Annotated in this window: 38 protein-coding genes and 8 pseudogenes; 34 read left to right on the top strand and 12 right to left on the bottom strand. The window is 69.2% G+C overall.

Annotation, left to right across the window (positions count from 1 at the left end):
* The first annotated feature begins 417 nt into the window (after positions 1–417).
* The 8 genes from ACZ7IB_RS27315 (at position 418) to cimA (ending at position 10,318) form a co-directional block, all read left to right on the top strand.
* Positions 418–1,461 (top strand): 3-isopropylmalate dehydrogenase, encoded by a 1,044-nt coding sequence (locus tag ACZ7IB_RS27315; protein ID WP_470916461.1) that lies wholly within the window; start codon positions 418–420, stop codon positions 1,459–1,461.
* Between the two features lie 239 nt (positions 1,462–1,700).
* On the top strand, positions 1,701–2,789 hold the full coding sequence (locus tag ACZ7IB_RS27310) for a branched-chain amino acid aminotransferase (protein WP_470916460.1): 1,089 nt from the start codon (positions 1,701–1,703) through the stop codon (positions 2,787–2,789).
* Positions 2,790–2,982: 193 nt separating this feature from the next.
* Positions 2,983–3,663 (top strand): urease subunit gamma, encoded by a 681-nt coding sequence (ureA, locus tag ACZ7IB_RS27305; protein WP_470916459.1) that lies wholly within the window; start codon positions 2,983–2,985, stop codon positions 3,661–3,663.
* A complete protein-coding gene (locus ACZ7IB_RS27300; RefSeq protein ID WP_470916458.1) occupies positions 3,660–5,348 on the top strand; it encodes an urease subunit alpha in 1,689 nt (562 codons plus the stop codon). Before ureA ends, ACZ7IB_RS27300 begins: the two co-directional genes overlap by 4 nt.
* A gap of 19 nt (positions 5,349–5,367) precedes the next feature.
* Complete coding sequence (locus tag ACZ7IB_RS27295) at positions 5,368–6,381, top strand: agmatine deiminase family protein (RefSeq protein ID WP_470916457.1); 1,014 nt, start codon at positions 5,368–5,370, stop codon at positions 6,379–6,381.
* A gap of 3 nt (positions 6,382–6,384) precedes the next feature.
* Positions 6,385–7,008: a TetR/AcrR family transcriptional regulator gene (locus ACZ7IB_RS27290; protein WP_470916456.1), complete on the top strand. Its 624-nt coding sequence runs from the start codon at positions 6,385–6,387 to the stop codon at positions 7,006–7,008.
* A gap of 81 nt (positions 7,009–7,089) precedes the next feature.
* On the top strand, positions 7,090–8,430 hold the full coding sequence (locus ACZ7IB_RS27285; RefSeq protein ID WP_470916455.1) for an MFS transporter: 1,341 nt from the start codon (positions 7,090–7,092) through the stop codon (positions 8,428–8,430).
* A 280-nt stretch (positions 8,431–8,710) separates the two neighbouring features.
* Positions 8,711–10,318 (top strand): citramalate synthase, encoded by a 1,608-nt coding sequence (cimA, locus tag ACZ7IB_RS27280; protein ID WP_470916454.1) that lies wholly within the window; start codon positions 8,711–8,713, stop codon positions 10,316–10,318.
* Between the two features lie 76 nt (positions 10,319–10,394).
* Here the strand turns inward: cimA and ACZ7IB_RS27275 are convergent.
* Positions 10,395–10,520 (bottom strand): annotated as a pseudogene (locus ACZ7IB_RS27275) (RICIN domain-containing protein); the annotation flags it as partial.
* Between the two features lie 171 nt (positions 10,521–10,691).
* On the opposite strand from ACZ7IB_RS27275, the gene ACZ7IB_RS27270 reads away from it, so the two are divergent.
* Genes ACZ7IB_RS27270 through ACZ7IB_RS27260 form a run of 3 tightly spaced genes read left to right on the top strand, consistent with a single transcriptional unit; the run spans position 10,692 to position 13,751 of the window.
* Positions 10,692–11,771, top strand: coding sequence for a tyrosine-type recombinase/integrase (locus tag ACZ7IB_RS27270; RefSeq protein ID WP_470916453.1), 1,080 nt, complete (start codon positions 10,692–10,694; stop codon positions 11,769–11,771).
* Entirely contained in the window at positions 11,768–12,094 is a 327-nt protein-coding gene (locus ACZ7IB_RS27265) for a helix-turn-helix domain-containing protein (RefSeq protein WP_398630742.1), read from the top strand. Before ACZ7IB_RS27270 ends, ACZ7IB_RS27265 begins: the two co-directional genes overlap by 4 nt.
* A gap of 4 nt (positions 12,095–12,098) precedes the next feature.
* Positions 12,099–13,751, top strand: a complete 1,653-nt coding sequence (locus ACZ7IB_RS27260; protein WP_470916452.1) for a hypothetical protein — start codon at positions 12,099–12,101, stop codon at positions 13,749–13,751.
* A 90-nt stretch (positions 13,752–13,841) separates the two neighbouring features.
* Here ACZ7IB_RS27260 and ACZ7IB_RS27255 read toward each other — a convergent pair whose 3' ends face one another.
* Positions 13,842–14,228, bottom strand: a complete 387-nt coding sequence (locus ACZ7IB_RS27255) for a VOC family protein (protein WP_470916451.1) — start codon at positions 14,226–14,228, stop codon at positions 13,842–13,844.
* An 87-nt stretch (positions 14,229–14,315) separates the two neighbouring features.
* Between ACZ7IB_RS27255 and ACZ7IB_RS27250 the strand changes: the two genes are divergently transcribed.
* The 3 genes and pseudogenes from ACZ7IB_RS27250 (at position 14,316) to ACZ7IB_RS27240 (ending at position 18,954) form a co-directional block, all read left to right on the top strand.
* Positions 14,316–15,128 (top strand): TetR/AcrR family transcriptional regulator, encoded by an 813-nt coding sequence (locus ACZ7IB_RS27250; protein WP_470916450.1) that lies wholly within the window; start codon positions 14,316–14,318, stop codon positions 15,126–15,128.
* Between the two features lie 344 nt (positions 15,129–15,472).
* A pseudogene (locus ACZ7IB_RS27245) lies at positions 15,473–17,763 on the top strand (Tn3 family transposase); the annotation flags it as partial.
* A 27-nt stretch (positions 17,764–17,790) separates the two neighbouring features.
* Positions 17,791–18,954, top strand: a complete 1,164-nt coding sequence (locus ACZ7IB_RS27240) for a hypothetical protein (RefSeq protein ID WP_470916449.1) — start codon at positions 17,791–17,793, stop codon at positions 18,952–18,954.
* Between the two features lie 170 nt (positions 18,955–19,124).
* Here the strand turns inward: ACZ7IB_RS27240 and ACZ7IB_RS27235 are convergent, their stop codons facing one another.
* Positions 19,125–20,102: a tyrosine-type recombinase/integrase gene (locus ACZ7IB_RS27235; protein ID WP_470916448.1), complete on the bottom strand. Its 978-nt coding sequence runs from the start codon at positions 20,100–20,102 to the stop codon at positions 19,125–19,127.
* A gap of 205 nt (positions 20,103–20,307) precedes the next feature.
* Here ACZ7IB_RS27235 and ACZ7IB_RS27230 point away from each other — a divergent pair, with 205 nt between their 5' ends.
* The 4 genes and pseudogenes from ACZ7IB_RS27230 to ACZ7IB_RS27215 all read left to right on the top strand — a co-directional run.
* Positions 20,308–20,454, top strand: coding sequence for a hypothetical protein (locus tag ACZ7IB_RS27230; RefSeq protein WP_470916447.1), 147 nt, complete (start codon positions 20,308–20,310; stop codon positions 20,452–20,454).
* Positions 20,455–20,515: 61 nt separating this feature from the next.
* The gene (locus tag ACZ7IB_RS27225; RefSeq protein ID WP_398634788.1) at positions 20,516–21,307 is read left to right on the top strand and encodes a DUF2785 domain-containing protein; all 792 of its coding nucleotides are present in this window, start codon (positions 20,516–20,518) and stop codon (positions 21,305–21,307) included.
* A gap of 460 nt (positions 21,308–21,767) precedes the next feature.
* Positions 21,768–21,845: pseudogene (locus ACZ7IB_RS27220) on the top strand (hypothetical protein); the annotation flags it as partial.
* A gap of 60 nt (positions 21,846–21,905) precedes the next feature.
* Positions 21,906–22,228, top strand: a pseudogene (locus tag ACZ7IB_RS27215) (Tn3 family transposase); the annotation flags it as partial.
* Here ACZ7IB_RS27215 and ACZ7IB_RS27210 read toward each other — a convergent pair.
* Positions 22,150–23,151 carry a LysR family transcriptional regulator gene (locus ACZ7IB_RS27210; RefSeq protein WP_470916446.1) on the bottom strand — a complete coding sequence of 334 codons (1,002 nt, stop codon included), beginning with the start codon at positions 23,149–23,151 and terminating at the stop codon, positions 22,150–22,152. The pseudogene ACZ7IB_RS27215 and the gene ACZ7IB_RS27210 sit on opposite strands and share 79 nt — an antisense overlap.
* Before the next feature lie 355 nt (positions 23,152–23,506).
* Here ACZ7IB_RS27210 and dnaE point away from each other — a divergent pair, with 355 nt between their 5' ends.
* The 6 genes and pseudogenes from dnaE (at position 23,507) to ACZ7IB_RS27180 (ending at position 32,609) form a co-directional block, all read left to right on the top strand.
* The gene (gene dnaE / locus ACZ7IB_RS27205) at positions 23,507–27,103 is read left to right on the top strand and encodes a DNA polymerase III subunit alpha (protein WP_470916445.1); all 3,597 of its coding nucleotides are present in this window, start codon (positions 23,507–23,509) and stop codon (positions 27,101–27,103) included.
* Positions 27,100–27,459 (top strand): DUF6300 family protein, encoded by a 360-nt coding sequence (locus tag ACZ7IB_RS27200; RefSeq protein ID WP_470916444.1) that lies wholly within the window; start codon positions 27,100–27,102, stop codon positions 27,457–27,459. Before dnaE ends, ACZ7IB_RS27200 begins: the two co-directional genes overlap by 4 nt.
* Positions 27,449–27,650 (top strand): annotated as a pseudogene (locus ACZ7IB_RS27195) (family 1 glycosylhydrolase); the annotation flags it as partial. The gene ACZ7IB_RS27200 and the pseudogene ACZ7IB_RS27195, both read left to right, overlap by 11 nt.
* Before the next feature lie 210 nt (positions 27,651–27,860).
* Positions 27,861–29,228 (top strand): hypothetical protein, encoded by a 1,368-nt coding sequence (locus ACZ7IB_RS27190; RefSeq protein WP_470916443.1) that lies wholly within the window; start codon positions 27,861–27,863, stop codon positions 29,226–29,228.
* A gap of 164 nt (positions 29,229–29,392) precedes the next feature.
* Complete coding sequence (locus ACZ7IB_RS27185; RefSeq protein WP_470916442.1) at positions 29,393–32,074, top strand: SpoIIE family protein phosphatase; 2,682 nt, start codon at positions 29,393–29,395, stop codon at positions 32,072–32,074.
* 37 nt (positions 32,075–32,111) lie between these two features.
* Entirely contained in the window at positions 32,112–32,609 is a 498-nt protein-coding gene (locus ACZ7IB_RS27180; RefSeq protein WP_470916441.1) for a DUF7144 family membrane protein, read from the top strand.
* On the opposite strand, the gene ACZ7IB_RS27175 is transcribed toward ACZ7IB_RS27180, so the two are convergent.
* Complete coding sequence (locus ACZ7IB_RS27175) at positions 32,584–33,201, bottom strand: YceI family protein (protein ID WP_470916440.1); 618 nt, start codon at positions 33,199–33,201, stop codon at positions 32,584–32,586. The genes ACZ7IB_RS27180 and ACZ7IB_RS27175 overlap by 26 nt on opposite strands.
* A 226-nt stretch (positions 33,202–33,427) precedes the next feature.
* Between ACZ7IB_RS27175 and ACZ7IB_RS27170 the strand changes: the two genes are divergently transcribed.
* Both ACZ7IB_RS27170 and ACZ7IB_RS27165 read left to right on the top strand, forming a co-directional pair.
* The gene (locus tag ACZ7IB_RS27170) at positions 33,428–33,952 is read left to right on the top strand and encodes a hypothetical protein (RefSeq protein WP_470916439.1); all 525 of its coding nucleotides are present in this window, start codon (positions 33,428–33,430) and stop codon (positions 33,950–33,952) included.
* An 18-nt stretch (positions 33,953–33,970) separates the two neighbouring features.
* A pseudogene (locus ACZ7IB_RS27165) lies at positions 33,971–34,060 on the top strand (transposase); the annotation flags it as partial.
* 108 nt (positions 34,061–34,168) lie between these two features.
* Here ACZ7IB_RS27165 and ACZ7IB_RS27160 read toward each other — a convergent pair.
* Positions 34,169–34,954 carry an alpha/beta hydrolase gene (locus ACZ7IB_RS27160; protein WP_470916438.1) on the bottom strand — a complete coding sequence of 262 codons (786 nt, stop codon included), beginning with the start codon at positions 34,952–34,954 and terminating at the stop codon, positions 34,169–34,171.
* Positions 34,955–34,957: 3 nt separating this feature from the next.
* Between ACZ7IB_RS27160 and ACZ7IB_RS27155 the strand changes: the two genes are divergently transcribed.
* Positions 34,958–35,272, top strand: a complete 315-nt coding sequence (locus tag ACZ7IB_RS27155) for a hypothetical protein (protein ID WP_470916437.1) — start codon at positions 34,958–34,960, stop codon at positions 35,270–35,272.
* A 12-nt stretch (positions 35,273–35,284) separates the two neighbouring features.
* Here ACZ7IB_RS27155 and ACZ7IB_RS27150 read toward each other — a convergent pair whose 3' ends face one another.
* The 3 genes and pseudogenes from ACZ7IB_RS27150 to ACZ7IB_RS27140 form a co-directional block, all read right to left on the bottom strand.
* Positions 35,285–35,740 carry a hypothetical protein gene (locus ACZ7IB_RS27150; RefSeq protein WP_470916436.1) on the bottom strand — a complete coding sequence of 152 codons (456 nt, stop codon included), beginning with the start codon at positions 35,738–35,740 and terminating at the stop codon, positions 35,285–35,287.
* A 557-nt stretch (positions 35,741–36,297) separates the two neighbouring features.
* Positions 36,298–36,567: a DUF397 domain-containing protein gene (locus ACZ7IB_RS27145; protein ID WP_470916435.1), complete on the bottom strand. Its 270-nt coding sequence runs from the start codon at positions 36,565–36,567 to the stop codon at positions 36,298–36,300.
* Positions 36,564–37,300, bottom strand: a pseudogene (locus ACZ7IB_RS27140) (helix-turn-helix domain-containing protein). The gene ACZ7IB_RS27145 and the pseudogene ACZ7IB_RS27140 overlap by 4 nt, the downstream one beginning before the upstream one ends.
* A gap of 195 nt (positions 37,301–37,495) precedes the next feature.
* Between ACZ7IB_RS27140 and ACZ7IB_RS27135 the strand changes: the two are divergent.
* Both ACZ7IB_RS27135 and ACZ7IB_RS27130 read left to right on the top strand, forming a co-directional pair.
* A pseudogene (locus tag ACZ7IB_RS27135) lies at positions 37,496–37,940 on the top strand (ATP-binding protein).
* Between the two features lie 118 nt (positions 37,941–38,058).
* On the top strand, positions 38,059–38,931 hold the full coding sequence (locus tag ACZ7IB_RS27130) for an MBL fold metallo-hydrolase (RefSeq protein WP_470916434.1): 873 nt from the start codon (positions 38,059–38,061) through the stop codon (positions 38,929–38,931).
* Positions 38,932–39,011: 80 nt separating this feature from the next.
* Here the strand turns inward: ACZ7IB_RS27130 and ACZ7IB_RS27125 are convergent, their stop codons facing one another.
* The 3 genes from ACZ7IB_RS27125 to ACZ7IB_RS27115 form a co-directional block, all read right to left on the bottom strand.
* Positions 39,012–39,479: a hypothetical protein gene (locus ACZ7IB_RS27125; protein ID WP_470916433.1), complete on the bottom strand. Its 468-nt coding sequence runs from the start codon at positions 39,477–39,479 to the stop codon at positions 39,012–39,014.
* Positions 39,480–39,666: 187 nt separating this feature from the next.
* Positions 39,667–40,641 (bottom strand): GlxA family transcriptional regulator, encoded by a 975-nt coding sequence (locus ACZ7IB_RS27120; RefSeq protein WP_470916432.1) that lies wholly within the window; start codon positions 40,639–40,641, stop codon positions 39,667–39,669.
* 100 nt (positions 40,642–40,741) lie between these two features.
* Positions 40,742–41,605, bottom strand: a complete 864-nt coding sequence (locus ACZ7IB_RS27115) for a S1 family peptidase (RefSeq protein ID WP_470916431.1) — start codon at positions 41,603–41,605, stop codon at positions 40,742–40,744.
* A gap of 159 nt (positions 41,606–41,764) precedes the next feature.
* On the opposite strand from ACZ7IB_RS27115, the gene ACZ7IB_RS27110 reads away from it, so the two are divergent.
* From ACZ7IB_RS27110 to ACZ7IB_RS27090, 5 genes are all read left to right on the top strand, one after another.
* Positions 41,765–42,844 (top strand): GlxA family transcriptional regulator, encoded by a 1,080-nt coding sequence (locus tag ACZ7IB_RS27110; protein WP_470916430.1) that lies wholly within the window; start codon positions 41,765–41,767, stop codon positions 42,842–42,844.
* 212 nt (positions 42,845–43,056) lie between these two features.
* Positions 43,057–46,929: an endo-alpha-N-acetylgalactosaminidase family protein gene (locus ACZ7IB_RS27105; protein WP_470916429.1), complete on the top strand. Its 3,873-nt coding sequence runs from the start codon at positions 43,057–43,059 to the stop codon at positions 46,927–46,929.
* A 90-nt stretch (positions 46,930–47,019) separates the two neighbouring features.
* Complete coding sequence (locus ACZ7IB_RS27100; RefSeq protein WP_470916428.1) at positions 47,020–49,365, top strand: polysaccharide lyase 8 family protein; 2,346 nt, start codon at positions 47,020–47,022, stop codon at positions 49,363–49,365.
* Positions 49,366–49,711: 346 nt separating this feature from the next.
* On the top strand, positions 49,712–51,295 hold the full coding sequence (locus ACZ7IB_RS27095) for an acyl-CoA carboxylase subunit beta (protein ID WP_114246860.1): 1,584 nt from the start codon (positions 49,712–49,714) through the stop codon (positions 51,293–51,295).
* Positions 51,296–51,360: 65 nt separating this feature from the next.
* On the top strand, positions 51,361–51,564 hold the full coding sequence (locus tag ACZ7IB_RS27090) for an acyl-CoA carboxylase subunit epsilon (protein ID WP_093897832.1): 204 nt from the start codon (positions 51,361–51,363) through the stop codon (positions 51,562–51,564).
* Positions 51,565–51,698 lie beyond the last annotated feature (134 nt).

The raw sequence follows: 51,698 nt of genomic DNA, 5'->3' as shown, positions 1-51,698 counted from the left end.
TCCCCCCCCCCCCCCCCAAAAAAACCCCCCCCCCCCCCCCCCCCCCCCCCCCCCCCCCCCCCCCCCCCCCCCCCCCCCCCCCCCCCCCCCCCGGTCAGCGGGGGGTCAGCCGCGGCTGATCTTGAAGTGGTCGATGCGCTCGCCCGACTCGGCCAGTGCGGTGACCTTCATCTGGGCATGCCGTCCGGGCTGCACCTTCACGGCCAGGAACGAGAAGCCGGTTTCGCCTCCGTAAGTGGGGCGATTTTCTCCCTGATGTCCGCGTGTGCGGTGCACCTTGAGTTGGGTTCCTGGTTCCTTTGGTTCCGTGGCTCAAATATTCACGATCCGTTCGCCCGAGTGCACCCCTGCAGGGTTCGGGTGTCCGCATAGTGGACGCGGCGTGTCATGGTGTGGGACGCGCAGTAAGGTGCGGACATGTCTCGCAGCATCAATCTCGCAGTGATCCCTGGTGACGGTATCGGCCAGGAGGTAGTGGCTCAGGGCCTCAAGGTCCTCAATGCTGTTCTCCCGCAGGATGTGAAGCTGGAGACCAAGGAGTTCGACTTCGGCGCCAAGCGCTACCAGGCGACCGGTGAGACCCTCACCGACGCGGATGCCCAGGCGCTCAAGCAGCACGACGCGATCCTGCTCGGCGCGATCGGTGACCCCTCGGTTCCGTCCGGCGTCCTGGAGCGCGGCTTCCTGCTGAAGCTCCGTTTCCTCTTCGACCACCATGTGAACCTGCGGCCGTCGAAGCTCCTCCCGGGTGTCGCGTCCCCGCTCAAGGGCCAGCCGGAGATCGATTTCGTCGTGGTCCGCGAGGGCACCGAGGGCCCGTACACCGGCAATGGCGGCTCGATCCGCACCGGCACCCCGCACGAGGTTGCCACCGAGGTCTCGGTCAACACCGCCTTCGGCGTCGAGCGTGTGGTCCGTGACGCCTTCGCCCGTGCCCAGGCCCGCCCGCGCAAGAAGCTGACGCTGGTCCACAAGAACAACGTGCTGACCTATGCCGGGCACCTGTGGACCAACATCTTCAACAAGGTCGCGGCCGAGTTCCCGGACGTCACCACCGACTACCTGCACGTGGACGCGGCGACGATCTTCCTCGTCACGCAGCCCGAGCGCTTCGACGTGATCGTCACCGACAACCTCTTCGGCGACATCATTACCGACCTAGCCGCGGCCGTCTCCGGCGGCATCGGCGTCGCGGCCTCGGGCAACATCAACCCGAGCGGCGAGTTCCCCTCGATGTTCGAGCCGGTCCACGGCTCAGCCCCGGACATCGCGGGCCAGGGCAAGGCCGACCCCACGGCCGCGATCCTCTCTGTCGCCCTTCTGCTGCGCCACCTCGGCTACGAGGCCGAGGCCGTGCGCATCGAGGACGCCGTCTCCGCCGACCTCGCGGAGCGCGACAGCGCGACGACTCGTACCACCGACCAGATCGGCGACGCGCTCGCGGTACGCGTAGCGAGCTGACCCGACGACTGCATTTCGAAGCCGCCGGGTCGCAACCGCACCCGGCGGCTTCTCCTATGTGGTCCCGGGTGCCACCATCGACCACTGGACCGCATTCACGTCATTTCGTGCACGGCCACCCGGGAGCGATAATCGAACGGGGCCGTGGCTCGCGGTGAAGCTCGGACGTCCTAGCACCTGTCTGACAGGAGCGGCGTGAGCGCGGTCCAACACACACAACCGGTGAAGGACACGCACACATGACGACGCCCACGATCGAGCTCAAGCCCTCCTCGAACCCGCTGTCCGACGCGGAGCGCGAGGCGATCCTGGTCAAGCCCGGATTCGGCCGCTACTTCACCGATCACATGGTGACGATCCGGTGGACCGAGGGCCGCGGCTGGCACGACGGCCAGCTCGTCCCCTACGGCCCGCTCGCCCTCGACCCCGCGACCACGGTCCTGCACTACGCGCAGGAGATCTTCGAGGGCCTCAAGGCCTACCGCCGGCCCGACGGCTCCGTCGCCACGTTCCGCCCCGAGGCGAACGCCAAGCGTTTCCAGGCATCGGCGCACCGGCTGGCCATGCCGGAACTGCCCGTCGAGACGTTCATCGAGGCGTGCGACGTGCTGGTCCAGCAGGACAAGGCATGGGTTCCGGCACACGGCGGCGAGGAGTCGCTCTACCTGCGCCCGTTCATGATCGCGACCGAGGTCGGCCTCGGTGTGAAGCCCGCCAACGAGTACCTTTTCGTCGTCATCGCCTCGCCTGCCGGCGCCTACTTCCCCGGTGGCGTCAAGCCGGTCTCCATCTGGCTCTCCGAGGACCGCGTCCGCGCCGTCCCCGGCGGCATGGGCGACGCCAAGACCGGCGGCAACTACGCGGCGTCCCTCCTCGCCCAGGCGGAGGCCGCGGAGAAGGGCTGCGACCAGGTCGCCTACCTCGACGCGGTCGAGCACAAGTGGGTCGAGGAACTCGGCGGCATGAACCTGTACTTCGTGTACGGGAACAAGATCATCACCCCGGCCCTGACCGGCTCCCTGCTCGCCGGCGTCACCCGTGACTCGCTGCTCAAGGTCGCCCGCGACCTCGGCTACGAGTCCGAGGAGGGCCGCGTCTCCATCGACCAGTGGCGGACCGACACCGCGAACGGCACCCTCACCGAGGTCTTCGCCTGCGGCACCGCAGCCGTCATCACCCCCGTCGGTACCGTCAAGTCCGCGGGCGGCGAGTGGACCCAGAGCGAGGGCGCGCCCGGCGAGGTCACGATGAAGCTGCGTGAGCGCCTGCTGGACATCCAGCGCGGCGTCGCCGAGGACACCCACGGCTGGATGCACCCGCTCGGCTGACGAGAGGCCCCAGGGCCTCCTGGTCCGCCCCTGTCGTATGCGCGAAGGCCGCGCCCGGTCTGCCGGGCGCGGCCTTCGTCGTGTTCCCGGACCGCCGACGTGGTTGGAGCGTTGCTCAAAAGTGACGAAGTCGAGCTTTTGGTTACCGCCGATCCACGGTTAGAGTGCTGCTCTAAACAGGAGGTGTGCGGGCGTGCGACTGACCCCGACGGAACGTGACCGGCTGCTGCTCTTCGGCGCCGCCGAACTGGCCCGGGCCCGCCGCGCCCGAGGGCTGAAGCTCAATGTCCCCGAGGCGACCGCTCTGATCGCGGACACGGTCTGCGAGGCCGCCCGCGACGGGCGCAGGCTCGCCGAGGCCATCGAGGCCGCACGGTCCGTGCTCGGTCCCGACGACGTCCTTCCGGGGGTCGCCGATGTGGTCGCCGAAGTCCATGTGGAGGCCGTCTTCGACGACGGTTCGCGGCTCGCCGTGGTCTCCAGGCCGCTGGGCGGCGGGCTCGGCGACGACGCTCCCGGGGCCGTCGTCCCGGGTCCCGCCACGCCCGAGCCGGAACCGGCGGCGCGCCTGGCGGTCCGCAACACCGCGACCGTGCCGGTCTCCGTGACGTCGCACTTCCACTTCTTCGAGGCCAACCCGCGGCTCGACTTCGACAGGGCGGCGGCGTACGGGATGCGGCTCTGCGTCCCCGCCGGGTCCTCCGTCCGCTTCGGGCCGGGGGAGTCGGTCGAGGTGGGGCTGGTGCCCATCGGCGGAGACCGGATCGCCATCGGGTTCGCCGGACTGGTCGACGGACCGCTCGACGCGCCCGGCGCACGCGAAGAGGCCCTGCGGCGCGCGGGGGCATGCGGATACCTGGGAGCGGAGCGATGAGTATCGATCGTCACGAGTACGCCTCCGTGCACGGCCCGCGCGCCGGGGACCGGGTCAGGCTCGGTGACTCCGGGCTGACCGTCCGCGTCGAGTCGGACGCACAGCAGTACGGCGAGGAGTTCCTCGCCGGATTCGGCAAGACCGCCCGCGACGGGCTGCATCTCAAGGCAGCCGCCGTCCGGGACACCTGCGATGTCGTCATCAGCAATGTGCTGGTCATCGACGCCGTGCAGGGCATCCGCAAGGTGTCGATCGGTATCCGCGAGGGCCGGATCTCGGCGATCGGGCGGGCCGGTAACCCGGACACCCTCGACGGCGTCGATGTCGTCGTCGGCACGGGGACGACGATCGTCTCCGGCGAGGGGATGATCGCGACGGCGGGCGCTGTCGACACCCATGTCCACCTGCTCTCGCCGCGGATCATGGAGGCATCGCTCGCCTCCGGTGTCACCACGATCATCGGCCAGGAGTTCGGCCCGGTCTGGGGCGTCGGCGTCAACTCGCCCTGGGCCCTGCGCCATGCCTTCAACGCGTTCGACGCCTGGCCGGTCAACATCGGCTTCCTGGGACGCGGTTCGTCCTCCCACGAGGCGCCGCTGGTCGAGGCGCTCGCGGAGGGCGGGGCCTGCGGCTTCAAGGTCCACGAGGACATGGGCGCCCACACCCGCGCCCTGGACACCGCACTGCGGGTCGCCGAGGAACACGACGTCCAGGTCGCCCTGCACAGCGACGGGCTGAACGAGTGCCTGTCGGTCGAGGACACCCTGCGTGTCCTCGAAGGCCGCACGATCCACGCCTTCCACATCGAGGGCTGCGGCGGCGGACACGTCCCCAACGTCCTCAAGATGGCGGGCGTCGAGAACGTCATCGGCTCGTCCACCAACCCGACGCTGCCCTTCGGCAGGGACGCCGTCGCCGAGCACTACGGGATGATCGTCTCCGTACACGACCTCAAGACGGACCTGCCGGGCGACGCCGCCATGGCCCGCGACCGCATCCGCGCCGGAACGATGGGCGCCGAGGACGTCCTGCACGACCTGGGTGCCATCGGCATCACGTCCTCCGACGCACAGGGCATGGGACGGGCCGGTGAGACGGTACGCCGCACCTTCGCGATGGCCGGGAAGATGAAGGCCGAGCTCGGCCCGATGGACGGCGACGGCCCCGCGGACGACAACGCCCGGGTGCTGCGCTACATCGCCAAGCTCACCATCAACCCCGCCATCGCCCACGGCCTCGCGCACGAGGTCGGCTCCATCGAGACCGGGAAGCTCGCCGACATCGTGCTGTGGCGGCCCGAGTTCTTCGGTGCGAAGCCGCAGCTCGTGCTGAAGTCCGGCTTCCCGGCGTACGGGGTCACGGGCGACCCGAACGCCGCCACCGACACCTGCGAACCCCTGGTCCTCGGACCGCAGTTCGGGGCGTACGGAGCCACTGCGGCCGATCTCTCCGTGGCCTTCGTCTCGCAGGCCGCGACCCAGCTCGGTGCTGACCTGATGCCCACGCGCCGGCGCCGTGTCGCAGTGCGCGGCACCCGCGGCATCGGCCCCGGCGACCTCGTCCACAACTCCCGTACCGGAGAAGTCGCGGTGGACGCCCACAGCGGTCTGGTCACCCTGGACGGCGACCCGCTGCGTTCCGAGCCCGCCGACTCCGTCTCCCTCAACCGCCTCTACTTCCTCTGACACCTTTCAAGGACGCTTCATGACCTTCCGCATGCCGCCCGAGTGGGCCCCGCACGAGCGCACCTGGATGGCCTGGCCGGGCCCCAACCCCACCTTCGACACCGATGCCGAACTGGACGAGGCCCGCAGTGCCTGGGCCACCGTCGCCCGCGCCGTCCGCCGCTTCGAACCCGTCACGATGGTCGTCGGCCCGGGCCAGGAGGACAGCGCCCGCGCACTTCTCGGTCCGGACATCGAGCTGGCCGTCCGCCCGCTCGACGACGCCTGGATGCGCGACATCGGCCCCACCTTCGTCAGTGACGGGCGTCAACTGGCCGCTGTCGACTGGACGTTCAACGGCTGGGGCGCCCAGGGATGGGCCCGCTGGGAGCACGACCAGCACATCGCCCGCTCCGTCGCCGAGCTCGCGGCCCTCCCCGTACACAGCTCCACGCTCGTCAACGAGGGCGGCGCCATCCATGTCGACGGCGAGGGCACCGTCCTGCTCACCGAGACCGTCCAGCTCGGCAAGGAACGCAACCCCGACTGGACCCGCGAGCAGGTCGAGACCGAGATCCACGCCAGGCTCGGCACCGAGAAGGCCATCTGGCTGCCTCGCGGACTGGCCGGTGACTACGGCACGTACGGCACCCTCGGTCATGTCGACATCGTCGCCGCCTTCGCCCGCCCCGGCACCGTCGTCGCCCATGTCCAGCCGGACCCGGCCCACCCCGACCACGAGATCACCCGTGAGACCGTCCGCATCCTGCGCGCCGCCACCGACGCCAGGGGCCGCTCCCTGAACGTGGTGGAGGTCCCCGCGCCCACCGTGCTGCAGGCCGGCGGGGAGTGGGTCGACTACTCCTACATCAACCATTACCTCTGCAACGACGGCGTGGTTCTCTGCGCCTTCGACGACCCGCGCGACAGGGAGGCGGCGGCGATCTTCGGTGAGCTGTTCCCCGACCGTATGGTGACACTCGTCGACGCCCGTACGATCTTTGCCGGCGGTGGAGGCATCCACTGCATCACGCAGCAGCAGCCGAAGGTCTGAACCGTGCCCCCCGCTCCACGCCGTCGCAACACCGCCCCGCCCCGCGAGGAACTGCTGGCCGCCGCCATGGCCACCATCGCCGAACGGGGCCTCGACGGCCTCACCATGGCCGGGCTCGGCCGTGAGGTCTCCATGAGCAGCGGACACCTCCTCTACTACTTCCGTACCAAGGACGAGCTGCTGCTCCAGACCCTGGAGTGGAGCGAGGGCCGGCTCGGCGCACAGCGGCGCACCCTGCTGTCCGGTCGGGCGACGGTCCGTGAACGGCTCGACGCGTACATCGATCTGTACCTCCCCGACGGCCACCGCGATCCGCACTGGACGCTCTGGCTGGAGGTCTGGAACCGCTCGCAGAACGCCGACGACGACGCACGCGCCCGGCAGGCCGCGATCGAGGGCGCCTGGCACCGCGACCTGGTGGCTCTGCTGGCGGAAGGCGCCTCGCGCGGGGAGTTCCGTACCGTCGACGCCGAACGGTTCGCGACCCGGCTGCGCGCCCTGCTCGACGGGTTCAGCGTCCATGTCGCGGTCGGCATCCCCGGCACCAGCCGCTCCCAAGTCCTCGACCAGGTCCGGGAGTTCATCGACGACTCGCTCACCGCCCCGGAGCGGCCCGCTCTGCCGTGAACTAAACGCACTAAAGTACGCGTGATCGTTGCCCGTTGCGGCCTTGTTGCGTTCCCGGCTGTTCGGGCACGGTGGCGGACCATGGGACGAGAGCAGTGGAAGAAAATCTGGGTCGGCTCCGCCGGCAACATGGTCGAGTGGTTCGACTGGTTCGTGTACGCGACCTTCGCCGTCTACTTCGCGGATTCGTTCTTCCCCGAAGGCAATGAGACCGCCAACCTCATGAACACCATGGGCATCTTCGCCGTCGGCTTCTTCATGAGGCCGGTCGGTGGCTGGATGCTCGGCCGGATCGGTGACCGCAGAGGACGCAAGGCCGCGCTCACCCTCACCGTCACCCTCATGTCGGCCTCCGCGATCCTCATCGCCATCGCGCCGACGTACGACGTCGCGGGATACGGCGGTGTCGCCGTCCTGCTGGTGGCGCGGCTGCTGCAGGGCCTCAGCGTCGGGGGCGAGTACGCCGCCAGCGCCACCTATCTGACCGAGGCGTCCGCGCCCCACCGGCGCGGCTTCGCCTCCAGCTTCCAGTACGTGTCCATGACCGCGGGACAACTCATCGGCCTCGGCCTCCAGATCATCCTGCAGCGCAACATGTCCGACGCGGCCCTGCACAGCTGGGGCTGGCGCATCCCGTTCATCGTCGGTGCGCTCGGTGCCGCGATCGTCTTCTATCTGCGCCGCTCGATGCTGGAGACCGAGGTGTACGCGGAGTCCGGCGCCGCCGAGCAGGAGGACCGCGGCACGCTGAAGGCGCTGTGGCAGCACAAGCGCGAGGCGTTCCTGGTGATGGCGCTGACCATGGGCGGGACCGTCGCGTACTACACGTACACGACCTATCTCACCAAGTTCCTCTCCAAGAGCGCCGGCATGGACAAGTCCACCGCCTCGCTCGTCAGCTTCTGCGCCCTGTTCGTCTTCATGTGCATCCAGCCGCTGGCCGGACTGCTCTCCGACCGGATCGGCCGCCGCCCGCTGCTGATCACCTTCGCCGTCGGCTCGACCTTCCTGACCGTGCCGATCATGACGATGCTCAAACACGCGGGCACCTTCTGGCCCGCGTTCGGCCTGGCGCTCCTCGCGCTGGTCGTCGTCACCGGCTACACCTCGATCAACGCCTGTGTGAAGGCCGAGCTCTTCCCGACCGGCATCCGCGCCCTGGGCGTCGCCCTCCCGTACGCCATCGCCAACGCGCTCTTCGGCGGTACCGCCGAGTACGTGGCGCTCTGGTTCAAGAAGTCGGGCGTCGAGTCCGGCTTCTACTGGTACGTGGCGGGCTGCGCCGCGGTCTCCCTGGTCGTCTACCTGACCATGCGCGAGACCCGCGACATCGACCTCGGCCGGGTCGGTGCCGACCGGGAGACAGGTCAGGCGGCCCCGGCGGAGTCGTCCGGATCGACGAGCGTCACGCCCGCATCCTGAGACGGGCCACGGCACGGAGGCAGCCCTGTGCAAGACTGCCTCCGTGCCCTCGTTCGTCATGATTATCGGCAACAGGCGCGCCGGTCCGCAGTGACCGTCCCGTACCACCATGTGCGGCACGGCCACCGTGCCCCAGACCCGCGCGCAGACCTCTCGCACCCGCGAGGGGTTTTTTCGTTTTCCGGCCCTCACCTCGGCCGGGGCGAGACGCGCACGGGATGATGGGGGCAAGTGGAGCCAGATCGTCCGGATCCGCTCATCCGACAGGAGTCAGACCAGCATGACCACCAAGGCCAAGGCCACCGACGACAGTTTCCATGTCTTCGACACCACACTGCGCGACGGGGCCCAGCGTGAAGGCATCAACCTGACGGTCGCGGACAAGCTGACCATCGCCCGGCACCTGGACAACTTCGGCGTGGGCTTCATCGAGGGCGGCTGGCCCGGCGCCAACCCCCGGGACACCGAGTTCTTCGCCCGCGCCCGGCAGGAGATCGAGTTCAAGAACGCCGAGCTGGTCGCCTTCGGTGCGACCCGCAGGGCCGGTGGCAAGGCCGCCGAGGACCACCAGGTCAAGGCCCTGCTGGACTCCGGTGCGCCCGTGATCACGCTGGTCGCCAAGTCTCACGACCGCCATGTGGAACTCGCCCTGCGCACCACCCTCGAAGAGAACCTGGAGATGGTCCGCGACACCGTCTCCTTCCTCCGTGAGCGGGGCCGCCGGGTCTTCGTGGACTGCGAGCACTTCTTCGACGGCTACCGCGCCAACCCCGAGTACGCCAAGGCCGTCGTCCGCGCCGCCTTTGAGGCCGGCGCCGATGTCGTCATCCTCTGCGATACCAACGGCGGGATGCTCCCGGCCCAGGTCCAGGCCGTCGTCTCCACCGTTCTCGCCGACACCGGCGCCCGGCTCGGCATCCACGCCCAGGACGACACCGGCTGCGCGGTCGCCAACACCCTGGCCGCCGTCGACGCGGGCGCCACCCACGTCCAGTGCACCGCGAACGGCTACGGCGAGCGGGTCGGCAACGCCAACCTCTTCCCCGTCGTCGCCGCCCTGGAACTCAAGTACGGCAAGACCGTCCTGCCCGAGGGCGCACTCGCCGACATGACCCGCGTCTCGCACGCGATCGCCGAGGTCGTCAACCTGACGCCCTCAACCCACCAGCCCTATGTGGGTGTTTCCGCCTTCGCCCACAAGGCCGGACTGCACGCCTCCGCGATCAAGGTCGACCCCGACCTGTACCAGCACATCGACCCCGCGCTGGTCGGCAACACCATGCGGATGCTCGTCTCCGACATGGCGGGCCGCGCCTCCATCGAGCTCAAGGGCAAGGAGCTCGGCATCGACCTCGGAGGCGACCGCGAACTCGTCGGCCGGGTCGTCGAGCGCGTCAAGGAGCGCGAGCTCAAGGGCTACACGTACGAGGCCGCCGACGCCTCCTTCGAACTGCTGTTGCGCGCCGAGGCCGAGGGCCGGGCACGCCGCTACTTCCGCACCGAGTCCTGGCGCGCCATCGTCGAGGACCGCCCCGACGGCACGCACGCCAACGAGGCGACCGTGAAGCTCTGGGCCAAGGGCGAGCGCATCGTCGCCACCGCCGAGGGCAACGGCCCGGTCAACGCACTCGACCGGGCGCTGCGCGTCGCGCTGGAGCGGATCTACCCGCAGCTCGCCAAGCTGGAACTGGTCGACTACAAGGTCCGCATCCTCGAAGGCCGCACCGGCACCGAGTCCACCACCCGAGTCCTCATCACCACGGGCGACGGCACCGGCGACTGGGCGACGGTCGGCGTCGCGGAGAACGTCATCGCGGCGTCCTGGCAGGCGCTGGAGGACGCCTACACGTACGGGCTGCTGCGCGCCGGGATCGAGCCGACGGAGTAACGCGGTCGGTCCTCGATCGCCGGTCGGGCTCGGAAGCGAGCCCGACCGGCGATCGAGGAAGAAACGACGGCTGATGCAGGTGCCACTTCTGGTCGGCCGCCCCCGTGCACGTCCAGATCCGGGCGCGGGCCCCGTTCGCCGTCGACTGGTCGGTGATGTCCAGGCAGTTGTCCGCGGCCGTGTTGACGATGTCACCCGTGGTGTGCGACATCCCGTGAGTTCCTCTGAGCCCCGCTGAGTCCCTGTCCCTGTGGCCAGGAGGTTCTTCCTCCTTCGAGTGCTCTGAGGCTCTGTGACGTAACTTCGGGATTCTTGAAGCGTTCTCACCACGTCCGACCGATCCGCAGTCGGGCCGAAGGCGAGGAGGCTCGGGTTGGCGGCGCTGGCAGTCGTACGGGACCTGCGTGAGCACTGGGCGCCGACGTCGGCGGAAGAGCTGGAGCGGTTCGAGACCGACGTACTGTCCGGGTTCGTCCTCGCGCGAGCCTCGGCGGGCCTGGCGGACGGCACCATCCGCGGGGACGTCGGGCACCTGGAACAGATCCGCACGTGGTTCGGCCGGCCGCTGTGGGACATGGAGCCCGCCGACGCCGACGCGTACTTCGGGAAGGTCCTGCGGAACTCGCCGAGCGGCACCCGACTGGCCCGGTCACAGGCGCTGACCACCTACTTCATGTTCCTGGAGCTTCGGCACAAGGCCGAACTCCACCGCATGACCGGCCGGGTGGTCGAGTGCCCGATCGATGAGATGAACCGGCCGCGCGGGGCCAAGGACGCCCAGCTGCGGATCCCGCCGACCGAGCCGGAAGTCGGGACCCTGTTCACCGGCTGGGGTGGCGAGCTCGCCACTTGCCGCAAGTTCGCCCCGACCACCCGGAACTACACCGCCTCGAAGCTGATGTCCCAGGTCGGCCTGCGGGTGAGCGAGGCGTGCAAGCTCGACCTGGACGACATCAAGTGGGAGCTGGGCCGCTTCGGCAAGCTCCACGTCCGTCACGGCAAGGGCGCCCGCGGCTCCGGGCCGCGCGAGCGGATGGTACCGCTGATCAACGGCGCCGACTGCACACTGCGGTGGTTCATCGAGGACGTCTGGGGTCAGTTCGACGACGACCACACCCGCCCCGGCGCCCCGCTGTTCCCCTCCGAGCGCAAGAACGCCGACGGCTCTTCGCGTCGGGTGGGCGACGACGCTTTGCGCGGCGGACTCAAGGAGGCAGCCAAGGCGCACCTGCCGAGGTGGGGCGAGAGGCTGACGCCGCATGTCATGCGGCATTTCTGTGCGTCCCAACTCTATGGGAATGGGCTGGACTTGCTCGCGATTCAGGAGGTTTTGGGACATTCCTGGATCGCTACAACGATGCGATACGTCCACGTCCAGCAGACCCGGGTCGAGGACGCCTGGGCCGCCGGGACCGAGCGAGCCGCGAAACGGCTGGAAGGGCTGATCCGATGAGGTGGAACCTGCGGCTGACGGCCGCGAACAAGGGTATCTGGAAGGCGTCCGAGCTCCAACGGGGCCTGGCCGAGCATGGGTTGGTGATCTCGGCGGGGAAGATGTCCGGGCTGTGGTCCGGCCAGCCGGTCTCCCTCAAACTGGAGGACCTGGACGTCATCTGCGTCGTCCTCGGCTGCGAGATCGGCGACCTGCTGATCCCCGAGCCGGACAAGGTCCGCCGCCCGGGCGAGGAGACCGGCCAGCAGGCCGCCGCTGCATCCGGTCCGGCCCCGGCGGTGGTGCCGCGTCGGCGGGACGGCCGGTCCCTGCCGCCGATGTGACGCAGTGAGTCCGCGCAAGGGCTACCGCAAGCCCGCTACCAGCTGTGACGGCTGCTTGGCCTGGGGCGTGTTCACGGGCAGGCTCTGCCCGGCGTGCTGGCAGTTTGCTCACAAGCACGCCGCCGACGAGTGCGGGGCCTGCTGTCGGCGACAGCCGCTGAAGTCCGGCTACTGCCGACTGTGCTGGTGCCAGGCCCGCCGCAATATCCGTCTGGCGACCGGCAAGCCGACTTCGGCCGGGCACGTGATGGCACCCTGGCTTCGTCAGGTCGGTGACCTTCAGCTGTTCTTCGTCGGCATGCACCACCACCGCGGCTCCTCCGCGGCACCGCGGCCCCGTGGCCAGGCACGACGGGGGCGCCCACGCAAACCGCCACCGCCCGCTGCAGTCCGTCCGGTCAGCCGCTGGCGCCAGCCGGTCCTGTTCGACGGCGTCCCCCGCGACTACAGCCGCTTCGCTCACGATGTGTACGCGAATCCCGAGAACCCCTGGCTGGCCTGGGGACGCTACCTCGCGCACGGCCTGGCCGAGGCCCGCGGCTGGAGCCGCCGCGTGCGTCTCGACGTGGAACGGGCCCTGGTCGTGCTGCTGTCCCCGCACACCGAGGGCGACGTCATCCGCTACTCGGAGATCATCGCGCCGCTGCGGGCCCTCGACAGCAGCATCGAGCGAACCGCCGAGGTCCTGGAGGCGATGAGCATCCTGGTCGACGACCGTAGGCCGTCCTACGAGGACTGGCTGGAGAAGCGGCTCGACGGCCTCGCTGCCGGGATCCGCCGGGAGGCCGAGCGCTGGAACCGCACTCTGCGTGACGGCGGACCACGCACCCGCCCCCGCGACCAGGCCACCGTCTGGGCCTGCCTCAACGCCATACGTCCCGCCCTGCTGGAATGGTCCGCGGGCTACGACCACCTGCGCGAGGTCACCCGCGACGATGTCCTCGCCCACGTCAAGACTCTCCACGGGCACGAACGGCGCCAGACTCTCGTCGCCCTGCGGTCGCTGTTCGGCTGGGCGAAGAAGAACGGCATCGTCTTCCGCAACCCGACCGCCCGCATCAAGGTCGGCACGTTCGAGTACTCCGTCCTGCAGCCCCTGCTGCCCCAGCAGGTGACCCGGTCCGTCGAAGCGGTCCGCAGCCCAGCCGCCCGCCTCGCCCTCGCACTCGCGGCCTCCCACGCCGCCCGGGCCGGAGCCATACGCGCTCTCCAGTTGGACGACGTGGACCTGGGCAACCGCCGGCTCACCATCGCCGGACGCACCCGCCCCATGGACGACCTCACCCACCAGATGCTGCTGGCCTGGCTGGACTACCGGCGCCGGCGCTGGCCGAACACCGCCAACCCCCACCTGCTCATCAACCAGATGACCGCGCTGGAGACCGGGCCGGTCAGCGGCTGGTGGATCAAGCACGAATTCCACCGCCAGGACGCCACCCTGGAACGGCTCCGCGTCGACCGCCAGCTCGAAGAAGCCCTCGTCCACGGTCCCGACCCGCTCCACCTCGCCGAGGTCTTCGGCCTGGACGAGAAGACCGCGATCCGCTACGCGGATTCCGCACGGGCCCTGCTGGAGCAGGCCGCCGAGGTCGGCCCTGTTGGGGCTCCTCGAAAATTCGAAAATCTCCAGGGCCGCTCGCGTTCTCTACTTGATTGAGGGGCTCAACAACAGGTCGGGGCCTCTCCTCGCGGCGCCCCTGTGACCCTAGCTGGGCGTCATCGTTTGGGGGCGGCGCCGCCGGTTGTCTCAGCGGCTGGTTGCGTTCCAGTCGACCAGTTGGACGATGACGCCATTGGGGTCACGGACCTGAAAGGCGCGCTCGCCCCACTCCTCGTCAGTCAGCGGCATGGTGATCGCGACGCCTTCGGAGCGCAGGCGCGCCAGCTCGCCTTCGAGGTCCTCGACGACGAAGGCAAGGATCAGACCTGCGGTGTGCTCGTCGCGCTGGTCTGCCGGGAGGGTGTCCAGCCCCCGCCGCAAAAAGATGACGTTCATGCCGACGTCGTCGCGCGTCAGGGACGCGAAGCCGTCGGCGGCCATCTCCTCGCGGAACCCGAAGTGCTCAACGAGGAAGGCGCTGGCTGCGGGGACATCGTCGACGTTGAGCGACACGGCACTAGAGGTGATCTTCATGAAAACTCCTCCGAGATCCACTGAGCATATTCTCTGTACGACGTACAGTGTACATTGTACAGAGTTCGGCTGGGAGAGGATGACTCCATGCCAACGGAACGAACCAGCTCGGGCGACCCGGCCCACACCCTGCAACTGCTGTGGCGCGGCTCCTCCTCTGACCGTCGCCGAGGACCGCGACGGGGGCTGAGCATCGACGCGGTGGTCGAGGCTGCCACCGCCATCGCCGACGCTGAAGGCCTGGACACGGTGACCATGCGCCGGGTGGCCAAGGAACTCGGCGTGGTGCCGATGACGCTGTACACCTACGTCCCCGGCAAGGCCGAGCTCCTCGACCTCATGCTCGACGCCGCCTACGCCCGCATGCCCCGCACCGACACCACCGGACAGCCCTGGCGCCAACGCGTCACCGCTATCGCCGAGGAGAACAAAGCCCTCTTCGAACGCCACCCATGGGCCGCGGCCGTCTCCACCGTCAGGCCTTCGCTGGGGCCGGGGCAGATGTCAAAGTACGAGCACGAACTGTCTGGGCTCGACGGCCTCGGCCTCAGCGACGTCGAGATGGATGACTGCCTGACCCACCTACTCACCTTCGTGCAGGCATGCGCCCGCACCGTCGCCGACACCCGCGCCGCACAGCACGACAGCGCCCTGAACGACCAACAATGGTGGGAGCTGAACGCCCCACTCCTCGCCCGGGTCCTCGACGAGAACGCCTACCCCACTGCCGTCCGCGTCGGCGCAGCCGCAGGCGCCGCACACAGCAGTGCCTACGACCCCGCCCACGCCTACTCCTTCGGCCTGCAACGAATCCTCGACGCCTTCGCCGCTCTGATCGACCGAAGCGGAGACGCGAAGACATTGACTTCATCGCACCGGCACGACGCCATTGCCCCGTGAGCCTGCCTCGTGAGCCGGAGCACCTGTCGCCGATGCTCCGGCTGGGGAACTCGGTGAGGAGGTCTGGCTCTTCTCCGAGCACGGGGTGGTGCAATCAGCCTCATCACTCCAGCGAGTTGAGTACGAACCCGCGGGCTCATCGCCCAGCATCAGGGGGTCGCACCCGCGGGTTCGCGTTGAAGTACCTTCAGTTTCCATGAACCCGCGGGCTTCACGGGGGTTGAGGAACATCGGAACGAAAACCGGCGCTAAGCCCTGGGCGTCCTCAGGGAGGCTTTGACCTGGGCTTCTGTGGCAGCGGAACCTTCGGCAGTTGTTGTTGATCGACTGTTTGGAGGCCCGGGGTGCCGGTTGAGTTTTTGACGGATGAGCAGGCTGCCGCGTATGCGGCGTTTCGCGGGGCACCGTCCCGATCGGAGCTGGAGCGCTTCTTCTTCCTGGACGACGCTGACCGGGAGCTGATCGAGGGCAAGCGGCGGTCCCATAACCGCCTGGGCTACGCGCTACAGCTGACGACCGCGCGGTATCTGGGGGTGTTCCTCGACGACCCCACGGACGTTCCGGCGGAGGTCATCGACTACCTCGCCGAGCAGCTCGACATCGGCGACGCGTCGGTGCTGAAAGCGTACGGCGAACGGGAGAACACCCGCCTTGAGCACGTGCGTGAGCTGCGGCGGGTCCTGGAGTACACGGAGTTCGCCGAGGCGGAAGCCGACCTGCGGACCTGGGTGGACGCAAGAGCCTGGACGACAGGCGAGGGCCCGAAGGCCTTGTTCGATGCGGCGGTCGGCCAGCTGCGCGAGCGCCGGGTGCTGCTGCCCGGCGTGACGACGCTGACCCGCCTGGTCGCCTCGGTGCGGGAGGCGGCGAACCAGCGGCTGTGGGACACCCTGTACGGGATGCTGAGCATTGGCCAGCGGGCGGTGCTGGACTCCTTGTTGACCGTGCCGTCCGGCGCCCGGGGGTCCGAGCTGGACCGGCTGCGGCGCCGTCCGGTGCGGGTGTCCGGACCGCAGATGAAGTGGGCTCTGGACCGGGCCGAGGAGATCGCCGACCTGGATATGCGGGCGCTGGATGTGTCGGGGATACCGCCGCGGCGTCTCGCGGAGCTGTCGCGGTACGGGGTGGACGGCAAGGCGTCCTTGCTCAAGCGGCACGGCGACTCGCGCCGCTTGGCGACGCTGCTGGCCACCGCGGTCTACCTGACGACCCGGGCCGTGGACGACGCCCTGGATCTGCTCGAAGTGCTGATCGCGACGAAGCTGTTGGCCAGGGCCGAGCGGGAGACGGTTAAGGAGAAGATCAAGACGCTGCCGAAGGTGGAGAGGGCCGGCGCGAAGCTGGCGACGGCGTTCCAGGTCGTCTTCGACACCACGAGCGAGCAGGTCGACACCGACACCGGGGAGGTCAGCCCGCCGGAGGTGGAGACGTTGACGGCGATGTGGGAGCGGATCGAGGCGGTGGTGCCGCGCCACGAGCTGGCCGCCGCGATTGCCGCGCTGTTCGAGCTGGCCCGCCGCTCGACTCCGACGCGGACGAGGCATGGCGGGCGATGCTGGTCAACCGGTACGGCACCGTAAGGCCGTTCCTCAAGCTCCTGGTCAAGGTCGTCGATTTCGGCGCGACCCCGGAAGGGCTGCCGGTGCTCACGGCCCTGAAGTCGCTGCCGGACCTGATGGGCCGCAAGAAGGTCGGTCCGAAGGAGATCGATACCGATCTGCTCGTCGGCTCCTGGCGGCGCCTGGTCCTTTCGGCCCCGCACCTGGAGCCGGGCACGGTGGACTGGAAAGCGTACACGTTCTGCGTCTTGGAGCAGTTCCACCGGATGCTGCGCCGGCGGGAGGTGTTCGCGAAGAACTCCTCCAAGTGGGGCGATCCCAGGGCGAAGCTGCTGGCTGGTGAGGCGTGGGAGCAGGCCAAGCCCACCGTGCTGGCCTCGCTGAACCTGCCTGCGGGGGCGAGCGAGCACCTGACCGCGCGTGCCGCGCTGCTGGATGGGACGTATCGCGAGGTAGCCGGGCGGCTGCCGGACAACGCGCAGATTGCCTTCGATGACGACGGACGGCTGCACTTCGCCGCCCTGGAGCCGGAACCGGAACCCGCCTCGCTGCTCGACCTGCGGGCCGCGGTGAACGCGATGCTTCCCCGCGTCGATCTGCCCGAGGTCCTGCTGGAAGTCTTCTCCTGGACCGGAGCCGACCAGGCGTTCACCTCGGTGACCGGCGGCGAGGCCCGCCTCAAGGACCTGCCCGTGACGATCGCGGCGCTGCTGGTCGCGCACGGCTGCAACGTCGGCTACACCCCGGTCATCGGCGGCATTGACGCGCTGAAGTACGGGCGGCTCTCCCACGTCGACCAGACGTATCTGCGGCTCGCGACGTACCGGGCCGCGAACGCCACACTGATCGAGCACCAGGCGGCCATCGGTCTCGCGAGCGCGTGGGGCGGCGGGCTGGTCGCCTCGGTCGACGGGATGCGGTTCGTCGTCCCCGTTCCAAGCGTGTACGCACGGCCGAACCCGAAGTTCTTCGGGCGCCGGGGCGGCGCCACCTGGCTCAACGTGATCAATGACCAGGCGGCCGGGCTCGGCGGGAAGGTCGTGGCCGGTACCCCTCGCGACTCGCTGTACGCGTTGTCAGAGTGAGTTGGCAAGATCGCGGCTATGAACAGCACTCCGACCACTCCACCGCGGCCGTTCGACGTCACCGCGGTCTTCCCTCAGCTGGCGCCCCTGGCGCGCACGGCGACTCGGTTGCACCCCCGCCCCGGGTCTCCGTCACCGCAGGACAGTTCCATCGGCGGACCGCTGCTATGGCCCGCCGACGAGCCGTGGCCGCACTGCGACGGACCTCATGTGGTGGACGGAATGAACGAGGCTCTGTCCCCAGCGGACGTGAGGCTGGAACGGCAGATCCGTGCCGCCTCGCGCGGCAGGGGCCTGACCCCGCAGGAGCGAGAGGCCCTGGAGCGAATCCGCCCTCCTCGGAAGTTTCCGCTGAGGGTGGCCATCGCACCGTATGAGGGTTCCATAGCGATGCTGCCGGTCGCACAGTTGTACCTGCGGGACGTGCCCGATCTGCACACGCCTGAAGGAGCAGACCTGCTCCAGGTCCTGTGGTGCCCCTTCGACCACACGATCATGCCCAAGACCGCGCTGTTCTGGCGGTCAGCAGCCACGGTCACCGACATCCTCACCACGCCCCCCGAACCGCCCGCGATGCAGTTCGACGGCTACCTGCCCGAGCCGTGCCTGCTCAACCCAGAGCAGGTCACCGAATACCCCGACCACCTGGAGTTGAGCAAGGAACTCCAGGAGCAGCTAGGGAACTGGAGCGTGTGGCAGGCAGCCGACACTGATGTGGACAGCGCCTACGCGTCGTACCCGCAGGAGTTCTACGACAGTGAGTTGGCCGGCGCACCCGGCTGGAAAGTCGGCGGCTGGCCTCGCTGGGGCGCCACCGACCCCGCCCCCCGGCTCTGCCCTGCCTGCGGCAGCGACATGGATGCCCTACTGACCATCGCCACGTTCGAGGGTGACGACGACAGCAGCTGGCTCCCGAACGAAGTTTGCGAAGACCGAGAACACACCGGTGCGTCCTCCAGCCACACTGGGCCGGAGGGTCAGGCCGTGATCGACTTCTTCCGCGCCCAAGGCATTGAGGTGCACGACCGCGGTCGCGTCCCCCGCGATGCCCGCGTCGCGCCCCTCGGCACCAACCCTGCTCCAGGGCAACCGACCGCCGTCCAGATCGGCAGCGGCTACGACCAGCAGCTCTACGTCTGTCCGGCAGCGCCAGAGCACCCCCACTCCGAGCTGATGCACTAGCCGGCCCCATACACCGGCCCCCCGCCCCTCCCGAACCCTCCGTGTCCGAGAAGAGCCTTGGGCCTATCGGTGCGTGGTGGGGCGGGCCGGTGTGGACGACGCGGACTCATCCGCTCGTGCCTGCGGCTTTACCGCTGATCCCCAATTCTGGGAAAGCACCCCGCCCCCGGTCAGCGTCGGCGATCGCCCGGCGCGAGCAGGCTGGTAACTTCGGCGATCGCCTCTGGGGAGGGGTGGAAGTACTTCCGTACGTTCTCTGCCTTCTTGTGCCGGGACTTCGCCATCAGCATCAGCAGGCTCGCCCCTCCCTCGCCGAGGTGGGTCAGGCCGGAGTGCCGCCACTCATGCAGATCCCAGCCCGTGCCCGGCTCACCGCCGAGGGCCGTGTGCTCGTCCAGCAACATCCGGGCCTGCCCGTAGGAGAGGCGGGCGAGCCCAGTGTCCGGGCAGAAGTCGCGCGGGCTGACGACCTTGCCGGGGCCTGGCTTGCGGTGGGTGACGAACACCGGCCCGCGCGTACGGCCCTTGAGCAGGCGGGGCAGCAGCCGGGCGGTGCCCGCGTCCCAGTAGACCGTCTCCAGAACGAAGTCTTCGCGGATGGCGCCGCGGCGACGCGTACGAGGGCGGGCACCCTTGGCCTTCACCGGGGCGCGGCGCCCGGCGAGGTCGAGCTCCTCGATGTTGACGCCCAGGATCTCCTCGGCGCGGGCGGCCGTCTCGTAGAGCATCCGCCACAGCGTCTTCTCCCGCAGGTGCACCTCACGCCGCGCGATCAGCCGGTCGATCGCCATCTTCGAGCGGGCCGGGGTCTCGGAGTCCGGCGGGGTGAGCCGCTTCGCCCAGGCCGGGACCGCCGGGCCGTCATACCCGCGCTCACCGCACCAGCCCAGCCACGAGAGCACCGACGCACGCCGGGCATTCCAGGTGTTCACCGCGGAGCTGCCCCACAGCAGTTCCAGGGTCTCACCGATCTCGTCGTCCGCGACGGCCGCCAGCGGCCGGCCCTGGCCGAGCCGCTCGGCGGTCTTGCCCACCCCGATCCCGTAGTTGCGGACCGTGTTCGGGTTGCCGAGCGAGTCGAGGAAGACGTCGGCCGCCGCGCGGACGGTCAGCGCCTTCCCGGCGGGCAGTTGTACGACGGCAGACACCACTTCCCCCTTGCCGCAGATAACGGGGCCGCTTCATGTACGGCCTGACGGCCGTTCCCGCAGGTCGCGATCAGCCTTTCCACAGATAGTAGGGAGTTATCTGCGGAAGGCTTCGAATCGGTTCCGCAACCGACGCCCCGTCAGCCGCCCACCAGGGCCGATAGATCCTTAGCGCCGGTTTTCGTTCCGATGTTCCAAGCGCCGCGTGACCAGTGGTCTGGCTTCGGCCGGTCACGGACCCGCGGCGATCACGCGCTGGACCGAGCCGCTGCGCATCACCCTGTCCGGCTTCGGCGGCAGGGTGATACAGACGCCAGAACTGCTGCGTCCGGTCAGGCAGTTGACGGGTTGAGATGGATACCTGGACATAATTCGCAGGCGTGCGGCAACGGCAAGGACCTATTCTGCCCGCCATGACCGACTGGAAGAGCGTCGAGGCCGCCGACTGTGCCGTGCCCGCTGACCGGCCCATGGACGACCTCGTCCGCGAGCTGTCCCGTGCCCTGGCAGATCCCGATCCACTGGTCCGGGACGGCGCGCCCTACACCGTCCTCGCGACCTGGATCGACCGCGGGGCGATCGGGACGTCCCGGCGGCTGGAGCTGGGGGACGAGATGGCCACCCGGTTCACCGACCCGCGGGTCGAGGCGCGCACCTTCGCGCCTCTCGTGCTCGACATGCTGGTGGCCGCGGGGGACCTCAAGGCCGGCTGGGTGGACGCGTTCGAGCACTGGTACCCGGCGGAGCAGGATCTGCGCGGCCACGACGAAACGCTCGGCTGGCTTCACGCGGTGGCACACGGCGCGGACCTGCTTGCCAGCTTCGGTTGCCACCCCGAGGTGGCGCCGGTGCGGATGCTGGACCTCGCCGCCGCGCGGCTGACGGCGCCCACCGACCACGTCTACGACCAGATGGAGGACGACCGCCTGGCTCGGGCGATCGCCCGGGTCCTCACCCGCACCGACCTGAGCGAGCGCGACGCCGTTGGCTGGCTGGATCCGATCGCCGACCGCTTCGGGGCCGACCGCATCAGCACCCCGGTGCCCGCTCACATCAGCAACTGCCTGCGCACCCTGCGCCTGCTCTACATCCTCGCCGACCGGGGCGTGCGCCCCACCAGCGAACTGCCCGCGGAACCCCTCCACCACCGCGACGCGGTCAAGTCCGGCATCGCCACCGTCCTCGACCGGATCGTCAGACGCTGACCGACGGCACCCGGTTCTGCGCCACCAATCAGGCACCCCGCTGGCTCTTCCCCAGCCGGCCCGCCCCGACCACCTTTCCGCGCTCATGGGCGGGATCGGTGCCCGGTCGCAGCCGCCCGCGGTGCCGCCATCCGACTGCAGCTCCTCGAACTGCCTGCCCCGTCGTCGCGAACGCTCTCGGCTACCACGACAGGGGCACCAACCGCCTCGTCAAGGAGACCTGCGGGACGGAGACCGGCGGGACGCGGAGCCGTACGCCGCTGACGATCACACAAGGTCACCAGTCGGTTGGACTTCTCGGAGAACTGGCGACAGTTGAATACGCGACCTCGCCAGTATCAACCCCCTGGACCCGCGCGGCCTGGCAGCTGATGGCCGAGCGGTTGGAGGAGGCCGGGCAGGACGCGAAGCTCAGTTTTGAGATCCAGCCCAACAGCCGGCTCAAGCTGAACGTGGACCGCTGCGCTCCGACCCCATCGCTGCGGCGAACGCCCGCCTGATCGAGGCGCAGGCGAAGCTGCCGATCGTGGCGCACTGGGGCGAGGGCCGGCTCGCGTCGGTGGGCGGGCTGCGGTTCGTCGTGCCGAAGCGGAAGCTGGCCCGCGACATCTGCCACGGCAAGCGCGGGCAGATCATGCAGGCGTACCGGTCGGGGCAGGAGGACCAGCTCGGCGCGCTCGGTCTGGTCCTGAACGCCCTGGTGCTGTGGCAACCCGCTACCTGGACGCCGCCGTCGAGGTACTGCGAGCGTTGCCCGCCGACGAGCGCGAGCACGACGTCCTGGACGAGGACGTCGCCCGCATCTCCCCGCTCAAGCACGCCGGCCTCAACGTCCTGGGCCGCTACACCTTCCGCGTCTCTCCGGGCTTTGCCGGCGTAGCCGGTGATGCACGACCGGATCCTGCGAGGGCAGCGCGCTGAGCCCACTTCGGTATCCAGATCCCGTTGTCGGGGCGGCCGGGGTATGCAGACGTGAGGTGGTTACGCAGTGCGGTGAGGGCGGGGTGCGGGTTGTCGGTGCGCCAGATCAGTGAGTGGGGGTAGACCGGGGTCGGGTCGTGCAGGGGGATGCGCCGCAGATCGTGGCCAGCGGGCCAGACCAGCGGAGTCTGCTCGCTGACGAAGGTCGCCAGTGTCGAGGAGTCCGCGATTGTGTCGAGGAGGGGCTCGATACCGAAGTTGGGGCCGACCGAGTCGATGGTGAGACCGAACGTGGCGGCGAGTTCGTCATAGTAGGCGGCCCACTCGGTGCCAGGCATGTTGCCGGGCATCCAGATCCGGCGCCCGGCGAGCTGGGCGGGAGCGATCGCGCGGGCGGCGGCGAACTCGTGAGCCGGTCCGGTGAACAGGTGCAGCGGTTCGTCGAAGACCGGAGTGGCCTCGATACCGTCGGGGAGCTGCCGGCCCGGCATGGTCACGGCGCGGAAGGTCGCGTCGATCATCCCGGACCGGACGGCGGCGATGGCCGTGTCGGAGTCGAACAGGGTCACGACATCAAGATCGGTCTCGGGACACGCGCGGTGGAAGTCGCGCAGCAGACCCGCCAGTGAGAGCCGGCGGCCGATCACGTCGACGCGCAACGCCCGGCGCCCTGGCCGCACGGAAGCGGCTGCCCGTTCCTCGGCTTGGAGGAGAGCCCGGGCGTAAGGCAGGAACGCCTGCCCGTCGATGGTGAGCCGGGCTCCGCGGGCCGTACGGCTGAACAGCTGCACGCCGAGGTCCTTCTCCAGCACGGCGATGCGCTTGGACACAGCTTGTGGGGTGATTGACAAGTTGGTGGCGGCTTCTTGGAACTGTCCCGCGTCCACGGCGGTGACGAAGGTGCGCACGGCGGCGAGGTCCATGCTGACCATCCTAGATGGACAACCAATCGTTGAGTCTGATCGACGAAATGGTTGTTTGATTCCAGTACGCCACGCTCGCTTTGATGTCTCTGGTCAACGTGCGGTTTGGCAGGCAGTGCGGCAGGAGGGGTGCTGCCCGGCGGCCAGGCGGCTGGCGGGCGATCGCTTCAAGGGCTCGGACTGATCGCGTGCACGGGCGGTGCGGCCCATTGGCCGTCCCGTCGGCGTGATGGCACCGCGATGGGTCGAGCCGTCCACCCATCCGCCGATGCCGGTGCGGTTGGCCACCGACAAGGCCACCATCGCGTCTCGGGCCGGGATGGGGCTTCCTACTCACCCCGGAGGTGACCCACACGTGCCGAATTCCTTCGTTCACCTGCACAATCACACCGAATACTCGATGCTGGACGGCGCACAGAAGCTGAAGCCGATGTTCGCCGAGGTGGCCCGGCAGGGGATGCCCGCGATTGCCATGAGCGACCACGGCAACATGTTCGGCGCCTACGAGTTCGCGCAGGTCGCGAAGGGATTCGAGGGGATCAGGCCGGTCATCGGCATCGAGGCGTACGTGGCGCCTTCCTCTCGGTTCGTCAGGAAACAGGAGTTCTGGGGGGCGGGAGGCCGTCGCGCCACGAGCGCGGGCGGTGAGGGGGCGAAGGATGTTTCCGGTGGCGGCCGCTTCACTCACATGACCATGTGGGCGCGGAACAGTCAGGGCCTGCGGAACCTGTTCTGGCTCAGCACGCAGGCCAGCTACGAGGGCCAGTTCCCTGCCGGAAAGCCGCGCATGGACCGGGAGTTGATCGCTGAACGGCCGGACGGCGTCATCGCCACCACCGGCTGCCCCTCTGGCGAGATCCAGACCCGCCTGCGGCTGAACCAGTATGACGAGGCGAAGGCTGCTGCCGCGGCCTACCAGGAGATCTTCGGTCGCGAGAACTACTTCCTGGAGCTGATGGACCACGGCCTGGACATCGAGCGTGAGGTTCGTGAGGGCCTGCTGCGTCTGGCCAAGGAACTGAACATTCCCCTCCTGGCCACCAATGACGCGCACTACGTCACCGAGGACCAGGCCGACGCTCACGACAGCCTGCTGTGCATCGGTGTCGGCAAGAACAAGGACGACCCGGGCCGCTTCCGGTTCAACGGCTCCGGCTACTACCTCAAGACAGCCGCCGAGATGCGCAGCCTGTTCTCGGAGCTTCCGGAAGCCTGCGACAACACCCTGCTGATCGCCGAGCGCATCGAGTCCTATGACGAGGTCTTCGACTACGTGGACGAGATGCCGCAGTTCCCGGACGTGCCCGAGGGCGAAACGCAGGAGTCGTGGCTGCGCAAGGAAGTCCTCAAGGGGCTGGCGATGCGCTACGGGGCACCGGTCCCCCAACACATCGTGGATCGCTTCGAGACCGAGATGACGGTCATCGGCCCCATGGGCTTCAGCTCCTATTTTCTCGTCGTGGCGGACATCTGTCGCCACGCCCGGGAGAACAAGATTCCGCTCGGCCCGGGACGGGGTTCGGCGACAGGTTCCATCGTCGCGTACGCCACCCGTATCACCGAGCTGTGCCCCCTGGAACACGGCCTGCTGTTCGAACGGTTCCTCAACCCCGAACGCATCAACCCGCCGGATGTGGACCTCGACTTCGACGACCGTCAGCGCGACCGGATGGTCCGCTACGTCACCGAGAAGTACGGCGATGAGTACACCGCCATGGTGAACACGTTCGGCAAGATCAAGGCCAAGAACGCGATCAAGGACTCCTCGCGCATCCTCGGCTACCCCTACGCCCACGGCGAGCGGATCACCAAGGCGCTCCCGCCGGACCAGAACGGCAAGTCCGCCCCACTGGCTGCCATCTTCGACTCCTCCCACGAGCGGTACGGCGAGGCCGGCGAGATCCGGCGGATGTATGACAATGAGCAGGATGTGAAGCGGGTGATCGACACCGCCCGCGGGGTGGAGGGCCTCACTCGCGGCACCGGCGTGCACGCCGCGGCGGTGATCCTTTCCAAGACGAAGCTCACCGACCGCATCCCGCTGCACATGCGTGCCTCGGACGGCGTGAAGATCACCGGCTTCGACTACCCGTCCTGCGAAGCCATGGGCCTGATCAAGATGGACTTCCTGGGGCTGCGGAACCTGGGGGTCATCGACCAGGCCATCGAGAACATCCGCGAGAACCGGGGCATCAGCCTGGCCACCGTAGATCCCCTGGACAACGACTCGTCCACCGTCGTGATCCCTCTGGACGACGCCAAGACGTACCAGCTGCTGGCCGAGGGCAACACGTTCGGTGTCTTCCAGCTCGACGGCGGCGGCATGCGCGTACTGCTGAAGCAGATGGAACCCACCCGGTTCGAGGACATCGCAGCGGTCAACGCCCTCTACCGGCCCGGCCCCATGGCGGCCAACGCGCACACCAACTACGCACACCGCAAGACCGGCCGCCAGGAGATCACCCCGATCCACCCCGAACTGCGCGACGCACTGGACCCGATCCTCGGCAACACCTTCCATCTGCTCGTCTACCAAGAGCAGATCATGGCCATCGCCCGGGAACTGGCCGGGTACACCCTCGGCGGCGCCGACCTGCTGCGCCGCGCGATGGGCAAGAAGAAACCGGAGGTGCTGGCCGCGGAGTGGGACAAGTTCCACGACGGCATGCGCGGCAACGGATACAGCGAGGAAGCCATCAAGGCCCTGTGGGACGTCATGCTCCCGTTCTCCGGCTACGCATTCAACAAGTCCCACACCGCCGGCTACGGCCTCGTCTCGTACTGGACCGCCTACCTCAAGGCCAACTACCCGGCCGAGTACATGGCCGCCCTGCTCACCTCGGTCGGCGACGACAAGGACAAGGCCGCGATCTACCTCGCCGACGCCCGCAAGAACGGCGTCCGGGTCCTCCAGCCCGACGTGAACGAGTCCGTCGCGGAGTTCACCGCCGTCGGCGACGACGTACGGTTCGGGCTGCGGTCCGTACGCAACGTCGGCGACAACGTCATCGAGGCCATCGTCGATGCCCGCCGCCGGAAAGGGAAATTCACTTCCTTCTCCGACTTCCTCGACAAGGCCGACCTGCCCGCACTCAACAAACGAGCTGTGGAGTCCCTGATCAAGGCCGGCACCTTCGACTCCCTGGAGCATTCCCGCAAGGGCCTCACCTCCATCCACGAGGACGCCATCGACGCGATCATCCCCGTGAAGAAAGCGGCAAGCTTCGGACAGGACGATCTCTTCGCCGACCTGGGCGGCGAAGGAGACGGCGAACCGGCCTTCGGCCTCGACTTCCCCATCGACGACACAGAGTGGCCCCGCAGACAGCTCCTGGCGACCGAACGCGAAATGCTCGGCCTCTACGTCTCAGCCCACCCACTGGACGGCGCCGAGCACATCCTCTCCGGCGCACGGGACTGCTCCGTCGCCGAACTGCTCGCCTCCGGCCGCACCACCGGGGACGTGCAACTCTCCGGACTGATCACCGGCATCCAGCTCAAGATGACCAAACAGGGCAACGCCTGGGCCATCGTGAACCTCGCGGACCGTGATGCCGGCATCGAGGTCCTCTTCTTCCCCGCCGCCTACCAGCTCGTGCAGCACGCACTGGCCGAAGACAACGTCATTGCCGTCAAGGGCAAGATCGAAGACCGGGACGGAACCGTGAACGTCTTCGGCAGAGAACTCGCGGTACTGGATGTGTCCTCCGCCGAGCACGGCGGGAAACCCCCCGTGCGACTTGCCCTCCCCGCCCACCGGATCACCGAACAGTCCGTCAGAGAACTGAAGCGCATCCTTGCGGACCACCCAGGCGACAGCCCAGTCCACCTCAGCGTCCGCAGCGCACGCAAGACGACCGTGTACGCCCTGCAAGCCAAGGTGGACGCCGCCACCGTCGCCTCCGACGTGAAGGGCACGTTCGGAGCTGACGCGTGGGCGGGCCTGGCATGATGCCGAGGACCGGCGAGACTGCCGCTGTCGAACCACGGACCTCCGGGACGGCCCCTCCTTGCCCACGCTGCGATACGCCGGTGCTGCTGGTGGCTCGCTACCCACACACCTGGCGCAACCGGGCCGGAGAACGGACCGATGGCCTCAAGGAGACGGTGCTCTGCGGATCCTGCGACACCAATACCCCCGCGGCGGGAGAACCGCTGGCGCTGTTCGCCGCAGACGGTCAACTGAGTGCAGTACATCGTGAAGCGTTCGACAAGCTCGTTCAGGACCGGCTGAACGCCGTACGCGACCGCACAGCGAACCGCGCCGATCTGGATTCGCAGGAGGCCCGGTGGAGAGACGGTCCATGACGCCGACCGCACCACCTACCTCGCCGGCCACATCGCCGCCGTCGCCGCGGCCCGCGCCCAAGGGGCCGATGTCCGGGGCTGCTTCGCCTGGTCGCTGATGGACAAACGTCGACTACGACACACAGGAGCGGACGCTCAAGGACAGCGCCAAGTGGTACCGCGACACGATCCGCCACACCCGCGACGCGTAGCCGCACAGCGCGCAGCCGCGCCCCCTGCGAAGAGACGAACGGGAGCCCCACCATGCCCTCTCGACGCGGACCATCTGCTGCGCACCGGCGACCTCACCGGTGCGGTGGCGAAGCCGAAGGAGGCGTACCGGGTCGCGTAGCCCTGTGAGGAGGAAGCGGGCCCGGGTGGGTGGTGGCGCACAAGCCGCCCACCTGGGTTAGCTTCGATATATGCGGAACAGGCTGTTCCCGACCTTGTTGGCCGGCCTGCTGCTGATCCTGTCGGTGGCCGTGCTCGCCATGGCACCCGCTGCGCCAACAGCGGTCGGTGCATCCACCATCAACGATGTCGCGCAGGCGCTGCGCAAGAGCCCGGTGTACGTCGACCCGGCCGCCGCCGACCAGCTCTCCCCGGGCCAGGCGGCCGCTCTGACGAAGAAGATCAAGGACGCCGACAAGCCCGTGTTCGTGGCGGTGCTACCGCGGACCTCGGCGTTCCCCGAGCAGAGCCTGCTCACCACCCTGCGCACCGACACCGGCATCACCGGCGTCTACGCGGTCCGTCTCGGCAACGGGTTCAACGCGGGCGCCGACCCCCGAGTGATGTCCACCCGAGCGGTCCAGAACCTCACCGCCGCCGTGAAGACACCCGGCACGGACACCGACGCCGCGACCCAGCTGAACGCCTTCGTCGACCGGGCCGTCGAACAGGCCCGGGGCAGCGCACCCGCCTCCTGGGGCGGCTCCTTTGCGGGTGACGGATCATCGTCCACCGTCGGACTGATCACGGTCGGCGCGATCCTGGTGCTGGGCGCCGGCACGGCCTGCACGATCTTCCGGCGCAACCGGAAGCGCAAGGAGGCCGAGGAGCGGGCCGCACTCGACAAGCTCCGGGTTGTCGTGGACGAGGACATCACCGCGTACGGCGAAACATTGGACCGGCTCGACTTCCACCCCGCCGAGCCGGGCGCCGACGACAGCATGCGCGCCGACTACGAGAGGGCACTCGACTCCTACGAGAGCGCCAAAATCCGCATGTCGAAGGCCCAGCACCCGTCCGATGTGCGCGGGGTCACCCAGGCCCTGGAGGACGGCCGCTTCTCCCTCGCCGTCCTGGACGCCCGCCGCAAAGGCGGTGAACCGCCCGCCCGCCGCCCGCCGTGCTTCTTCGACCCGCGCCACGGCCCCTCGGTCGCCGACGTCCGGTGGTCCCCGTCCGGCGGAACGGCCCGTGAGGTCCCGGTCTGCACGGCGGACGAGATCCGGCTGCGCGAGGGCGAGGAGCCGCTCGGCCGCACCGTCGACACGGGCGACGGCCGCCGCCGCCCGTACTGGGAGGCGGGCCCGGCGTACGGCCCCTGGGCGGGCGGCTACTTCGGCGGCGGTCTGCTCCCCGGCCTGCTGGTCGGCACACTGCTCGGCTCGGCGCTGTCGAGCCCGGCGTACGCGGCGGAGTACGGCGGCGGTGACTTCGGCTCCGGCGGTGACTGGAGCGGCGGGGACTTCTCCGGCTCCGACTTCGACTCGTCGGGCTTCGACGGCGGCGGCTTCGGTGGCGGCGACCTCGGGGGCGGCGGCTTCGACGGAGGCGGGTTCTGAGCCACTGACCGGCTATCTCTCGGGCAGGTGCGATTCATGCTAGACCTGAAGTTATGTCTGGTATCGGCCGATTCCGGGCGAGGCTGCGACGCTTTGTCCGGCGACCACATCGGCACGATGGGGGGCGCTCGGGCCAAGTCACCCCCGCGCCGCCCGGTCGGGACATGACCCACCGCTCCCCGGGCCGCGAACTGCTGTCCCTGTTCAGTGTGCACACCGTGGCCGGCCAGGTCTTCTGCTTCGTGCTCGGGCTCGTACTCCTGCTCATCGCCGGCGGCGGGATCGCGCTGGTGCTGCAGGGCCGCAGCGACAGTCTGGAGGAGGCCCGGCTGCGCACACTGAGCGTGGCTGAGACATTCGCCCACTCGCCGGGGATCTTGCCGGCACTGGACAGCAAGAATCCCACCGCCATCCTGCAGCCACGCGCGGAGCAGGTCCGCCGGCAGGCACATGTCGATAGCGTCGTCGTGGCCAGCCCTCAGGGCGTCCGCTACACCCACCCCGACCCCGCGCTGATCGGCAAGCACCTCATCGGCCCGTACAAGGAGGCACTGGCCGGCCACGGCTTCACCAAGAGCTTCTCCGGCAGCCAAGGGCCGTCGATCAACACGGTGGTGCCCGTCAAGCGGCTCGACGGTTCGGTCGCCGGCGTGGTGTCCGTCGGGCTCACCGACAAGTCGGTGAACAGCGTGGCTGTCCGGTCCATCCCGTTCAGCATTGCCGTCGGGGTGGCCGCCTTCGCGGTCACCGCGGGCGGCGCGGTGCTCTTGAGCAGACGGCTGCGCCGCCAGACACACGGGCTCGGACCGGCAGAGATGACCCGGATGTACGAGCACCACGACGCGGTGCTGCACGCGGTCCGCGAGGCCGTCCTCATCGTTGGGGCCGACCACCGGCTGACGCTGGTCAACGACGAGGCCCGCAGGCTGCTCGCCCTTCCCCCGGATGCCGAGGGCCATGCGTTGACGGACCTCGGAATGGCCCCGGAGGCCGTGGAACTGCTCTCCTCCGGCCGGACCGTCACGGACGAGGTGCTGCGCGTCGGCAACCGGCTGCTGGCCGTCAACCTCCGTCCGGCGGGCGCGGGTGGCGGGCCGCCCGCCACCGTGGCGACCCTGCGGGACACCACCGAGCTCCGCAAGATCACAGGCCAGGCGGAACTCGTCCATGAACGCCTGCTGCTCCTCTACGAGGCCGGTGCCCGGATCGGCACCACCCTCGACGTAAGCCGCACGGCCCAGGAGCTGGCGGATGTGGCGACTCCCGGATTCGCCGACGTCACGAGTGTCGACCTCGCCGATCTCGCGCTGCCCGGGGATGAACCGACCACGCCGGACAGTGCCCCGCTGGACATGCGCCGTACCGCCATCGCCGCCACGGACCCGGAACAGCCCCTGCACTCGATCGGTCGACTGGTCGGATTCGTTCCCTCCAGGACCCGGGCCATGTGCGTGAACATCGACGAGGTCGGGCTGGGGTCCGAGGTGATCACGCAGCTGGGATGGCGGTACTGGGACCCCGAGCGGGCCTCGAAGATCCTGGACTACGGATTCCATTCGGTGCTCTCCGTACCGTTGCACGCACGGGGCGTCATCCTGGGGCTGGTCAACTTCTGGCGCGCGGGCAATCCCGAACCGTTCGACGAAGACGACCAGTCCTTCGCCGAGGAACTGGTGGCCCGGGCGGCTGTCAAGGTGGACAACGCCCGCAGGTACACACGCGAGCACGAAATGGCCGTGACGCTGCAACGCAGTCTGCTGCCCCGCGACCTGCCCGAGCAGAACGCCCTCGACGTGGCCCACCGCTATCTGCCGGCGCGGGCCGAGGTGGGCGGCGACTGGTTCGACGTGATCCCGCTGTCCGGCGCCCGGTTCGCACTGGTGGTCGGTGATGTGGTCGGTCACGGGCTGCACGCCGCCGCCACCATGGGGCGGCTGCGCACCAGCATCCACAACTTCTCCGCGCTGGACTTCGCGCCCGACGAACTTCTCGGACATCTCGACGAACTGGTCAGCCGGATCGACCAGGACGAGGCGGCGGGCGACGGCGCCGAGATCGCCGGAGCCGGCTGCCTGTACGCGATCTACGACGCGGTCTCCGGAAACTGCTCGGTGGCCCGGGCAGGCCACCCCGGGCCCGTGCTGGTCCTCCCGGACGGCAGCGTCGAAGCTCCCGAGGTTCCGGTCGGCCTGCCCCTCGGTATCGGTGGCATGCCCTTCGAGGCGGCCGAGTTCCACGTACCCGAAGGGAGCCGTCTGGTCCTCTACACGGACGGTCTCCTCGAGAGCCGCGACCGGGACATCGACGCCGGCCTGGAGCTGCTGCGCGCCACTCTCGCCGGTCGCGACCGGACGCCGGAGGAGACCTGCGACGACGTGCTCGACGCGATGCTGTCCGGGCCGCCGACCGACGACGTCGCCATCCTGGTGGCCCGCACCCGCACGCTCGATCCGAACCAGGTCGCGCAATGGGCCGTGGCCACCGATCCGGCGGCCGTGGCCGGGGTCCGCAAGAACGTCGCCCAGTGGCTCTCCGAGCGTGGCCTGGACGAGGAGGCGTTCACCACCGAGCTGATCCTGAGCGAACTGGTCACCAACGCGGTGCGCTACGGCACAGGACCGATCGAGGTCCGCCTGCTGTACGACCGCAACCTGATCTGCGAGGTGTCCGACACCAGCAACACCTCACCGCATCTGCGCTACGCGGCGACGACGGACGAGGGCGGCCGGGGACTGTTCCTCGTCGCCCAGTTCGCCGAACGCTGGGGCACCCGCTACACCGAGACGGGCAAGGTGATCTGGTCGGAGCAGACGGTCGGCGAATCGGGGACGGAGGAGGACGCTTGAGGTGCGTTGCAGAAGGCCGTGAGCGTCCTCGCCCGAAATGCCGACGGAGAGCCGCCGTGACACGGGTCTCGCCGGCCCCGGCATTGCTGGGCCGGACCGACGACTCTGCCGCCCGAGAAGATCGAAATGGCCAGTGACACCACCGGAACCAAAGCGAGCTACGGGAACCCGAGCCCCCTCGCACGCGCCCACATCCGGTACCACCGTCCTGGCAGCGGTCCTGTTGATCCTCGGCGGAGCGATGACGATCTGCGAGGCGATCGCGGCCATCGCGAAGGACCATCTGTTCGTCGTGACGCGCCACTACGTGTTCGAGTTCAGCCTGTGCTCGGGGAGCGACGACACGGGTTCTGACCGGCCGGTCCGCAGGGGCCGTACGCAGGGAGTGGCCCGGTCGGACTACGGCAGTGCGCGGTCCCGCCCTACGACGAGCGCCCGCCTTCCGGCCCCAGGCGGGAGAGGGGGGAAGGCGGGCGCGCTCGGGTTCGGGCGTGAGGCGGCGGGAGGCGTCAGGCCTGCCCTGCTGCGGCCTTGATCGCGGAGATGTCGAAGTTGAGCTTGACCTTGTCGCTGACCATCACGCCGCCGGTCTCCAGCGCCGCGTTCCAGGTCAGGCCCCAGTCGGAGCGCAGGATGTCCGCGCTGCCCTCGAAGCCGACGCGCTCGTTGCCGTAGACGTCGGTGGCGGAGCCGTTGAACTCCAGGTCGATGGCAAGGGGGCGCGAGACGTCCTTGATGGTGAGGTCGCCGGTGATGCGGTACTTGTCGCCGCCGAGCTGCTCGGCGTGTGTGGAACGGAAGGTCATGAGGGGGAACTTCTCGGCGTCGAAGAAGTCGCCGCTGACCAGGTGGCCGTCGCGGTCGGCGATGCCGGTGTCGACGCTGGCGATCTTGACGTCGATGGAGGCGGCGGAGTTCGCGGGGTTGTGACCGTCGAGCTTCAGGCTGCCCTCGTGCTCGCCGAAGGAGCCGCGCACGTTGGTGACCATGGCGTGACGCACGGTGAATCCGATGCTGGAGTGCGCCGGGTCGATCGTGTAGTCGCCGGTGAGGGCGGCCAGGGCCGGGTCCACGGCGGGGGCGGTGGCGGACGGGGCGTTGTTGTTCTTGCGGTTGAACAGAGCCATGGCTCCTCCTCGGGGGACGTGATCGAGTGGCGGTGAAGTTGTTGTTTAACCTTCAACGAGATTGACTCTAGCGCGATCTAGTTCAAAGTTCAACATCAGTGGTGCGGATTGTTGCGGGGGATGGCTCGCCTGCCGTCGTCCGCGCCCTTTGTCCTCTGGCGGACGCGCGTAGAACTCGGGCACTATCTCCCTGCCCCTTATTTGTCATGAGCAGGAGGAGTCCCTCATGGTGTCCCGTATGACACTGCGCCCCGTCCTGACCGCCCTCGCCCTCGTCCTCGGCGTCCTCTTCGCCCCCGGTGTCGGCGTTCTCGGCAGCGGTGCCACCCAGGCCCACGCCGACACGAAGCTCACCCACGCACAGGCCACCGCCCGGTTCAGCTCCTCCGGAATCACCTGGTCGTCCTCCGGCGGCTGCTCCAACCGCAACGTGGCCACCTGCACCTCGTTCGACCAGCTCAACCTGGCCACCGCCCAGGGCGCCCAGACCCTCAAGAGCGCCACGGGCTGCGCGCTGAACATCACCGGCGGTACCGAGACCGGGCACGCCAGTGGTACGTACTCGCACTGGAACGGGTACAAGCTCGACTTCGCCAAGTCCACCTGTCTCACGAACTACGTCCACGGCGTCTTCGCCTACATAGGGCTGCGTGGCGACGGTGCACCCCAGTACCAGTCGGGTTCCGGCAACATCTACGCGGACGAGGGCAACCACTGGGACGTGACGTACTACAACTGCGGCGGCTGCTGACCGTACGCCGTATTCGCCCTTTCCCAGGTCCTGACGTCGATGCCCAGCATCGGTGTCAGGACCGCCGCAGTCCTCCTGGTCACCGTCGGCGACGGCAGCAGCTTCCCCTGACACGGGCCAGGTCGGCGACGCGGATCAGGCGACCGTGCCGCACACCCTGCATTGCCTCCTTCCGCTCATCGGCGCCGAGTGGAACAGTCGACCATGTGTGGTGAATCAGCGTGTCCGCGCCGTCCCTGACCCCGTCCGCTGCATGTGGCTGGTGCCGTACGCGAAGCGCATCGTAGATCTGGCTGGAGTACCCCAGAACGCGACGTTCTGCGGCTCCTTCGCGTGATTCACGCCTGCGCCCGGGCTGCCCACCGTGATCGCGTTGCCGACTGGAGCGTCAGGATGGTCACGCAGAGACTCGCCGGCGACGAGTGACCCATAACTGTGCCCGAGGGCTGTCGAGTTCACGCTCCCGCCATGCGCGGTGTCGACCCCGGTGAGGAAGTCGTTCAGCGGGTCTTTCGCTGCATCGGCGCACTTGGCCTCCATCGCGTCACCAAGGATGCTTTGTGGCGCGTCATAGCCGAGCCACACGATGGAAGCCGTGGTGTGAAGCGGATCAGTGGTCGCGGCCTTGGCCTGCAGCATTTCGGCCCGGCGGATGTCGCCGTCGATGGACTCCAGCTTGGCGCCGGTTCCGGGTACGTATGTGGTGACGTTGTCCGAGGTGTCCGGGTTGCCGATCGACATGATCACGTGGCCCAGTTTCTTGTCATCGAAGCCGAGCAGATACGGCTGCTTGGTGGCGTCGCCGCTGTAGTCGTCGTAGTCGTCGTAGCGGCGTTGGACGGCATCCATCCCCTTGAGGGACTTCGTTGGACTGTCCAGGCGGTCGCCGTACTTGTTGTGCCACGCCATCCATTCATCGGGGCACACCTTGGACGGGTAGCCGCCAGAGGTGATGTACGTGTACTTGTTCGTCGGCTCCGGCGGAATCGAGGCCAGCCCCATCTGGTGCTGACCGCGCTTCTCAGCGAGGATCGTGTGGTTGGCTTCGACCCGGGTGTCGGCAGGCGGGCCGTTCAGCGCCCCGATCGCGTCAGGGGGGATGCGCCGGTCGCCGTGGTGGCGTTGCGTGGTGACCGCCGCGCATCCAACCTGCGGTCGACGCCGGAGACCCGGCAGGGCCCGAGGCGTCACATCTCGAAGCCGCCCCTGTCCCCCACGAAGGCGGTGCCGGTCGCGGCATCGGAGGGAATCATGCCGCGCAACGGCATGATCGACGTGCCGGGCGCCTCGGATACCTTGCTGGGCGACGTGCGGAAGTGACCGGTAGGCGCGTCACGTGCGCTCGACGTGCGTGACGCGCACGGACGCAATGTCTTTGACGGTGCCGTCTTCGATCTCCGCGTCCCGTGGCGCCGAGCTCCCCGTCCTCGTCTTCCCGGGGCCCAGCCTGTCGGCCGTCACCCCGGTGTTCCCGAGAACATCCCCGTCCTTGTCCAGGAACTCGAACTGCGCGAAGTAACTCGCCGCCCCGCTCCCGCCGTTCCTGATCGTGTAGTGCACGACGTACGCGCGATGACCCCGGGCCCGATGGCCCTCGAACCCTGACTTCACGATTTTGACGTCCCTCGACGGGTTCGCCGCCGAGGCCTCCTCGCTCCAGGCTCTCCCCGTCCCCGGTGTCGGGGCGCCCTCTTTCGCGGAGTCGGCGGAGTCCTTCGCACCCGAACACGCCGTGAGTAGCCCGGCAGCGGCAGCAACCGCAGCCACAGACAGCCAAAACTTGCGCATGACGCACTCCCTGTAGTCGAAGGGCAGACCATAGCCGCGGGCCGCGGCACACAAGCCGTGGGACACGGGGCGAACCCTCTGACGGGGCAACCGTCGACCGCATGACCGAAACCTGTCGGTTTGCGGCCTGCTCCGGGAAGTCTGCCGCCGAGTCTGCCGACGTCGTCCGGGAGCGTGCGTCGGGCTGGCGAGCACTGCCGGCGAGCACGGAGGAGGCGCGGCAACCTCAACGGATCAGCCGGACCTCGTAGGCTCGATCGGGCTTCGACGCGCGATCGTGGTGCCGATGCCCGTCGGTGCGGGCCGGCACGGACCTCGCCTTGCTGATACAGGCCGCCGGCGGCCGGGATGGCCAGGATGGGCGCATTCAGGCGGGCGGGCCTGCGGGGCGCGCGGATGCGGTGCTGGACGCGGTGATCGGTGCGGTCGTATCGGAGATCAGTGGGCTCGCGAATTCACGACAACCGGAAGCTGCGACTCGTCGAAGGTTGCCGAGCCGGCGATCAGGCCCAACGGTCCGGCGTACGCGGGGGCCGAAATCCCGGTGGTGTCGACCCTCAGGCTGTGAAGCCGAGGCCGAGGAAGGCGGCCCAGGCGGCGGGCGGGACGGTGAGGACGGGGCCGTCGGTGACCTTGGAGTCGCGGATGTGGACGGCGGTGGGGTGGGCGGCTACCTCGACGCAGGCGCCGCCCTGGTCGCTGCTGTAGCTGGACTTGCGCCAGTCGTAGGCGACTTCGATGCAGTCGCCACCTTGGTCGCTGCTGTAGCTGGATTTGAACCAGTCGAGGGCTGTCGAGCGGGGGGCCGGGTGTGCTGCGCGGGTCATGTCTCTCCAAGCAGTTCGTCCAGTAGGCAGGCGCTCTTCTCGACGGAAAGCGCCTGCGAACGCAGCATCCCATATTTCTGTTGGAGCACGCTGACGTCGTCCGGGTCTTCGTGCAGGTAGCTGGTCAGCTGTCCCTCCACGTATGCGAAGTGGTCGTGATCGGGGGTCTCCAGCAGCACCATCGGCCCCGCAAGACCTGCGTGCTTCGGAAGTTTCATCGGCAAGATCTGCAGCCCCAAGAAGGGGAGTTCCATGCATTGGCGCAGGTGCTTGATTTGCTTCCGCAGCATGGCAGGGTTCCCGATCTCGCTGCGCAGAATGCTCTCCTCCAGCAGGAAGTGCAGCATGGGGCGGGGTCTGCGTTCGAGGAGCTTCTGCCGGTCGAGACGGGCGCCACCCATTCCTCCTGCTCGTCCTCTTCGAGCGGTGGATACAGGCAGGAGAAGACGAACCGGATGTACTCCTCGGTCTGGAGCAACCCGGGCAGCACTTGGTTTTGGTAAGAGAGCAGCGTCACCGCCTCCTGCTCGTACTCCACGAAATCCTGCACGAACGCCGGGAACCGCTCCTTCTGCGGCACCTTCGACACCGCGACCTGCAACACCCCTTTCGTGCCCAGCAGCTCATCGAGCTGCGCTGCGAAATCGGCCTGCAACGGCCTGCGCCCCTGCTCGATCGACGCGATCGTGTCCTCGCCCACGCAGAACTGATCGGCCAGCGCCGCCTGCGTCATCCGGGCCGCCTTGCGGAACGTCGCCAGCTGGGCACCGATCAGGTGCCAGGACGTGATCCGCTTGTTCTTCTTCGCCGAGTGCATGAAGTGCCTCTCCCCGTCGCGAAACCCGGATGACCCGTCAGGCCCCGTACAAGTGCGTTGTACGACCCGACGCGCTGATCAACGGTAGTGACTTTGTGTGACGTTGGCTGCGTGAACGAACCAACTCAACTCCCCTACTTCCGCGAGGCGTTCCACCGCAGGGAACGCCGATCCGTCCCGCTCGTACGACAGTTCGCACGCCAGGCCCTTATCGACTGGGCGTGCGATTCCCGTGCCGACGACGTGTTGCTCTGCGTGAGCGAACTCGTCACCAATGCCCTCCTGCACGGCGTCCCGCCCGGTCGCGGATTCCGTACCCACCTCTACCTGGAGCCGGCCGACGGCCTCCTGCGGGTCGAGGTCCACGACAGTGGTGACGGGGAGGTGCGCCTCGCCGACGAGGGGCGCGGCGCCCGACGCGGAGGGCGGACGGGGGCTGCTGCTGGTGGCGGCGCTCGCCGACAAGTGGGGGGTGGGGGAGCGGAACCCCGGCAAGGTGGTGTGGTGCGAGTTCGATGCGTCGGCGGGGGTGGGTCGCGGCATTTCGACGAGATAGACCCAGGGGCCGAGATACAAGATCGGCAGGGTCTACCGGTTCCGGTCGCGAGTGGGCTATTCCTGGAACGGCGGCCCTCGACGGGGTCGTATCCCGTGGAAGTGGAAGGAGCCCTGCCATGGCCGACTGGTACGTGGACGACCGCTGCACCAATTGCGACGTAGCCCGACAGTTCGCGCCCGAGCTGATCGGAGAGGAGGAAGGGGCGTCACGGATCCTGCGGCAGCCCAGCGACGAGGCGGAGAACCGGCGCTTACACGCCGCCGTCTTCGCCTGCCACACCCGCTCGATCCGGCCCGCGTCGGGGCAGCCGGACCCGGCGCTCGACCCGTTCCCGATGGCGCTGGACGACGGCGTACTGGTCTGCGGGCACAACTCCCAGCACACCGCCGGCGCCAACTCCTATCTGCTGCGGCGCCCGTCCGGCACGGTCATGATGATCGACACCCCGCGCTGGAGCCCCAAACTGGCCGAGCGGTACGTGGCGACGACGGGGCCCGTCACCGATGTGCTGCTCACCCATCGCGACCACGTCGCGCACGGGCGCCGTTACGCCGACCACTTCGGCGCCCGGATGTGGATCCACGAAGGGGACCTCGACGCGGCGCCGGACGCGGACCAGGTGATCCGGGGGCTCGACCCGGTGGAGATCGGCGAGGGTGTCACCGCCCATCCGCTGCCCGGCCACACCCGGGGCAGCGTGCTCTATCTCGCGGACGACCGGTACTGCTTCAGCGGCGACAGCTTCTACTGGTCGCGTACGACCGGTGATCTCGAAGTCGCGGAGAGCGTGACCTGGTACTCCATCGAGGAGTTGGCCGCCTCCCTGGCGAGGACGGCGGGGCACCTGCGGTTCGAGTGGGTGCTGCCCGGCCACGGCGACCGGCACCGTCTGGATGCCGACGAGATGTCCCGGCGGTTGCGCGCACTGGCGGAACGCACGGCGCTGCTGCGGCCCCGGCCGATCGACTTCACCGCCCTCCGCTGGTGACGTTCCACGACCGCCGGTGACGCCTGCCGGACCGGCTCCACGCCGTCCGCAGGCGCTCGGCCGGTGAGGCGAAACCGTGGTCAGCCCATCGCCATGACGACCGGCTTCTCCGCGGCCATCAGCAGGTACGGGGCCTCCGGATCGGCGTTCACCGCTCCGACCCACCGGTTGTAGAACGCGGTACCGGATTTCGCGGTCGAGCTTGAGTTGACCTCGAACAAGGCGAATGCCCAGACGTTCGAGCAGATCAGGACGAACTCCTGAGCAGTGACACCACGAAGGGTGGCAGCGGCCGCTTTGGACCAGCGTCGATCGTTCTCGGCGAGGTTCTCGCCGATGAAAGCCCGGAGATCACCGCGTGACGTCTGGTTGTGCTTGAAGACTTGACGGGTGAACTGCCCTTGCACGTACTGCGAGTTGAAGGGGTAAGGGACCCACATCCAGCTCCACCCCGGCCCGGTCCCGTTCCACTCGGCTTCCGCATCCGGATAGTCGTGGTTGGAGATCACGGATTGGAAAGAATTACCCGGAGCGTCCAGCTTGAGCATGCTGCCCCCTGATGTCATCCGCCGGCGAGCCGCGGCGGTGGACGCGCACCGCCCCCACCGCGTGCTCGTCATTCGGTAGCAGGCTACGTGGAGGGCTTCGGGGTGAGGGCCGGCTTCGGGGAACTTTTCCACTGTTCCCGCACACACCCGTGGTCGAAGGAGCAACCCCGGCCCGTTCAGCGCCTGTTCACCACTGTCCGCCCCGATGTGGCCCGCCTCGCGCGCGGGTCCGGTAGGCGCGTGGTGTGGTGCCCGTCAGCCGGGAGAAGTGGTGGCGCAGGCTGGCCGGCGAGGTGAAACCGCACCGGGCCGCCACCCGCTCCACCCCTTCGTCGGTGTCCTCCAGCAGTTCGCGGGCCCGCTCCAGCCTCCGGCGCAGCAGGTACTGGGGCGGGGTGGCGCCGGTCTGCGCGTGGAAGCGGCGGTTGAGGCTGCTGAGACTGATCCCCGCGTGCGCGGCGAGGTCCGCCGGGGTCAGCGGGAGGTGCAGGCGGGCCTCCAGCCAGCGCAGCGTCGGTCCGATGCCCGCGCTCTCGGTGAGTTCGCGGTCGATGGTCTCCTGGACGCGGTCGCCGTGGGGCAGGAGCGGGGTGAGGAGTTCCCGGGAGGTCTCACCGGCCACCCGCTCGCCGTGGTCCTGGGCCAGCAGACGCAGGCAGACGTCCAGGCTGCCGAAGATCCCGGCCGAGGTGAGGAATGGGCCGTCGGCCACGACAGTGCCGATCGGATCGACCTCGATACGGGGGTGGCGGCGGGCCAGCTCCTCGGTGTGGCGCCAGCCGGTCGTGGCGCGGCGGGCGTCGAGGAGACCGGTGGCCGCGAGGGTGAAGACGCCCGTGCCGATCGCGCCGATGCGGCAGCCGCGTGCGGCTGCGGCCCGGCACGCCGCAAGCGCCGGGGGTGCGGGCTCGTCGCGGGGGCCGTCGCCGTCCTGGCCGGGGATCAGGACGACGTCCGCGTCGGCGAGGCCGTCGAGCCCCCACGGGACGGAGATCCGGAGCGGTGCAGGTGCTCCCAGGGAGGTGAGGCCGGGGGCGGCGCAGAGCCGTACTTCGTAGGCGGCGCCGGGGTGGCCGGCCGTCGCTGTCCCGAAGACCAGTCCGGGGGTGGTGAGCTGGTGTCCGGGAAGCCTGTCGGGCACGAGAACGGCGATTACGGACATGTCCAGAATCTATCCGAGGGTGGGGGACGGGGAAGCTGCGGCGGTCAGCTCGTACCCGGGCGGGCCGGCGGACGGCCCGCCCGCCCGGGTACGTGTCGCGTCAGCGGTGCGAGTGGATGGTCTTGTTGATCCACTTGGAGTACGCGGGAACGTTGGTGTACATGCCGGGGCCGGTGCCGCAGGTCGGGTCGGTGTCCCCGTCGCCCGAGGTGGCGCCGACCAGTTCCCAGCGCCCGCCCCGGCCGTGCTGAATCTGCGGGCCGCCGGAGTCGCCGAAGCAGGCCATGGCGCCCGGCGTCTTGCTGATCGTGCAGATCCGGGTCTTGTCGGCGCGGCCGGGCGAGCACTCGTCCACGGCACCGATGCGGGTGTCCAGCTGCTTGAGCTTGTCCGGGAACACCGCGTCGGGGAGGTAGTCGGTGTCGCGGACGGTGCCGAAGCCGAGCAGCCGCGTCGGGGTGCCGGGACTGCCCACCGACTTGGCGATGCGGATGGGCTTCTCCGAGACCGGGCGGTCCAGCTCGACGAGCGCGATGTCGTTCGTGCTGGGATCGGATTCGACGTCGTAGGCGGGGTGGGTGACGGTCCGCTTGATGTGGCGCACGGTGCCGCCGGACTCGCGGTCGTCGGACCCGATGCGGACGATGCCGTCCAGCGCCTTTGGGTTGACGCAGTGGGCCGCCGTCACCAGCCAGCGCGAGGTGATCAGTGATGCGCCGCACTGGGCGCGTACGTCGATCGTGTCGCCGTCATCCGTTGGGAACTTGGCCGTCTGCGGGAGCGTGGCCATGAACGGGTAACGCTGCGTGGCCTCCTGCCCGTTGACGATGGCGTTGGCGCTGCCGGTCATGGCCGTGACGCAGGCCGTCGCGGCCAGGGCGACGGCGGCGACCCGTCCCGCACGGCGGGAGAGGGACTTGCGGGACCGGGACGGGCCGGCGGGCGGCGAGCTGCGTGTGAACACGGGTGATTCCTTCGTTCCGATGCGCGTCCTGCGCGTGGTGGATGTGCGAAGCCGGCTTCCGGGCGTCGTATCGCTTCCGGTGCCGCGCAACATCCATCCTCCGTACCGGCCCCGTCCGGAAAAAGCGGTCCTGATGTCACCCTCGGCTAAATTCTGGACATGTCAGTGATCGCCGTCCTCGCGCTCGACGGAGTGCCGGGCCATGAACTCACCGGGCCGGGAATGTGCTTCGGCACAGCCGCCCGGCACCACCCGCATGTCGCGTACGAGCTGCGGTACTGCACCGCTCCCGGCTTCCGCGAGACCGGCTCTCCGGCGCCCTTCCGCATCGACACGCCCTGGGGCCTGGAAGGGCTGGAGGGCGCCGACACCGTACTGCTGCCCGGACACGCCGGTTTCCGCGACGAGCCGGAACCCGAGGTCGCCGACGCCCTGCGGGCCGCCGCGGACCGGGGCAGCCGCATCGGCGCGATCGGCACGGGGACGTTCACCCTCGCCGCCACCGGTCTCCTCGACGGACGCCGGGCGGCCACCGGGCGACAGTACGCGGCGGAGCTGGCGCGGCGCCATCCCCTGGTCGAGGTCGATCCGGAAGGGGCCGTCGTGGACGCGGACCCGTTCCACAGCGCGGCCGGAGTGCTCGGCGGCCTCGATCTCTGCCTGCACCTGATCACCCTGGACCACGGTGTGCCGGTCGTCATCGAGACGGAGCGGCAGGTCTTCATGCAGCTCCACGCACCCGCCGATCCCGGCTCTCCTCAGGTGGCCCGTCACCGGGCCGGCCCGCACAGCCTCGGGCCCACGACCCGGTGGATGGAGGCCCACCTCGACCACCCGCTGACGCTGAAGGACATCGCCGACCACGCGGGGCTCACCGTCCGCGGCCTGAACCGGCGCTTCCGGGCCGAGACCGGGCTCTCCCCGCTCCAGTACCTCCTGCGCGCCCGCGTCCAGGCGGCGCAGCGCCTGCTGGAGCGCGGGGACGAGCCGGTGGAGCGCATCGCCGCGCGCACCGGACTGGGCACACCTGCCAACCTGCGCCACCACTTCCAGCACCACACGGGCACCAGCCCGCGTATCTACCGCACCGCCTTCCGCTCCCTGGTGGCCGCCCTGACCTGGGCGGACGGCAAGCACGCCGAACCAGCGGAACCCAACGGGCGGCCGGGCAGCGCCGACACCGATCCCGACCCGTCCGGCCGCGCCGACGACCGCCGTGCCGCGAGACGCCGTATCTGACACAGGCACCGCGTACCGAAACCGGCGCGATCGGCGCGGGACGCGAGGGGGTCCGGCCGTCCCGCTCCGTTCCCCGACGCCCCGCCCTCAAGACGTCGGCCGGTGGACGCGTACCGTCCACTTGGACTTACGCAACGCGGTTGTTGGACTGGAGCGCCCCGAGGAGCCTTACGTCGTTGACGGTGTCCGGACAGGGGGACTACTCAGGGCACATGTCGCGAAGATTCACTTCGGCGGGCGCTGTCGCCGCCGCCTCAGCCGCCGTCCTGGCGCTGGTGGGGACCGCGCTCCCCGCCACAGCCGCCGCCCCCTCACCCGCCGCAGTCGAGTCGGCCGTGCCCGCGGACGCCACCGTCATCCGGTCCGCGCAGCTCTCGGTCGCGGTCGCCGACGACTTCCCGCGCGTCCTGGCGTACACCGACAAGGCGAGCGGCGATCAGCTGCTCGGCAGTACGCAGCCGGTCACCGCCGTGACCCTCAACGGCACCGCGCACCCCGTGAAGCTCAAGGGAGCACCCGAGGTCACCGGTTCGACCGCCCGCTACACGCTGACCTTCACCGACCTGCCCGGCATCGAGATCGACGCCTCGCTCTCCGTCTCCGGCCGCGCCACCACCTTCAAGGTCACGGCTGTCCGTGACACCGAGGCGTTCCGTGTCGGCACCATCGACATCCCCGGCCACGACCTGGTCTCCGTCGGCTCCACGGACACCGGCGCCGCCACCGCCTTCACACGGCTGGACAACGACTCGACGAAGACCGCCGACGTCTTCGCCCGGGTCACCCCGGACACCGCTGCGGACCAGGCGCCTGTCGGTGCCTCGTACGCCCTCGTCAACACCGGTTCCCTCGCCGCGGCTGTGGAGTCCAACTCCTCGTACGACAAGCCCTCCGGTGCCACCGGCGGCGACGACGCCCGGTTCTGGCACCAGGCCCGCAAGGCCGGCGACGGCAGCGTCCGGGTCGGCGTCTGGTCCGGCCAATGGACCTACCGCGGCGACGGAGCACCGAAGCCGGAGAGGGGGGACAACCTCCCCTGGGCGAAGGTGGTCGTCACCCCCGACGCCAACGGCGACAAGAAGGTCGACTGGCAGGACGGAGCCGTCGCGTTCCGGACCATCGGCGTCAAGGCCCCCGGCAGCGAGGACACCCCGGACCGGGTCATCACCCACATCCCGTTCAACTTCGCCAGCCAGGCCACCCACCCCTTCCTGCGCACTCTGGACGACGTCAAGCGGATCTCGCTCGCCACCGACGGCCTCGGGCAGATGGCGCTCCTCAAGGGATACGCCTCCGAGGGCCACGACTCCGCCCACCCCGACTACGGCGGCAACTACAACAAGCGCGCCGGCGGGCTGAAGGATCTCAACGAGCTCCTCAAGGACGGCAAGAAGTGGGGCGCCACCTTCGGCGTCCACGTCAATGCCACCGAGGCGTACCCGGATGCCAAGGCCTTCGACGAGAAGCTCGTCGACAAGACCAAGCCCGGCTGGAACTGGCTCGGTCAGAGCTACTACATCGACCAGCGCCGCGACATCAACAGCGGTGACCTGGCCAAGCGCTTCCAGCAGTTGCGCGACGAGACGGACCCCAACCTCAGCCTGCTCTACATCGACGTCTACTACACGCACGGCTGGATCGCGGACAAGACCCTCCAGTCCGTGCAGAAGCAGGGCTGGAACGTCGCCACCGAATGGGCCGACAAGTTCGAGCGCGGCTCGCTCTGGTCGCACTGGGCCAATGACCTCGACTACGGCGGCGCCACCAACAAGGGCCTCAACTCGAAGATCATCCGGTTCATCCGCAACGACGAGAAGGACGTCTGGAACAACGATCCGGTCCTCGGACAGACCGCCATCGAGGAGTTCGAGGGCTGGACCAACGAGACCGACTGGAACGCCTTCTACGACAACATCTGGCAGCGCGACCTGCCCGCGAAGTACCTCCAGCAGCAGAAGATCACCCGCTGGGACGGCAATGACGTCACCCTCACCGGTGGTGTCCGGGGCACGGTCGAGGACGGCAAGCGGACGTTCTACGACCACGGCCGCAAGGTCCTGAGCGGCACCGACTACCTGCTGCCGTGGGACGGCGGGAAGAAGCTCTACCACTACAGCAAGTCCGGCGGCACGAGCAGCTGGGCGGTGCCGTCGAACGGCACGTACACCGTCTACGAGCTCACCGACAACGGGCGGGTCAAGACCGGCACGGTCAAGCCGTCCGGCGGGAAGATCACGCTGACCGCCAAGGCTGGTCAGCCGTACGTCCTCTACCCGCAGCAGGCGCCGAAGGCCGCCGACCCCAAGTGGGGCGAGGGCACCCCGGTCGACGACCCGGGCTTCAACGACAAGGGGCTCGACGCCTGGTCCAAGACCGGAACCGTCGCCCGGGAGACCGACGGCAACGGCCTCGACAGCGCCGAGCTCTCCGGCACAGGCACGGCCGCGCTCTCGCAGCGCATCGACGGCCTCACCCCCGGCAAGCGCTACACCGCGTCCGCGCTCATCGAGGTCCAGCCCGGAAAGACCCGGCACACCACGCTCTCGATCGGCGGCAGGTCCGTCGCCGTGGACCGCTCCACCGCCAAGGACCAGGTCGCCGCGTCCGAGCGGCACGGTACGTACTTCCAGCGGGCCAAGGTGAATTTCACCGCCCCCGCGAACGGCCGCACCACCCTGCGCGTCGAGGCGGCCAAGGGCAGCGCCGCGAGCGTGCGGGCCGATGACGTACGCATCGTCGCCAACGCCCCGAAGACCAAGGAGAACACCCTCTCCTACGAGGACTTCGAGGCCGTGGACCAGGGCTGGGGCCCCTTCCTCAAGGGCGACGCGGGCGGCTCCACCGACCCCCGCACCGTCATCTCCCAACTGCACGCCCCGTACACCCAGGCCGGCTGGAACGGAAAGCTGATCGACGACGTCATCAGCGGCAAGGAGTCCCTCAAGTCCCACGAGGAGAACGCCGGACTTGTCTACCGCACCGCCCCGTGGACCGTGCCGATGACCGACGGGCACCGCTACAAGGTCGAGTACGACTACCAGTCCAGCCACGCGGGCGCCTACGAGTGGGTCGACGGCTACGACCGGATCACCGCCGACGGAAAGCCCGACTCGGTCGAGACCCGGACCACCGCCATCGGACAACAGCGCACCACCGGCCACTTCGCCGAGACCGTCACCGCGGGCTGCGGCGACACCTGGACCGGACTGCGCAAGCGCGGCGACGCACCCGACGGCGCCGACTTCGTCCTCGACGCGTTCACCGTGACCGACCTCGGCCCGGCCCCGGCCGGCGAACTCGCCGCCTGCGGCACGCTCGGTGTCGACCCGGCGGCCGAGACCCTGGAGCCGGGCACGGCCAACACCGTCAAGGCGAGCTTCACCAACTACGAGGCCACCGCGGCGACCGGTGTCGCGCTGAGCCTGACCGTCCCCGAGGGCTGGAAGGCTGAGCCCGCGGGCGCCGTCACCTTCGACTCGGTCGCGGCAGGCGCCAAGGTCACCGGCAGCTGGCAGGTCACCCCGCCGGTGGACGCCAAGTACCGGACGTACAGCCTGAGTTCCGAGGCGACGTACACGGTCGGCGGCGCACGGCGCACACTCGGCGCGCAGACCTCCGTACGGACCCTGCCGCCGCCGCCCACCACGGACAGCTGGGCCAGCGACCTGGACTGGACTGCTTCCGAGAACGGCTGGGGACCCGTCGAGCGGGACCTCTCCAACGGAGAGCAGGGCAGTGGCGACGGTACCCCGCTGAAGATCGGCGGCACCGCCTACACCAAGGGCCTCGGCAGCCACGCCCCGGCGAAGGTCCGCTACTACCTGGGCGGCCGGTGCACCTCCTTCACCGCCCAGGTCGGCGTGGACGACGTACAGACCTCACGCGGCAGCGTGCAGTTCAGCGTCACGGCCGACGGCACCGAGAAGGTGAAGTCTCCGGTCCTGAAGGCGGCCGACAACGCCTGGTCGCTCACCGCCGACACCACGGGCGCCAAGTACGTCGAACTGGTCGTCGGCGACGGCGGGGACGGCAACGGCAACGACCACGCGGACTGGGGTGACGCACGCTTCCATTGCGGTAGTTGAGAGCGCAGGATGCGGGACGGGTGCCCAATGGTGGGCACCCGTCCCGCATCTGCATGCGATGGCCTTCCCCCCGACGAACTGGAACCGTACATGCCGAACCCGCCCGTATGGTCACGCCGTACCCTGCTCGCCCTCTCGGCAGCCACCACCCTGGCGGTCTCCCTCCCAGGTTCGGCGACGGCCGCAGCCGCCGCCGAGGCCGACGAGTTCGACACCCTTCGCCTGCGCTGGACCGGGATCGCGCTCGGCGTCGGCTTCGACGCGGCCGCCGAACCGTACGCCTCCCGCCTCGCCGAAACAGGCGCGCTCGCCCGGGGGTTCCGGGCCACGATGAACCCGGCCGCCGGCTCGCTGTGGCCCGGCATCACGTACGACCCGCCGTCCGGCATCACCCAGAGCTACGGCCGCCTGTGGGCGATGACCCAGGCGTACGCCCAGCCCGGCACCGGATCGGCCGGCGACGCCGCCCTGCTCGCCGACATCATCCGCGGCTACGACCACCTCGCCCGGACGGCCTACCACTCCTCCATCACCCCGTACGGCAACTGGTGGGAGTGGCAGATCGGCAGCCCGCGCATCCTCATGGACATCACGTCCGTCCTGTACGAGCACCTGGGCGCGGCCCGCGTCGAGGCCGCCTGCGCCGCCGTCGACCACTTCATCCCCGACGCCGTGCTCCACGACTACAGCGGCACCTCCACCGGCGCCAATCGCGTCGACCTGTGCCGCTCCGTCGCCCTGCGCGGCGTCCTCGGCAGGGCGCCCGCGAAGGTCGCACTGGCCAGGGACGCGCTGTCACCCGTCTTCCCGTACGTCACCGAGGGGGACGGCCTGTACGCGGACGGGTCGTTCATCCAGCACACCACGGTCGCCTACTCCGGCACCTACGGCCAGGTCATGCTCGACGGCCTCGGCCGCCTCTTCGCCCTGCTCGCCGGATCGACCTGGGCCGTCATCGATCCCAACCGGCAGATCATCCTGGACAGTGTCGAGCGCGCCTATGCGCCGCTGATCTACAACGGCCTGGTCATGGACAGCGTCAACGGCCGTGCCATCAGCCGCGGTTACCTGAAGAACGACGAGCTTCAGGTGATGCGCGGCGACCACTTCCACGGGCAGGGCGTCATCGCCGGGATCGCCCTGCTCGCCGAGGGCGCCTCGGCGGCCGAGCGCGACCGGTGGCACGGCATGATCAAGGGCTGGATCGCCCGCGACCTGACCAGCCCGATCCTCACCGCCCGCCAGTTCGGCATCGCGGACCTGGCCCGGCTGCACGTGGCCTGGGCCGCCGCCGTGCCGGCCGCGCCCGAGCGGGTGGCCCACCACCTCTTCGCCGAGATGGCCCGCGCCGTGCACCGCCGCCCGGACTGGGCCGCGGGCATCTCCATGGCCTCGGAGCGGATCTCGCACTACGAGTGCGGCAACGGCGAGAATCCGCGCGGCTGGCACACCGGAGCCGGAATGCTCTACTGGTGGCCGGGCGGGAAGGAGAACGACCAGTACACCGACTGGTTCTGGCCGACCGTCGACTTCTACCGCCTGCCCGGAACGACCGTGTCCACCAAACAGCTCGCCGACAAGGCGGGTGGCGAATGGGGCGCGCCCAAACCCGCGGTGAAATGGGTCGGCGGCGTCACGGACGGCGAATTCGGCGCGGTGGGCCAGCACCTCAAGGGTCTCGGCTCGACCCTGGACGCCCGCAAGTCGTGGTTCTGCGTCGCCGATACGGTCATCTGCCTCGGTGCCGGCATCACCAGCACCGACAAGGTCCCCGTCGAGACGGTCGTCGACAACCGCATGCTCGGCGAGGACGGCACGGACCCCCTCACCGTCGACGACCGTACCGGCCCCCGCTGGGCCCACCTCGCGGGTCACGGCGGCTGGGTCTTCCCCGGCGGCGCCGACCTGCGCACCCTGCGCGAGGACCGCACCGGCGCCTGGTCCGACATCAACACCACCAGCTCCACCGAGCGCCGGACCCGCCGTTACCAGACCCTCTGGCTCGACCACGGCACCGACCCGGTCGACGCCGAGTACGTCTACCTGCTGATGCCCGGCGCCTCCCGCAGAACCGTCGCCGCCCGCGCGGCCGACCGGCACTGGCTGACCGTGCACGCCAACACCGCCGCCGCTCAGGCGGTCGCCGTCCGCTCGCTGGGGGTGACCGCCGCCAATTTCTGGCAGCCGGGTGCGGCCGGTCCGCTCTCCGTCACGGCCGCGGCGAGCGTGCTCGTACGGGAGGGGCGGCGTTCCACGACCGTGTGCGTCAGCGGGCCGGACCGGACCGGTGCGCCGGTGGACGTGGTCTGGGAGCGGCCGGTACGGGAGGTCGTCTCGGCGGACCCGGGGATCGAGGTGCGTGCCACCGGCCGACGGCTGGTGCTGAGGGTCGAGCCGGGAACGCAGGGAGGCACCCTGCGGTGCGAGGTCCGGTAGCCGCCGGGGGTCAGGAGGAGTGAGGAGTGAGGACGCAGGGGCGGGGTATTCTCGCGGAACTCCGCCGTGCGTCCCGCCCCGGTGACGGGCGCGGGAGCGGTGCGGGACCGGCCGGATGCCGTCCGCGGGGGCCCGGACCCCCCGACCGGACCACACTCCGAGGCTGACACGAGTGTGCAGCAGACCACAGTGACCTTTTGTCGGACCCACACAAAGACGGACCGGTACGGGCTGGTACTTCGCCTGCATGTCCCGAAGCTTCTGTCAGGCTCCGCCAGGAAACAGGTCAGGAGACTGTACGGAGTCGACGGCAGGATTTACTTGCCCGGCTTCGTAGGGTCGGTACATGACCGTTGTGGACGAAACCCCGGGCGAGCCGAGTGACACCCGTGGCCGTGTGGCCGAACTGCTGGCGCTGCGCGAGCAGGCGCGGCGCGGACCGAGTGACCGGGCGACCGAGGCGCAGCACGCCAAGGGCAAGCTGACGGCGCGTGAGCGCATCGAGCTGCTGGTCGACCCGGGTTCGTTCAAGGAGGTCGAGCAGCTTCGCCGGCACCGGGCGACCGGCTTCGGCCTGGAGCAGAAGAAGCCGTACACCGACGGTGTCATCACCGGCTGGGGCACGGTCGACGGCCGCACGGTCTTCGTCTACGCGCACGACTTCCGGATCTTCGGCGGCGCGCTGGGCGAGGCCCACGCCACCAAGATCCACAAGATCATGGACATGGCCATCTCGGCCGGTGCCCCGCTGGTCTCGCTGAACGACGGCGCGGGCGCCCGTATCCAGGAGGGCGTCAGCGCGCTCGCCGGATACGGCGGGATCTTCCAGCGCAACACCCGGGCCTCCGGTGTCATCCCGCAGATCAGCGTGATGCTCGGACCGTGCGCGGGCGGCGCGGCCTACTCCCCGGCGCTCACCGACTTCGTGTTCATGGTCCGCGAGACCTCCCAGATGTTCATCACCGGACCGGACGTCGTGAAGGCGGTCACCGGTGAGGAGATCAGCCAGAACGGCCTCGGCGGCGCCGATGTGCACGCCGAGACCTCGGGCGTCGCGCACTTCGCGTACGACGACGAGGAGACCTGCATCGCCGAGGTCCGCTACCTGATCGGGATGCTGCCGTCCAACAACCGGGAGAACCCGCCCACCGTGGCGAGCGACGACCCGGCCGACCGGCGCGGCGACGTCCTGCTCGACCTGGTGCCGGCCGACGGCAACCGCCCGTACGACATGCACAAGGTCATCGAGGAGCTCGTCGACGACGGCGACTACCTGGAGATCCACGAGCGCTGGGCCCGCAACATCATCTGCGCCCTGGCCCGTCTGGACGGCCAGGTCGTCGGCATCGTCGCCAACCAGCCGCAGTCCCTCGCCGGTGTCCTGGACATCGAGGCGTCGGAAAAGGCGGCCCGGTTCGTCCAGATGTGTGATGCATTCAACATTCCTATCATCACTCTTTTGGACGTACCCGGCTTTCTCCCCGGGGTGGATCAGGAGCACGGTGGAATCATTCGGCACGGTGCGAAGCTGCTCTACGCGTACTGCAACGCCACTGTGCCGAGGATCTCGCTGATCCTGCGCAAGGCCTACGGCGGTGCGTACATCGTGATGGACAGCCAGTCCATCGGTGCGGATCTGACCTACGCCTGGCCGACCAACGAGATCGCGGTGATGGGCGCCGAAGGTGCCGCCAACGTCATCTTCCGTCGGCAGATCGCCGACGCCGAGGACCCGGAGGCCATGCGGACCCGCATGGTCAAGGAGTACAAGGCCGAACTGATGCACCCGTACTACGCCGCCGAGCGCGGCCTGGTCGACGACGTCATCGACCCTGCCGAGACCCGCGAGGTGCTGATCGCCTCGCTCGCCATGCTCCGCTCCAAGCACGCCGACCTGCCGTCCCGCAAGCACGGCAACCCCCCGCAGTAGTCCGCAGCGTCGCAGTCACCCTGCCGAGCCCGCGAAGACCTGCCGAGAAGACGGAGAAACCACCCATGAGCACTGCCGCCGAGTCCGTGCTGCGTGTCGAGAAGGGTCTTGCCGACCCCGAGGAGCTGGCCGCCATAACCGCGGTCCTGCTCGCCCGCGCCGCCGCCCAGCCCGCAGCGACCCCCGCCCACCGTGGCCGCAGCACCGCCGGATGGCGCCGCCTGGAACGCACCCCGGGCTTCCGCGCCCCGCACTCCTGGCAGGGCTGAGCTTTTCTGTCCTCGAGCGGGGGGGGGGGGGGGGGAGGGGGAGGGGGGGGGGGGGGGGAGGAGGGGGGGGGGGGGGGTGGGGGGGGGGGGGGGGGGGAGGGGGGGGGAGGGGGGGGGGGGGGGGGGGGGGGGGT

Source organism: Streptomyces sp. NPDC037301 (assembly GCF_055602785.1).
This window is presented reverse-complemented; position numbering and strand designations above follow the sequence as displayed.

What these genes read in the sequence shown, in the direction of transcription:
- ACZ7IB_RS27315 (WP_470916461.1), top strand. Translation starts at nt 418, where the DNA reads ATGTCTCGCAGCATCAATCTCGCAGTGATCCCTGGTGACGGTATCGGC.
- ACZ7IB_RS27310 (WP_470916460.1), top strand. Translation starts at nt 1,701, where the DNA reads ATGACGACGCCCACGATCGAGCTCAAGCCCTCCTCGAACCCGCTGTCC.
- ACZ7IB_RS27300 (WP_470916458.1), top strand. Translation starts at nt 3,660, where the DNA reads ATGAGTATCGATCGTCACGAGTACGCCTCCGTGCACGGCCCGCGCGCC.
- ACZ7IB_RS27295 (WP_470916457.1), top strand. Translation starts at nt 5,368, where the DNA reads ATGACCTTCCGCATGCCGCCCGAGTGGGCCCCGCACGAGCGCACCTGG.
- ACZ7IB_RS27285 (WP_470916455.1), top strand. Translation starts at nt 7,090, where the DNA reads ATGGGACGAGAGCAGTGGAAGAAAATCTGGGTCGGCTCCGCCGGCAAC.
- cimA (WP_470916454.1), top strand. Translation starts at nt 8,711, where the DNA reads ATGACCACCAAGGCCAAGGCCACCGACGACAGTTTCCATGTCTTCGAC.
- ACZ7IB_RS27265 (WP_398630742.1), top strand. Translation starts at nt 11,768, where the DNA reads ATGAGGTGGAACCTGCGGCTGACGGCCGCGAACAAGGGTATCTGGAAG.
- ACZ7IB_RS27255 (WP_470916451.1), bottom strand. Translation starts at nt 14,228, where the DNA reads ATGAAGATCACCTCTAGTGCCGTGTCGCTCAACGTCGACGATGTCCCC.
- ACZ7IB_RS27250 (WP_470916450.1), top strand. Translation starts at nt 14,316, where the DNA reads ATGCCAACGGAACGAACCAGCTCGGGCGACCCGGCCCACACCCTGCAA.
- ACZ7IB_RS27240 (WP_470916449.1), top strand. Translation starts at nt 17,791, where the DNA reads ATGAACAGCACTCCGACCACTCCACCGCGGCCGTTCGACGTCACCGCG.
- ACZ7IB_RS27225 (WP_398634788.1), top strand. Translation starts at nt 20,516, where the DNA reads ATGACCGACTGGAAGAGCGTCGAGGCCGCCGACTGTGCCGTGCCCGCT.
- ACZ7IB_RS27210 (WP_470916446.1), bottom strand. Translation starts at nt 23,151, where the DNA reads ATGGACCTCGCCGCCGTGCGCACCTTCGTCACCGCCGTGGACGCGGGA.
- ACZ7IB_RS27200 (WP_470916444.1), top strand. Translation starts at nt 27,100, where the DNA reads ATGATGCCGAGGACCGGCGAGACTGCCGCTGTCGAACCACGGACCTCC.
- ACZ7IB_RS27190 (WP_470916443.1), top strand. Translation starts at nt 27,861, where the DNA reads ATGCGGAACAGGCTGTTCCCGACCTTGTTGGCCGGCCTGCTGCTGATC.
- ACZ7IB_RS27185 (WP_470916442.1), top strand. Translation starts at nt 29,393, where the DNA reads ATGACCCACCGCTCCCCGGGCCGCGAACTGCTGTCCCTGTTCAGTGTG.
- ACZ7IB_RS27180 (WP_470916441.1), top strand. Translation starts at nt 32,112, where the DNA reads ATGCCGACGGAGAGCCGCCGTGACACGGGTCTCGCCGGCCCCGGCATT.
- ACZ7IB_RS27175 (WP_470916440.1), bottom strand. Translation starts at nt 33,201, where the DNA reads ATGGCTCTGTTCAACCGCAAGAACAACAACGCCCCGTCCGCCACCGCC.
- ACZ7IB_RS27170 (WP_470916439.1), top strand. Translation starts at nt 33,428, where the DNA reads ATGGTGTCCCGTATGACACTGCGCCCCGTCCTGACCGCCCTCGCCCTC.
- ACZ7IB_RS27160 (WP_470916438.1), bottom strand. Translation starts at nt 34,954, where the DNA reads ATGGGGCTGGCCTCGATTCCGCCGGAGCCGACGAACAAGTACACGTAC.
- ACZ7IB_RS27150 (WP_470916436.1), bottom strand. Translation starts at nt 35,740, where the DNA reads ATGCGCAAGTTTTGGCTGTCTGTGGCTGCGGTTGCTGCCGCTGCCGGG.
- ACZ7IB_RS27145 (WP_470916435.1), bottom strand. Translation starts at nt 36,567, where the DNA reads ATGACCCGCGCAGCACACCCGGCCCCCCGCTCGACAGCCCTCGACTGG.
- ACZ7IB_RS27130 (WP_470916434.1), top strand. Translation starts at nt 38,059, where the DNA reads ATGGCCGACTGGTACGTGGACGACCGCTGCACCAATTGCGACGTAGCC.
- ACZ7IB_RS27125 (WP_470916433.1), bottom strand. Translation starts at nt 39,479, where the DNA reads ATGCTCAAGCTGGACGCTCCGGGTAATTCTTTCCAATCCGTGATCTCC.
- ACZ7IB_RS27120 (WP_470916432.1), bottom strand. Translation starts at nt 40,641, where the DNA reads ATGTCCGTAATCGCCGTTCTCGTGCCCGACAGGCTTCCCGGACACCAG.
- ACZ7IB_RS27110 (WP_470916430.1), top strand. Translation starts at nt 41,765, where the DNA reads ATGTCAGTGATCGCCGTCCTCGCGCTCGACGGAGTGCCGGGCCATGAA.
- ACZ7IB_RS27105 (WP_470916429.1), top strand. Translation starts at nt 43,057, where the DNA reads ATGTCGCGAAGATTCACTTCGGCGGGCGCTGTCGCCGCCGCCTCAGCC.
- ACZ7IB_RS27100 (WP_470916428.1), top strand. Translation starts at nt 47,020, where the DNA reads ATGCCGAACCCGCCCGTATGGTCACGCCGTACCCTGCTCGCCCTCTCG.
- ACZ7IB_RS27095 (WP_114246860.1), top strand. Translation starts at nt 49,712, where the DNA reads ATGACCGTTGTGGACGAAACCCCGGGCGAGCCGAGTGACACCCGTGGC.
- ACZ7IB_RS27090 (WP_093897832.1), top strand. Translation starts at nt 51,361, where the DNA reads ATGAGCACTGCCGCCGAGTCCGTGCTGCGTGTCGAGAAGGGTCTTGCC.